The sequence below is a fragment of the Streptomyces sp. CNT360 genome, assembly GCF_000424785.1.
Map to the genome: position 1 here is coordinate 310,132 of NZ_KE384244.1, position 56,594 is coordinate 366,725.

Here is a 56,594-nt window from a genome sequence, read left to right on the forward strand (position 1 = left end):
CGCCCGCTCGCCTGCGGCGGAGCGGGCCGCGTGGTAGGCGGCGGAGCGGGCCGCGCCGACCTGCGCGTACACCTCCGTCAGCCGGTGCCGCACCGACGGCGGGGGGCCGCCGGTCCGCCCGTGGAGCCACGGTGCGGTGACGCGGTCCGCCGTCCACCTCAGTGCGCTGTCGGCCGCGCCCACGGCCTCGGCCGCCAGCACGGCCGCCACCTGCGGCCCGACGGCGGCCAGCGCGGGCCTCGCGTCCTGTTCGTCGGACGACCCCAGGAGTTCGGCCGCCACGTCACGCAGTTCGACGCGGGCTGCCGCGCGCGTCTCGTCCGGTCCGGGCTGCCGTACCCGGACGAGTCCGGCGGCGTCCTGGGCCACGAGGAAGAGCAGGGTGCGGCTGCGGGTGAACCCGCCCGTGTGCGCCGCGACGAGCAGCAGTCCTGCGCTGTCCCCTCTCAGCACCTGCCCCGCCTCCCCGTAGAGCTGCCACCCGTCCACGGTACGGCGCGCCTGGATGCCGCCCGCCCGGCCGCCCCCGCCGCACCAGTGCTCACCGACGCGGTGCGGGCAGGCGGCGTCCGGCGGATCGAGCGGTCCGGTGAGCCCCAACGCTTCGGGCAGCCCGACACCGGCCGGGAGGGCGAGGGCAGCGGTCAGGTCGCCGGTGGCCAGCCGCGGCAGCAGCCGGGCGCGCTGCGCCTCGGTGCCGAGGGCGAGCAGCAGCGGCGCCGCCAGCGCGGCCGTCGGGACCAGCGGGGAGTCCACGAGTGCGCGGCCGGTCTCCTCGGCGGCGACGGCGAGCCCGAGGGGGCCGCGGCCGGCGCCGCCGCAGGTCTCGGGCAGGGCGAGGCCGGGCAGCGCGAGGGCGCGGGCGAGGCCGCGCCACAGGGCGGTGTCGCAGCCCGCCGGGGCCCGCGCCGTCGCCCGGCCGGGCCCGCCGTGCCGGGCGAGCAGCGTCCGCACGGCGTGACGTATCGCTTCCTGCTCCTCGGTGCACACGGTGTCCATCGGCGGCGCCCCCTCACGGCACAACAGCCAGCAGTCGACATGAAGCTGACGACGCGTCATGTTAGAGAGCCGTCGCGCAGAATCCCAGACGGCGGGGGACTCTCCGCCGCCCCCGCGACGCGGGCGGACCGGCTCCGCACGCCGGTCGGCCCACTCCCCCGGCACCGTCACCTGATGTACCGTCAGGTCCATGCCGTCCGCCGACAGCACCCACCGCCCCGCCCGCCGCGTCGCGGTCGCCGGAGTCGCGCTCTCGGACGTGGGGAGGATCGACGAGGCCACCCCGTACGCGCTGCACGCCCAGGCCGCCCGGCGGGCCCTGTCCGACGCCGGGATCGACCACTCGCTCGTCGACGGGCTCGCCTCCACCGGGCTGGGCACTCTCGCCCCCGTCGAGGTCGCCGAGTACCTGGGGCTGCGGCCCACCTGGGTCGACTCCACCGGCGTCGGCGGCTCCACCTGGGAGGTCATGGCCTCCCACGCCGCCGACGCCATCGCACAGGGGCGGGCCCGCGCCGTCCTGCTGGTCTACGGTTCCACCGCACGGGCCGATCTCAAGGCCCGCCGCCGCACCGCCGATCTGTCCTTCGGCACGCGTGGCCCGCTCCAGTTCGAGGTGCCCTACGGGCACACCCTGATCGCCAAGTACGCGATGGCCGCCCGCCGCCACATGCACCGGTACGGCACGACCCTGGAGCAGCTCGCCCAGGTCGCCGTCCAGGCCCGCGCCAACGCCGCCGGCAACCCGGACGCCATGTACCGGGACCCGATCACCGTCGAGGACGTCCTGTCCGGGCCGCTGATCGCCGACCCGTTCACCAAGCTGCACTGCTGCATCCGCTCGGACGGGGGCTGCGCCGTCCTCCTCGCCGCGGAGGACCTGCTGCCGGACCTGCCCGTACGGCCGGTGTGGATCCTCGGCTCGGGAACCGCCGTCTCGCATACGACGATGTCCGAGTGGGAGGACTTCACCGTCTCCCCCGCGGCCGTCTCGGGCCGCGCGGCGTTCGACCGGGCCGGTGTCACCCCCGGCGACATCGACCTCGCGCAGCTCTACGACGCCTTCACCTACATGACCCTCGTGACGCTGGAGGACCTCGGCTTCTGCGCCAAGGGCGAGGGCGGCGCCTTCGTCGAGGAGGGGCGGCTGCTGCGGGAGGGCGCGCTGCCGGTCAACACCGACGGCGGCGGACTGTCCGCCTGCCACCCCGGCATGCGGGGACTCTTCCTGCTCGTGGAGGCGGTACGGCAACTGCGCGGCGAAGCCGGCGAGGGGCGGCAGGTGCGCAGGAGCGACGGCTCGCTGCCCGAGCTCGCCGTCGCCTCGGGCACCGGCGGCTGGTTCTGCTCGTCGGGGACCCTGGTCCTCGGCCGCGGCTGAGCCCCCGGAACCGGAACCCCTCGGAAGGGCGCGCCTCAGAAGCGCCGGTACATGATGTGCAGCCCCACATAGCCGTGGACCGGGTGGTGGAAGCCTTCCTCCAGGGTGCCGACGATCTCGAACCCCAGCGACTCCCACAGCGCCACGGCGCCCGTGTTGGTCGCCACCACCGCGTTGAACTGCATCGCCCGGTAGCCCTCCGCCTCGGCCCACTCCAACGCGTGCTCCCCCAGCGCCCGTCCGACGCCCCTGCGGCCGCTCGCGGGGTCCACCATGAAGCTGGCACCCGCGATGTGGGAGGCGCCGCCCATGTGGTTGGGGTTCATCTTGGCGGAGCCGAGCACGGTGCCGTCCTCGTCGACGGCGACCACGGTGCGGCCCGGCGGCTCCAGCATCCAGGTCGCGCGGCCGGCGGCCTCGTCCATGTCGCGCGGGTAGGTGTAGGTCTCTCCCGCCGCGACGATGGCGTGGAAGAAGGGCCAGATGGCGGGCCAGTCGGCTGCGGTGGCTTCACGAATGTGCACCCGCCCAGAGTGCGCCACCAAGGGGGCGGTACGCCAACCGTCACCAGCGCCGCGAGCCCGCGTGGCTCACACGGCTCCGACAGGCGCGGGGCGGAACACCGGGACGGTCACCCCGGCCGCCCCCTCGCTCCCCCGTACGCCCTCCTGCTCCCGGAAGGCGACCCGCAGCTCCATCCCGATCCGGAGGGCATCGTGGGGACAGTCGGTCACCTGCGTCATCATCCGGGGCCCCTCCGCGAGTTCCACGACCGCGGCCACGTACGGCACCCGCTCTCCGAACGGCGGCAGGTCGTTGCGGTGGACGACGGACCAGGTGTACAGGGTCGCCCTGCCCTCCGCCTGCTCCCAGACGACGTCCTCGCTCCAGCACCGCGGACAGAACTCGCGCGGACAGTGGTGGGCCGCGCCGCACCCCTCGGCCCGGCAGCGACGGATCAGCAACCGCCCTTCCGCTGCCGCCCGCCAGTACGGTGCCGTGAACGCGTCCACGTCGGGTATGTCGAACCGCTGCTGTGCCGTTCCACCCATCGGAGCCTCCCGCTGCGCCGGCCGGTACGCCGCCCGCTCCCGTTTGCTGACGGTACGTCAGTGAACCGGCCACCGGCGCCCTCCTGCAAGAGGGCGACCACACGGTGCGGCCCGGGGGCCGGATGCACCACAGCGGGCACCGTCCGGCTACTTGCCGGTGCCGACGGGGTCCACCATGACCTTCTGGTCGGCACCTTCCTCGACGGGGAGGGAGATGCTGACCGGCAGGCTCTTGGAGTGGGTCTCGTTCGGCGGAGTGACGACCATGCTGCTGACGCGCACGCCGGTGCCGCCGGTGTTGTTCGGCGGGTAGTGCAGGGTGAAGCGGGTCGTCTCGCCCGACTTGAGGGCGACGGCCGGAGCGGCCTTGCTGCTGCGCTTGGCGCTGAGCGGCCGGCCGGCGTCCTTCGACTTGAGGTCGACGCCGGGGAAGCCCTTGAGCGAGCAGGCGTCGCCGCCGACGTTCTTGAGGCTGACGACCATGTCCCCCTCGCCCATACCGTGGTTGCTGCCGAATTCGAGGTCCGCCGTCTTGCAGGAACCCGCGGTGATCTTTCCGCCGCCGCTGCCCGGCGCGGACTCGGCGGCGGACGGGTCGCCGCTGTTCGTCTCGGACCCGCCGCTGCCACCGGAGGTCTTGCCCGAGGACGAGCCACCCGAGGAGGAGCCACCCGACGACGAGGACGAGGAGGAGGGCCCGGAGACGTTCGAGTTCGCGGCGGAGTCGTCGTTCCCCTGGCAGGCGGTGAGCGACAGACCCGCAGCGAGGGCCACAGCGGCGAGGGTCAGCTTCTGAGCGCGCATCGTTCTTCCTTCGCGGTCGGCGCGCCGTCTACGCGGCACGAGTGAGCGTTACTGATCACTTGGATCCGCCCGCCCCGAGGAATGTTCACACCCACCGGCTCCTCTTACGCGCCTGTTACATGCGAACGCCGGCCGGCGGCACTGCCCGCCGCCCACCCGCTGGAGCGCGAACGGGGTGGGCGCGGCCTCCGGCCGCGGAGGGCACCACTTAAGATCGGCGTCATGTCCATGCCCATGACGCCGAGCGGCACGCCCGTCCACATCCTCGGCGCCGGCCCCGGTGGCCTGGCGGCGGCCGCCGCACTGCGGGAACGCGGCATCGACTCCGTCGTCCTGGAGAAGGCCGACGCCGTCGGCGCCTCCTGGCGGTCCCACTACGAGCGGCTGCACCTGCACACCACCAGGGCCCTCTCCGCACTGCCCGGACTGCCGATCCCCCGCGCGTACGGGCGCTGGGTCGCCCGCGCCGACGTGGTCCGCTACCTCGAACAGTACGCGGCCCACCACCGGATCGAGGTCGCCACGGGCGTGCAGGTCCACCGGCTGGAGCGCGGCGAGGACGAGCGATGGGTCCTGCACGCCAACGGCGGGCGACGGCTGACCAGCCCCGCCGTGATCGTCGCCACCGGCATCAACCACACCCCCCACCTCCCCTCCTGGCCCGGACGTGACAGCTTCGAGGGCGACCTGCTGCACGCCTCCGCCTACCGCTCCGCCGCCCCCTACGCGGACAAGGACGTCCTGGTGGTGGGCGCCGGCAACACCGGCGCCGAGATCGCCACCGATCTCGCCGAGGGCGGTGCCGCCCGCGTACGCCTCGCCGTGCGGACACCGCCCCACATCCTGCGCCGCTCCACTCTCGGCTGGCCCTCCCAGCGCAGCGCCATCCTGTGCCGACGGCTCCCCGTCCGGCTGGTGGACCGCATGGCGGCGCGCGTCACCAGGATGTCCGTACCCGACCTGTCCGGTCACGGACTGCCCCGCCCCGAAGCCGGGCTCTACACACGCGTGCGCCAGGGCGCCATCCCGGTGCTCGACGTCGGACTCGTCGACGCGGTACGACAGCGGAAGGTCGAACCGGTCGCCGCGCTCACCTCGTTCGACGGCACGAAGGCCGTACTGGCCGACGGCGAGACCGTGGCCCCCGAAGTCGTCATCGCCGCCACCGGCTACCGCGCCGGGCTGGAGGACCTGGTCGGCCACCTCGGCGTGCTGGATGCCGAGGGCCGTCCCACCGTCCACGGCCGCCGCACCCACCCCGCGGCCCCCGGCCTGCACTTCACGGGGTTCTCCTACCCCATCAGCGGCACCCTGCGGGAGTTGCGGATGGACGCCGAGCGCATCGCGAAAGCCATCGCCAAGGCGGCAGGCTGAGACCGGCCCCGTGCGGCGCACCCACGGCAACCCTCGGGTGAGGCGCCCCCCCCCGGGACAGCGGCGAGAGCAGCCCTCACAAGGTCACCGGCGGGAGCGCCCCGCACACCGCCTCGCACAGTGGCGGGCTCACCCGACGAAGCGCCCCGCGCGGGCGGGGCGCAGACCGTCGGCCAGGCCGTGCCCGACACCTTCGCCGTAAGCGCCCCGCGCGGGCGGGGCGCAGACCGGCGGAGCACTCCGCCCGGCGGCGCGCGCGGACCCGATGCGGCACCCCGCACAAGGGCGCGCGGCAGCGCGAGGCTCCGGAGCGGCACGAGGTCTTCCTGACGCTGCGTCAGTTCCAGTAACCTGACGGTGCGTCAGGTCATCACCGGCCTCCACACGGGAGTGGGCGAGTACAGATGCTCGGATCGACTCACGGGACCCTCACCATGACCCCCCGCTCGGCCCGGGTGCTGGCCTGCGGCGATCGTGCCGAGGGCGGCGCCGTCCACAGCAGGACCGAGGAGGAGGCGCTCGGCGCCCTCGACGTCAGCGGACGGCTGCTGCACGCACCGGTGCCCGACCTCGACCGGTTCTTCCGTCCGGACGCCGTGGCCGTGGTGGGGGCCTCGGACGCCGAGGGACGGCCCAACACCGGCATCACCCGCCACATGGTGGCGTGGGCCGAGCATGTGGGTGCCCGGCTGTATCCGGTCCACCCGAAGCGGCGCGAGGTGTTCGGCCTGGCCTGTGCCCCCGGCGTCGCCGACCTGCCCGAGCCGGTGGATGTCGCCGTCCTCCTGGTGGCCGACCCGCTGCCCGTGCTGGAGCAACTGGCCGACACCGGGACCAGGTTCGCCGTGGCGTTCGCCTCCGGCTTCGCCGAGACCGGCCGCCAGGGGGCCGCCGCCCAACAGCGGCTCGCCGAGGCCGCCGCACGCGCCGGCGTCCGGCTCCTCGGCCCGAACACCAACCTCAACGCCTTCGAGCGGTTCCGCACCGACCTGGACGGCCCTGCGATCGCCCTCATCACGCAGTCGGGCCACCAGGGACGCCCCCTCTTCGCCCTCCAGGAGCTGGGCATCCGGCTCTCGCACTGGGCGCCGACCGGGAACGAGGCCGACCTGGAGACGGCCGACTTCCTCTCCTACTTCGCGGGACGGCCCGAGGTGGGCGCCGTCGCCGCGTATGTGGAAGGGCTCAAAAACGGCCGGCGCTTCCTGCTGGCCGCCGACCGTGCCGCCCGCAACGGCGTGCCCGTCGTCGCGGTGAAGGTGGGCCGCACCGAGACGGGAGCGCGCACGGCCGCCTCGCACACGGGGAAGCTCACCGGCTCGGACGCCACCGTGGACGCGGCGATGCGGCAGTACGGCGTGCTGCGGGTGGACGGTCTCGACGAGCTCCAGGACACCGCCGCACTGCTGGCGCGCGCCCGCCCGCCGCGCGCGGAGGGGGTGGCGGTCCACGCGATATCCGGGGGCACCGGCGCGCACCTGGCCGACCTGGCGACGGCGGCGGGGCTGTCGCTGCCCACCCTGTCCGAGGCCAAGCAGGCGGAGCTGCACGAGTGGATCCCGGGCTACCTGTCGGTGGCCAACCCGATCGACAACGGCGGCCACCCGGTGGGCGACCGGCGCGGGCGGAAGATCATCGACGCGATCCTGGCCGATCCGGACGTGGGCGTGCTCATCTGCCCGATCACCGGGCCGTTCCCGCCGATGAGCGACAAGCTCGCCCAGGACCTGGTGGACGCCGCCGAGGAGACCGACAAGCTGGTCTGCGTCGTCTGGGGTTCTCCGGTCGGCACCGAGGAGGCCTACCGGACCACCTTGCTGGGCTCCTCCCGGGTGGCGACCTTCCGCACGTTCGGCAACTGCGTGCGCGCGGTGCGCGGCTACCTCGATCACCACCGCTTCGCCCGCGCCTACCGCTCCCCCTTCGACGACGCCCCCCGCAGTCCGTCCCCCTCGCACCGCAAGGCCCAGGCGCTGCTGCGGCCCGGACAGCAGTTGAGCGAGCACGCCGGCAAGCAACTCCTGCGGGCCTACGGCATCCGCGTCCCGCGCGAGAAGCTGTGCACCAGCGCCGCGGCAGCGGTGCGCGCGGCAGCGCAGGTCGGCTACCCGGTCGTCATGAAGGCGTCGGCCCCGGAGCTGGCGCACAAGAGCGACTACGGGCTGGTGCGCATCGGCCTCACCTCCGCCAGCCAGGTCCGCGACACCTACCGGGAGCTGACGGAGATCGCGCGGGCGGAGGAGATCGAGCTGGACGGCGTGCTGGTGTGCCAGATGGTCGACCAGGGGGTCGAGATGGTGGTCGGTATCACCCAGGACGAGCTGTTCGGGCCGACCGTGACCGTCGGTCTGGGTGGGGTGCTGGTCGAGGTCATGCGCGACGTCACCGTGCGGGTGCCGCCGTTCGGTGAGCAGCAGGCCCGCGCGATGCTCGGTGAACTGCGCGGCGCCGCGCTGCTGGAGGGGGTGCGCGGCAGGCCGCCCGCCGACGTCGACGCACTCGTCGAGGTCGTGCTGCGGGTGCAGCGCATGGCCTTGGAACTGGGCAGCGGCGGCGGCCCCGGGGGCGCCGGAGGGCTCGCGGAGCTGGACATCAACCCGTTGGTCGTCCTGGAGCGCGGGCAGGGCGCCGTGGCACTCGACGCGCTGGCGGTCTGCGGATGAGCGCCGCGCACCGCGCGAGGCCCCCGGCACGGCAGGCGGCCGCACCGACGCCGCGAGACGCCGCGCCACTCGTGACAGCCGCGAAAGGAAACGCACGCTGATGTCCTCCCCCCGTGCACCCGGTGACTCCTGCGACAACAGTCCTGACGGCTTCCCCAGCACCTCCCGCGGTCCTTCCCCGGACCCGTCGTCCGGGGAACGGGCCGGGCCTGCCGCCGAGTTCCCGGCCGGTTCCGGAGCCGACGCCCCGGCCACGGCCCCGGACGGGCCCCCGCGCAACGGCGAGGCCGCGCGGAAACCGGACGAGTCCTTGGAAGAAGTTGTAGCGCAGACCACCGACAACGGCGTCTCGTGGCTGACCCTCGACCGCCCGCACGTGCTCAATGCCCTCACCCGCGACCAGCGAGAACGCCTCATCGGGCTGCTTGCCGACGCCTCGGCCGACCCGGACGTGCGCGCCGTGGTGCTGACCGGCCGTGGCCGCGGCTTCTGCGCGGGCGCCGACCTGCGAGCGGACCGGAGCGGCGGCCGGGAACGGGTGGCGGGCGACGTCGCCCGCACCCTGGAACAGGGCGCCCAACGGCTGATCTCGGCGGTGCTCGACTGCGAGAAGCCGGTACTCGCCGCGGTCAACGGCACCGCGGCCGGCCTCGGCTGCCACCTCGCTCTCGCCTGCGACCTGGTCCTGGCGTCCGAAGCGGCGCGCTTCGTGGAGGTGTTCGTGCGGCGCGGACTGGTGCCGGACGGGGGCGGCGCCTATCTGCTGCCGCGGCTGGTCGGGCCGCAGCGGGCCAAGGAGCTGATGTTCTTCGGCGAGGCGCTGTCCGCCGCCGAGGCCGGGCGGCTCGGACTCGTCAACCGGGTGGTGCCCGGCGAGGAGTTGACGAAGACGGCGCGTGCCTGGGCCGAGCGCCTGGCGGCCGGCCCCACCCGTGCGCTGGCGCTCACCAAGCAGTTGGTGAACGCCTCCCTGGACGCGGACCGTGCCACCGCCTTCCGCGCCGAGGCCTGGGCGCAGGAGCTCAACATGTCCACGCGGGACGCGCAGGAAGGCGTCACCGCCTTCGCCGAGCGGCGCTCCGCCGTCTTCGAGGGCCGGTAGCGGGCGGTGGTTACGCTGGAGCCGAGGAAACCGCCACCGACCGTCCGACCCGACGACACCACAGGTGCGATGACGTCATGATGGGACACGCTGGAATGGCAGCCGCCGCGGTGCGCTACCTGCGGACCGTCGGCGCACCGCCCGCGCGCGGCACGCAACAGCCGGCGCGCGAGGGTGGAGAGCGCGGCGAGAACCCGCTTCCCCCGGCCGATCTGCGCGCCGTGGGGGAGGACGAGCGTGCGCCGGTCGATCCGGCCGATTTCCGCCGGGTGCTGGGCGGTTTCGCCTCCGGCGTCACCGTGGTCACGGCGCCCGCCGCGAAGGGCGAGGCAGGACCGGCGGGTTTCGCCTGCCAGTCCTTCGCGTCCCTGTCCCTGGAACCGCCGCTGGTCTCGTTCATGGTGGCCCGTACGTCCACGAGTTGGCCGCGCATCGCGCGGGCCGGGGTGTTCTGTGTGAACGTTCTCTCCGCCGGGCAGGGCGAGCTGTGCCGGGCGTTCGCGGTCAGCGGTGCGGACAAGTTCGCGGGGGTCGCCTACTCCGCGGCGCCGGTGACGGGCTCGCCGCTCCTGGACGGGGTGGCGGCGTGGATCGACTGCGAGATCCACGCCGTGCACACCGGTGGTGACCACCTGATCGTCGTCGGCAGGGTGCGCGCGCTGGACGCGGTGGAAGGTGGCGGCGAGCCGCTGGTCTTCCACCGGGGCAGGCTGGGGACGTTCACCCCGGCCGAGTGACCTCACCCGCCCGGCAGCCGCACGGACCGGTCCCGTCCGACGGCCTCGCCCGGCGGCCTCGTCCGTCAGCCGCACGCGGGGGCGCCGTGTGCATGTCCAGCCCGGTGCGGCCGGGCGCCAGGCCGGGGCGGAGCGCCAGGTCGGCGCCGTAGTCGCCACCGGCCTCGGAGCGGTACGGCAGCGGGCGGAGCGTTTCGATGCCGTGCAGCCGCTCTCGCAGCTCCTCCTGCCACTTCTTGCCGTCCGTCTCGTCGGCACGGTCGGCTCCGTACAGGACGAACGGCGGCAGCGGGTCCATGCCGGTGTACCAGAACGTGCCGTGGTGCAGCGGGAAGAGGATGTCCTCGACGTACCCGTGGATGCCCCGCGGGCCGAAGCTGGAGGCCCGTGCGCCGACCGAGGTGACGACCATGGCCCGCTTGCCGGCCAGTCCCCCGTCGCCGTACCGCCGGGTGCGGCCGTGTGCGTCCCGGACGCCGAAGGCGAACCCCTGCACCAGTACGCGGTCGAACCAGCCCTTGAGGATGGCGGGCGGCCCCAGCCACCACAGGGGGAAGTGGAAGACCAGGGTGTCGGCCCAGGCGATCTTCTGCTGCTCCGCACGGATGTCCGCAGCGAGCGTTCCGTCCAGGTACGCACGCTCCTGTGCGTCCCCGACCAGCAGCCGCTCTGGCCCGTCCGGGTCCCGGGCGCCGCCCCGGCCGGGAAAGTCGTGCCGGTCGACGACCGGGTTCCAGCCCATCGCGTACAGGTCGGTCCCGCGCACCTGGTGGCCGCGTTCGCGCAGCGCGGCGATTCCGGCGTCCCGTAGGGAGGCGTTCAGGGACCGTGCCTAAGCTTGTTCTTTAACCTTCCAACCCTTGTAGGGCGATAAGTGTCTTCTCGTGACGGACGGTCTTGCCTGGCCTTCGTCTAGGGTGTCGAGGATGCCGCTTGTTGAAGTGACCTATGCGCCTACGGTGCCCGAGCCCCGGCTACGCGAACTCGGCTCGGTGCTGCCGCATCTGGCATCCCTGGCTGTGGAGTGCCCCGAGGAGCCGTACGACGGCAAGCTGCAACCGGGGGATGTCGAGATCCGCTTCCGGCCGCTGAGCCCGCTGGACCGTAGCGGCCTGACGGTGGTGATCGAGATCAAGTCCAAGTGGTCCGCTAGCAGGGAAGCCAACCGCCAAGAGCGCGTGGATGCGCTCCACGCGGACATCCGCGCCGCAACCGGGCTCGTCGACTTCGGTGTCTACCTGTCACTGCCGAGCGCTGCTTGGTCTCAGGGAGACTGATCACTCACACCCGACAGCGCGTCTCCCAGACCCCACGCCAAGGCGAAACGGCGGGTCTACCTACGATGTGAGCTTATTCGTCGAATGTGTCTCGAACTGGGTCGCTGACCTGGGTATTCGCCGGACGCTGAGGCGACCTTCGTCTGATCATGTGCTCCGACCAAGGTGCACCGATCAACACGAAGGCCGAGGGTGAGTCTGCTGCCTGATGCTGCTAAGGGGGAAGCGTTCGCGGAAGCGTCACGCTTCCGGGACGAGTTGTACGCGTGTCTGACTGCGCGGGGTGATGAGCTGTTCAAGCTGGCGGACGGGGTGCGGTGTGCGCCGGGTGCGGTGCACTCGGCAGTCGAACTCACGCTCCTGCCCGAGCATCGACGCGGGCACGGGGCAATGTACGACGGCTTGAACCAGGGGCGGATCGACACCGACGGGCTGCGGTCGCTGCTGGCCGGGCTGCCATTACCGCGGTTCGCGGACGGGCGTCTGGTCCTGGCCGTGGACGTCTCGCCGTGGTTGCGGTCGGACGCGCCGTGCTCGCCGGACCGGCTGTTTTGCCACGTCTATGGGCGGGCGAAGACTGCCTCGCAGTTCATCCCCGGCTGGCCGTACTCGTTCATCGCGGTACTGGAGATGGGTGCCACGTCCTGGACGCAGATTCTGGACGCGGTGCGGCTGGGCCGGCCGACGATGCCACCGCGGTGACCGCGGCCCAGCTCCGGGACGTCGTTGAACGGCTCATCACAGCAGGTCAGTGGGGGCAGGGTGAGCCGGATATCGTGATCGTGACCGACGCCGGTTACGACGTGACCCGCCTGGCCAGGGTGCTGCGGGACCTACCCGTCGAGCTGGTCGGCCGTGTCCGCGGCGACCGTGTGATGCGGCTGCCGAAGCCGCCACGCGTCTACGACCCGAAGGGCGGCCGGCCACCGAAGCACGGGCCGGAGTTCCGCTTCGCCAAGCCCGAGACCTGGCCCGAACCGGCCGTCACGACCCACACCGCTACCGCAAACTACGGCAAGGCTGTCACGCGGGCGTGGGGCCGGGTCCATCCTCGGCTGACCCACCGGGCCGCCTGGCTGGACCACGAAGGCGAACTCCCACTCATCGAGGGCACGTTGATCCGCCTTGAGGTGGAGCACCTGTCGAAGGACCGGGCGGCGCCGGCGGTGTGGTTGTGGTCCTCCAGGACCGGTGCCAGCGACGACGACGTCGACCGGGCCTGGCAAGCATTCCTCCGGCGCTTCGACCTGGAGCACACATCCGGCTGTTCAAGCAGACCCTCGGCTGGACACAGCCCCGGCTGCGGGAGCCAGAGGCGGCCGACCGGTGGACCTGGCTGATCATCGCCGCCTACACGCAGCTCCGGCTCGCCCGCCCCCTCGCACGGGATCTGCGACACCCCTGGGAGAAGCCGACCGCATTCGGTCGGCTCACACCGGCGCGGGTCCGCCGGACGTTTCGGAACCTCCGCCAGCACATGCCCTGTCCCGCCAGAGCACCCGAACCCCACCGGCCCGGCCTCGGACGGCCACCCGGCACCCGGAACAAGCTCCAGGCACCCCGCTACGACGTGGGCAAAACCGTCCGACCTGAGAAGACACTTATCGACCTACAACGGCTGAAAGGTTAAAGAACAAGCTCAGGGTGGGCGAAAATCCACAGCGTCTTCATGCCACCGATCCTGCGGGGCCTCCCGGCTCGGAACGAGTGGCCGCCTGGACGACAAGTGCAAGATTTGGGCCACCGTCGTCGCGGCCGGTGACGGAGGTACCCGCTCAGCCGTGGGCGACCTCCCGATCCGTCCGGGCGCCCGTGCCACGCCGCACCACAAGAGCCATCAGTGCCGCCACCGCGCACAGGACGCCCGTCCCGGTCCACGCCAGGTCGTAGGTTCCGGTGGCGTCCCGCACGAGCCCCGCCACGAAGGCGACCACCGAGGCACCGGTCTGGTGCGCGGCGAGCACCCACCCGAAGACGATCGCACCGTCCGCACCGAAGTGCTCTCTGCACAGCGCCATGGTGGGCGGCACGGTGGCGATCCAGTCGAGCCCGTAGAAGATGATGAAGAACAGCATCGGCGGCTGCACACTGCCGGCGAAGAGCATCGGCAGCAGCAGCAACGACAGGCCGCGCAGCCCGTAGTAGACGGCCAGCAGCCGACGGGTGTCGAAACGGTCGGTCAGCCAGCCGGAGCAGACGGTGCCGACCAGGTCGAGCACCCCGATCGCGGCCAGCAGGGAGGCGGCGGCCGGGACGGCCATCCCGTGGTCGTGCGCGGCAGGCACGAAATGGGTGCTCATCAGTCCGTTGGAGGAGGCACCGCAGATGGCGAAGGACCCGGCCAGCAGCCAGAACACCTTGGTGCGCACCGCGGTCCCCAGCACGCCCAGCGTGCGCCGCAGCGCACCGTCGACCTCGGCCTCGGGGGTGACGTAGTCCTCATCGGCGCCGTAGGGGCGCAGTCCGACGTCCTCGGGACGGTCTCGCAGCAGCCACGCCACCAGCGGCACGACCGCCAGCGCCGACCCGCACACCACCAGTGCCGCGGAACGCCATCCCGAGCCCTCCACCAGGAGGGCCACCAGAGGCAGGAAGACGAGCTGTCCCGTGCTGCCGCCTGCCGTCAGGATGCCGCTGACCAGTCCGCGCCGTGCGACGAACCACCGGTTGGCCACCGTGGCGGCGAAGGCGAGCGCCATGGAGCCCGAGCCGATGCCCACCAGCAGGCCCCAGCAGAGCACCAGTTGCCACTCGGCGTTCATGAAGACGGTCAGTCCGCTGCCCCCGGAGACCAGCAGCAGTGCGCCGGTGACGACTCTGCGGATGCCGTACCGCTCCATCAGCGCGGAGGCGAACGGCGCGGTCAGCCCGTAGAGCAGCACGTTGAGTCCGACAGCGAAGGAGATGATCCCGCGGGACCAGCCGAACTCCTCGTGCAGCGGGTCGATGAACACGCTGGGGGTGGCCCGGAAACCGGCGGCGCCCACGAGCGCGACGAAGGACACCGCCGCGACCCACCAGGCGCGGTGCACACGTGGTGCGCGCCCGGCAGGGCTGCACCGGGCGTCCGACGAGGTGCTGAGGGGGCCGTCCTTCTTCGGCGGCCCGGCGGAGGGAGGGAGGATCTCGGTCACGCGGCAAGCCTGCTGGTCTCCGCCGACGCGAACGAGTGGCCGGACGGACACCATGTGCGAGGATCGGGCCATGGCCGTCTTCGCCCGTCCCGAGCTCCACAAGGTCGCCGTTCTCGTGCGGCACGGCCTGCTGCCGGTCGAGCTGGGAATCCCGCACTGTCTGATGGGCCGGGCGCGCTCGGCCTCCGGTGACGCGCTGTACGAGGTCGTCACCTGCACCGCCCGCCCCGGTGCGGTCCGCACGGAGGCCGATTTCTCGATCAACGTCGAGCACGGTCCGCAGGCGCTGACCGAGGCCGACACCGTCATCGTTCCGGCCGCGCACGAGCGGGACGAGCCCTACGATCTGGGAAGGATGAGCCGCCCGCTCGCCGAGGCGTTCTCCCGCATCCGTCCGGACACCCGCATCGCGTCCATCTGCACCGGTGCCTTCGTCCTGGCGTCCGCGGGCCTGCTGGACGGCAAGCGGGCGACGACACACTGGCGCGCCAGTGAGCGGTTCCAGCGCCTCTTCCCCGCCGTGCAGCTCGACTCGGACGTGCTCTACGTGGACGAGGGCTCCGTGCTGACCTCCGCGGGCATCGCCTCGGGTGTCGACCTGTGCCTCCACATGATCCGCAGGGACCACGGTGCGGCGGTCGCCAACGAGGTCGCCCGCCGCACCGTCGTACCGCCCCACCGCGACGGCGGACAGGCCCAGTTCATCCGCCGCCCCGTACCCGAACCCCGCCTCTCCTCCACCGGCACCGCCCGCACCTGGGCCCTCGACCACCTCGACCAGCCCCTCACCCTCCGCGCCATGGCCGCACAGGAGTCCATGAGCGTCCGCACCTTCACCCGCCGCTTCCGCGAAGAAGTCGGCGTCACTCCGCTGCGCTGGCTCACCCAGCAGCGCCTCCAGCACGCACGTCACCTGCTGGAGGAGACCGACCTGCCCGTCGAGCGGATCGCCGCGGACGCGGGTTTCGGCACAGCCGCCTCCCTGCGCCAGCACTTCCACGCCTCTCTCGGTGTCTCCCCCCGCGCCTACCGCCGCACCTTCCGCACAGGGGCGGCCCCGGAACCGGAGCCCGAAGGGGCCTCTGCGGGGTGAGTGCGCAGGCGGCACGGGACACCGGGTGATGCCGTCGGTGGACGGCTCAGAACGTCAGCACTCCCCGTGCCACCCTCCCGTGGTGCGTGTCGTCCGCAGCGCGTGCGAAGTCCTCGACCGGACGGACCGCGGTGACCAGTTCGTCCAGCAGCAGCCGCCCTTGGCGGTAGAGGTCCGCATAGAGGGTGATGTCGCGGGGCGGCCGGGAGGAGCCGTACCGGCAGCCGAGGATGGACTTGTCCAGGAACATCCCCGCGGGCAGGAACGTGGCCTCGGCGTCCGCGGCCGGCATGCCCAACAGGACCGCCTGTCCCCGCCGGTCCAGCAGGTCGACGGCTTGCCGCACCAGCGCCGTACTGCCGACGCACTCGAAGGCGTGCGCCGTACCGTCCGGCAGGATCTTCCTCACGGCCGCCACAGTGTCTCCGGCGTTCCCGGCGTTCCCGGCGTCCCCGGCGTCACCGCCACTGCTGCCGCCGTCGTCGCCTCCCTCGCCGGATCCGCCCCGTAGCGCGGCCACGAAGTCGGTGGCGCCGAACTGCCGGGCCGCCGCCTCCTTGGCCGGGTCGGCGTCCACCGCGACGATCGGGGCGGCGCCCGCGATCCTGGCGCCCTGGAGCACGTTGAGCCCGACACCGCCGACGCCGAGCACCACCACCGACTCGCCCTGACGCACCTTCGCCCGGTTGAGAACGGCACCGACACCGGTGAGGACCGCGCAGCCGATCAGAGCGGCCGAGGTCAGCGGCATGTCGCGGGGAACGGGCGTGACCTGCACCGCTTTGACGACGGTGCGCTCGGCGAAGGCGGACGTCGCGGCGAAGGCGTACAGGGGCTCGCCGCCCCGGCTGAACGGCTGCTCCGGGCTGCCGATGGCACTGCGGCACATCGTGGGCCGGCCCCGCGCACACTCGGGACACGCACCGCAGTTGGCGATGGTGGACAGTGCCACATGGTCCCCCGGCACCACGTGCCGCACCCCCTCCCCGACGGCCTCCACCACACCGGCGCCCTCGTGGCCGAGCACCACGGGCCGGGGGAACGGGATCGTCCCGTCGATGACGGACAGATCGCTGTGGCACAGCCCTGCGGCGCGGATGCCGACGAGCACCTCACCGGGGCCGGGCGCGCGGACGTCGAGGTCGTCCACAACCTGTGCGTGGGCGGCCCCGGAACCAGTGTCCGTGGCCGCGCCGTCGAGAATCACGCCTCTCATGTCTCTGCCCTCACGTGGTCCGGTCCCTTCCGGGCGTCCGGGCCGGCCGAGCGCCCGGCTGCCCCATGTGTCGGTGTCCGCGAACTTCACGTCCGGCGGCCCGGCAGCGGTGCGTCCGGGCGTCCGGTGTCTTCCGCGCCCTCGGTGCGGCGCGCGTGTGTGGTGCGCTCCTTTCGCGAGGAGCGCCGCGTGTGCCGGGCACTCCGGATGTGGTCGACGCGTCCTGTGTGGCCGCGTCATGTGTGGCCGCGTCCTGCGTGGTCGGCGGGTGCCGCCGGTGGCCAGCGGGGTCACGACGGCCAGACGACCGACTGGAGCTCGCTGTAGGCGTGCAAGCCGAACGAGCCGCCGTCGCGGCCGACACCGGACTCCTTGAAGCCGCCGAACGGTGTTTCCGGATGCCGCTGGGCGGTGTTGATGCCGACACTGCCGCTGCGCAGCCGACCCGCGAGCCGCCACGCGCGCCCGGTGTCACCGCTGAAGACGTAGTCGTAGAGCCCGTACGGGGTGCTGTCGGCGATCCGGACGGCCTCGTCCTCGTCCTCGAACGGGAGGACGACGACGACCGGGCCGAACAACTCCTCGCGGGCGACGGCCATCTCCGGCGTGACGTCGGTGATCAGTGTCGGTGCGACGTAGAAGCCGGTGGCCGGCTCCTCGGGCCGCTCCCCGCCCGTCAGGACGGTGGCGCCCTGCTCGCGGGCTGCCGCGACGTGGGCTTCGACCCGGTCGCGCTGGGCCGCGGAGATCAGCGGTCCGACCACGGTTCGCTCGTTCGTGGGATCGCCGAGCGTCAGTGCGGAGGCGTACCGTGAAAGCGCAGTCACGAACTCGTCGTAGAGCGGGCGGTGTACGAGCGCACGCGTCGGTGCCGTACAGATCTGGCCGCTGTGGAAGGTCCAGGTCGAGGCGACCGCGCCCACTGCTGCCTGCCGGACCCGTCCGTCCGCGTCGTCCAGCACCAGAGCAGCACCCTTCCCGCCCAGTTCCATCAGGGTGCGCTTCATGCCTCGTCCCGCCTGCTCCGCGATCTTCTTTCCTACGGAGGTGGAGCCTGTGAAGCTGATCATGTCGACGTCGGGGTGGGCGACCAGAGCCTCACCCGGCGTCGCACCCGAGCCGGTGACGACGTTGTAGAGCCCGTCGGGCAGCCCCGCCTCCTGGAGCAACGGGCCCAACTCCAGGCAGGTGAGCGGGTCCTGCGGCGCCGGTTTGCAGACGACGGCATTACCCATGGCGAGCGCGGGCGCGACCTTTCCCGCGAGATTGACGACAGGGAAGTTGTAGGAGGTGATGCAACCGACCACACCCATGGGACGGCGCACGGCAGCCGCACCGATCAGTCCCCCCGGGGCCAGGGTGCTGGCCGCCACCGGCTGCGGGGCGAGAGGCACGGTGTCGGGCTCCAGCGCTCCGCGGGCGTAGCGGCGGAAGCGGTCGGCGGCGGTGGGCAGTTGCATTCCGCGGGTCACCTTGAGGGTGGCGCCGGTCTCGGCCTGGAGGAGGGGTACGAGCTCGGGCCCGCGCTCGGTGAGGAGAGCGGCGATCCTCTCCAGGATGCGGGCGCGTGCAGCGGGAGTGGTGGCGGCCCACTCCTGCTGGGCGGCGCAGGCCGCGCGGACCGCGGCATCCACCTCGTCGGCGCCCCCCTCCGGGGCCCGGCCGACCGGCAGTTCGGTGGCCGGGTCGGTGATCTGGTAGTGGCCGCGCGCGGGTTGCTGCCAAGCGCCGGCGATCCAGTGGCGGTAGGCCCGCGGCTCGCCCGACCGGCCGGGGGCGGACTTCCCGGTGCTCCTCCCGGTGGCCGGTGTCGCCCCGGTCACGGTCCCACTGTTCGGGGTGCTCTGCGTCGTCACGTCCGTGCCTCTCTGCGCGGGCCCAGCGCCGGCTGGGCGAGGATGTCGTGTCGGCTCGCTCCCGGCTGGCCCACACGTCCGGAGCGGACGCCCCACGCCGGAGCGGGCACCCGACACGCCGGAGCCCGAACACCGAGGCCGGGCCCCAACAGCGCGGCGCCCGGCGCGACATCGGGACGAGCACCCGGCACCCACCCGGAGCGTCGGTGAGAAACGCGCCCGAGATCGGAACCAGCACCTGCGCTCGGGACCAGCACCCGAGATCGGGACCGCCACCAAGGTCGGGACGAGCACCCGGTATCGCGGACAAGCACCCGGCACAGGACGGGCAACCGGCACTGGGACAGGCACCCGGCACCGGGCACAACCGGCACCGGGACACGCACTCGGCACCGGGTGCGAGCCCGGCTCTGGGACACGCACCCGCCACCGGGGGCGAACCCGGCACTGGGACGGGCAACCCGCACCGGGGACAAGCGCCCGGCACCGGGACAAGCACCCCGCACCGGGGCGCACACCGGACACCGGGACGAGCACCCGGCACCGGGACACCCACCCGGCACGGGGGGCGAGCCCAGCTCTGGGACACGCACCCGGCACCGGGGGCGAGCCCGGCACAGGGAGACACCCGGAACGGGGACAAGCACCCGGAAAGGGGGCAAGCACCCGACGCAGGGAGGCACCCGGCACCGGGGCAGGTGCCGTGGCGGCGGGCAGGCGGGCCTCCGCCGGGGGAGGCCCGCCCCGTTCAGGCGTTGGGGCGGTCCTGACGTGCGGCGGCCTCGGCCCTCTCCGTGAGCCGCTCCAGCAAGGGCATCGGATCCTGCCCGACGGAGCCCGGGAGGGCTTCGGCGAGCTGCTCGGGCGTCCAGGCACCGTCGGCGTAGGCGGCCCGGAGTTCGCGGGGCTGCGCCCAGACGGCGACCTTGGGCCCGGCGACGGTGTAGACCTGCCCGGTGATCTCCTGGGCCCTGGCCCGGTCGCTGAGGAGGTAGACGACGAGCGGCGCGACGTCTTCGGGCTCGCCCATCTCCGTCAGCTCCGTGGGCACGCCCGCGGACATGCGGGTGCGGGCCACGGGGGCGACGGCGTTGGCCGTGACGCCGTACTTGTGCAGCCCGAGGGCCGCGCTGCGGACGAGGGAGATGATGCCTCCCTTGGCCGCGGAGTAGTTGGCCTGGGAGACGGAGCCCTGGTGGTTGCCGCTGGTGAAGCCGATGAGGGTGCCGCTCCGCTGACGGCGCATGACGGCGCTCGCGGCGCGGAAGACGGTGAAGGTGCCCTTGAGGTGGGTGGCCAGGACCGGATCCCACTCCTCCTCGCTCATGTTGAAGAGCATCCGCTCGCGCAGGATGCCGGCCACGCAGACGGCACCGTCGAGGCGGCCGTACCGGGCCAGGGCGGTGTCGACGACGCGCCGGCCGCCGTCCATGGTGGAGATGTCGTCGGCGACGGCAACGGCCTGACCGCCTGCCGAGGCGATCTCCTTCACGACGGCTTCGGCTATCTCGCTGCGCGGCTCACCGCCGTCGACGGCGACCCCGTAGTCGTTGACGACCACTCTCGCGCCCTCGTCCGCACAGGCCAGTGCCACGGCGCGGCCGATACCGCGTCCGGCGCCGGTGACGGCCACGACCTTTCCGGTCAGGAAACTTCCCACGTCCGTCCTCCTCCCGCATTACCTGACGACCCGTTAGATTCTTGGCCGAGCGCCTTCCGAACACAAGAGCCCCGCACGGACGGGCTCGTGCGGAGCCGCTGCGAGCCTGCCGCCCGACCTCTTTGGAGGAGAGATGACCGTGCCCGCGGAGTGCCCCGAGTTCGCCGAGATCGCCAGGCGGGTCAACAACTGGGGCCGGTGGGGTGCCGACGACGAGGCGGGAACGCTGAATCTGGTGACCGACGCGGTGGTGCGCCGGGCGGCGGCGGGCGTGCGCGCCGGACGCCGCGTCCCGCTCGCGCTGCCGCTCCAGCAGGACGGGGTACAGACCGGGATGATCCCCGGCCGTGTGAACCCGCTGCACACGATGGTCGCCCTCAACCTGGAGATGTTCGGGCCCCGTACCGTCGCGACCAGCGACGATGCCGTCACCATGGGCTTGCAGGCCGCGACCCACTGGGACGGTCTCGGCCATGTCTCACACGGCGGGCGGATCTACAACGGGCGCCCCGCCGACTCGATCACCGCCCACGCAGGCGCCGCCTTCGGCGGCATCGAGAAGACGCGCCCCCTGGTCTCCCGCGGGGTGCTCCTCGACATCGCACGCGCCCGCGGTGGGGACCGCCTGCCCGCCGGTCACGCGGTGGGCCCCGAGGACCTGGCGGCGGCCGAGGAGTTCGCGGGCGTCCGCGTAGGGGCCGGGGACGTCGTGCTCGTCCGCACCGGGCAGATGCGCCACTATCTCGCCGGCGACAAGCACGCCTACGCGCATCCCACTTCGGGGCTTTCCCTCCACGCCCCGGAGTGGTTCCACGCCCGCGACGTGGCCGCCGTCGCCAACGACACCCTCACCTTCGAGGTCGTCCCCCCACAGATCGAGAACCTGTGGCTGCCCGTCCACGCCCTCCACCTCGTCGAGATGGGCATGCTCCAGGGGCAGAACTGGAATCTGGAGGAGCTGTCCGAGGTCTGCGCCGACGAAGCCCGCTACAGCTTCCTGCTCTCCGCACCGCCCGAGCCCTTCACCGGCGCCACGGGCGCGCCGGTGGCACCGGTGGCGGTGCTGTGAGAGGAACGGTGCGTCACACGGACGGGTGGCGGTGCGCTGATGCGCGCCCCGAGCACGGCACGGCGTACCGCCACCCGACTCCGGCGCTCGGGGGTCCCGCCTCGTACGGAACCCACGGGCTCGCACGGAGGTTGGCGCCGGGCGCGATCCGTACTCGCCGAGGAATGTCGGACTCCTCGGCGTCCCCTCACGACGAATCGCTCCACCCAAGGGTGATCAAACCGATACGAGTCGTCAACACCTGGCCTGGACTTTGCGGTGTTTGCCCGAATCCTCCCGGCGCGCGTTCAGCCGAACGCGCCAGCGCCCACTTCCACGACGTTGACGCGGGCACGGGTGTTCGTCTCGGTACATGTCTCGGCGCGGGGGCGGGGCCCGTTCGCGGGGTGCGGAGGGTCCGGGTTCTCCCGCACCTCGTCCTCCCCCCGCGCCGCCGCACGGACCCGCGCCTGCGCGCGCGGCCTCCCCGGCCTCTCCGGCGCCGCATTCCGGGCGTCACCGCCCGCTCCCCCGCTGCCGTCGGCGCACACGTCACCGGCCATCCGCGCTGCGCCGTCGACGCGCGCGTCCGCACCCGACGGGGCGTCGTCGGCCGGCCGCGCGACCGTCGCCGCCCTGGCGGTCCCGGCCGACGCGGAGGGGGCGAGGCCGCAACAGGACTGGCCGGGGGCCGCGTCGAGTTCGCACCACACGCGCTTGCCGCCCGGCTCGTGTTCCCAGCCCCAGCGGTCGGCGAGGCCGGAGACGAGCTCCAGGCCGCGGCCACCGGTGTCCTCCCCCTCGGCCTGACGGTGGCGCGGCGCACGGGTACTCGCGTCGGCCACCTCGACACGCACGGAGCCCGCGCTGTCGTGCACCCCCTCGCCGCCGCACCGCCTGGGCAGCAGCATGCACAGCACCGCCGGGTATCCGGTGTGCACCACCGCGTTGGTGACGAGTTCCGAGATCAGCAGAATCAACGTCTCGGCCAGGGGTTCGTCGGCGGGCACTCCGGCCCCCGCCAACCGGGCCCTGGCCCACCTACGGGCGCGCCCCACCTCCGTCGGATCGGATCCGATCTCCAACTGCTCCAGAAGCACCTGCACCGCTCACACCATCCGAACTGGCGGACACATCGCCTGGCGTCTCCATGTAGTCACGGATTGTGACTCCAGCCCGACCAGCATGGGCGACCGGCCCGGACGGCAACAAGCGCTTCAGGCATATTCCGGCGCAAAGGAGTATCGGCACGGCATACTGTGCGACGCCCTGTACGAGGGCGACCACCTCGGGCTCGTCCCGTCCGCCACTCCCTGAACCACCCCTGCATGCCCCCAGGGCCGCCCGTCCGGGCGGGAGACGGGCCCCCGGTACGCACGCGCACGAGGCGGTGGACGCGGCCACAAGTTCCGTCACGATGCGTAGTTGGGGCGCGTGTTCCGCACGTCAGTCCGCACGTGTCCGCAGGAGCTCGGCGGCCAGGCGTTCCTCCGCCGTCGCCGACGTTTCCCACTGCTCGGCCCGCAACCAGGCGCGCTTCAGGTGGAGATGCACGTCGGCCTCCCAGGTGAAGCCCATGCCGCCGTGCACCTGGAGGCAGTCGCGGGCGTTGGCCGCGGCGGCGTCGTCGGCGAGGAGCTTGGCCGCCGAGACCGCTGCGGTGCCCTGGGTGACGGCAGCCGCGTACACCGCGCTCCGCGCCGTCTCAAGGCGTACGAGCATCCCCGCGCACAGGTGCTGCACGGCCTGGAAGGTGCCGATCGGCCGGCCGAACTGCTCACGTTGCCGGGCGTGTCCGACGGCGAGCTCCAGCGTGCGGCCCGCGCTGCCCAGTTGCTGCGCCGCCGTGAGCAGGCAGCCCTCACGGCGCAGCACCCCGGCGTCCACCGCGCGCCGCCCCGAGGCGTCCACCGCGAGCCGTGCCTCCAACTGACGGCCGTCGGCCCGCACCTGGGGCAGCCGGTGCAGGGGGGAGAGCGGGTCGAGGGAGCGTACGGGTTCGGCGTCGGCCACCGTCCCCTCCCACAGCCGCACCTCCTCTCCCAGCAGCAACACCGCGTCCGCGCAGCCGAGATGCTCCACGAGCGCCCCGTCCCCGTCCGCTGCCGCGCCCTCCGCCACCGTCACCACCGCCGCTCCTTCGCCCGCGCCCGGCATCAGACCCAGGCTTCCCGCCAGGTGCGTGGCGACCAGGGGGCCCGGCAGCAGTGCGCGGCCCGCCTCTTCGAACACGAGCACGGCTTCGGGGAGTCCCAGTCCGACGCCGCCCGCGCTGTCGGGAGCCCGCAGGAGGAAGAACCCCGCCTCGCCGAGGGCCCGCCACAGCGCCGGGTCGACGCCGGGGTGGCGCACCGCCGCGCGGAGTTCCTCCCTTCCGAAGCGGCCGTCCAGCAGCGCGCGCGTGCCGCGCCGCAGCGCTTCCTGGTCGTCGGTCAGCCGGAAGTCCATCGGGGCCTCACCGTCCTTACCGTCCCCTCGGCAGGCCGAGGATGCGCTCGGCGACGATGGTGTGCTGGATCTGGGAGGTGCCGGCGGCGATGGTGTACGAGAGGGAGGAGAGCCGCTCGCGGGTCCACTCCTCGGCGAGGTCGAGTGCCGCGGGCCCCAGGACGGCGGCTGCCGCGTCGTAGAGCTCCTGCCGGGCGTGGGAGTAGCGCAGCTTGAAGACGGAGGCTCCCGTTCCGGGTACGCCCGTACCGCCGTGCCGCAGCCCGTGTCCGGCCTCGCTGACGTTCCACTGGATGAGCCGCCACAGGGCGGTGAACTCGGCGGCGAGGCGGCCGAGGCGGCGGCGGAGCACCGGATCGTCCCAGCGGCCGTTCTCCCGGGCCCGCCGGGCGAGCAGCCGCAGCGTACGGCGGCAGGCGACGACCTCGCCGACGAAGGCGGTGCCGCGTTCGAAGGAGAGGGTGACCATGGTGACGCGCCAGCCGTCGTTCTCGGCACCCACCCGGTTGCCGACGGGCACCCGCACCTCGTCCAGGAAGACCTCGGCGAACTCCTGGGACCCGGCCAGGGTGCGCAGCGGTCCGACGGTGACGCCGGGCGCGTCCATGGGCAGCGCGAGCCAGCTGATGCCCCGGTGGCGCGGCGCGTCGGGGTCGGTACGCACGAGGAGTTCGCACCAGTCGGCGACCTCGGCGTGCGAGGTCCACAGCTTCGATCCGGTCACCACGTAGTGGTCGCCGTCGCGCACGGCGCGGGTCCGCAGCGCGGCCAGGTCGGAGCCGGCGCCCGGTTCCGAGAACCCCTGGCACCACACCTCTTCGCCGCGGAGGATGGGCGGCAGCCAGCGGGCGCGCTGCTCGGGGGTGCCCTCGGCGGCGAGGGTCGGCCCCGCGTGCAGCAGACCGACGAATCCGGCGCCGACATACGGGGCGCCGGCCGCCTCGGTCTCCTCCAGGAAGATCAGGTGCTGGGTGGGGGTGGCGCCCTGCCCGCCCGCGTCCGCGGGCCAGTGCAGACCCGCGTATCCGGCGTCGTACAGGCGGCGCTGCCAGTCCATGTCGTAGGCGCGGCGCCCGGGCCAGTCGAGCGGGTCGGGGCGGGGCGGCAGGGTCGGCAGCACGTCGGCCAGCCAGGCCCGCAGCCGGGAGCGGAACTCCTCCTCCTCGGCGGTGTACGCCAGTTCCATCCTGCGCCTTCCCCTCCCGTGGCGAGCGGCACACCCGCTGCGGTCGTCGCCGGGCCTAGACCAGGTCGAGGTCGAGCATGCGGATGGCGTTGCCGCGCAGGAGTTTGTGGACGGTCGTCTCGTCGAGGCCCTCCATGTGTTCCTCGGCGACCTGTTTGGTGTGCGGGAAGGTGGAGTCGACGTGGGGGTAGTCGGTCTCGAAGGTGGCGTTGTCGCGGCCGATGGTGTCCAGGGCCGTGACGCCGTGCTTGTCGCGGAAGAAGCAGCAGAAGATCTGCCGGTAGTAGTAGGTGGAGGGCGGCTCGGGGATCAGGTCGCGGACGCCGCCCCAGGCGCGGTGCTCCTCCCACACGTCGTCGGCGCGTTCCAACGCGTAGGGGATCCAGCCCATCTGGCCCTCGCTGTAGGCGAGCTTGAGGCGGGGGTACTTGACCAGGACGCCGCTGAAGAGGAAGTCCATCATCGAGGCCATGGCGTTGTTGAAGGACAGGGAGGCCTGCACGGCCGGGGGCGCGTCGGGGGAGGCGGCGGGCATCTGGGAGGAGGAGCCGATGTGCATGTTGACGACCGTGCCGGTCTCCTCGCAGACGGCGAAGAAGGGGTCCCAGTAGCCGGTGTGGATGCTGGGCAGTCCCAGGTGGGTGGGGATCTCGCTGAAGGTGACCGCCCGCACCCCGCGCGCGGCGTTGCGGCGTATCTCGGCGACGGCCAGCTCGATGTCCCACAGCGGGATGAGGCACAGCGGGACGAGGCGCCCGCCGCTGTCGCCGCACCACTCCTCGACCATCCAGTCGTTGTAGGCGCGCACGCAGGCCAGGGCGACCTCCTTGTCGTGGGCCTCGGCGAAGGTCTGCCCGCAGAAGCGGGGGAAGGTCGGGAAGCACAGCGATGCCTCGACGTGGTTGAGGTCCATGTCGGCCAGCCGCGCCGCCGGGTCCCAGCAGCCCCGCCGCATCTGCTCGCGGGTGATGCCCTCCAGCGTCATCTCGTCCCGGTCGAAGCCGACGGCGGCGATGTTGCGCTTGTACGGGAACTTCAGGTCCTCGTAGATCCACCAGTCGGTCGGTGGGCCGTCCGGGTCCATGGTGATCCGGTACTTGCCGCCGACGTACTCCAGTGCGCCGATACCGGCGGTCAGCGGCCGGGGCCCGCGGTCCCGGTACTTGGCCGGGAGCCAGGTCTCGAACAGGTGCGCCGGCTCGATCACATGGTCGTCGACGCTGATGATGCGCGGTAGCTCGGTCACGGGTGAGTTCCCCCTCGCCATACCGGCCTATCTGATGGGCCGTCAGAAAGAGGCTAGCCCCGCGGCCTCTGGACCCACAAGGCGTCGCCGCCTACGCTTCCGGCACAACCTGACGGGGAGTCAGCTTTGTGGAGGGGGCGGCATGACCGCTGTCGCACACGCACCCGACGCCGCGCACGGCCTGGACGCCTCGGCCACCCTGTGGGAGCTGGTCGTCCGCCGGGCCCGGCGCACCCCGGGGGCACCGGCCCTCGTCCAGGCGGCCGACGACCCCGCGGACGACCGCGCCCTCACCTTCGGCGCGCTGCGCGACCGCGCCGCACGCACCGCGGCCGGCCTCCACGCGCGAGGCGTGCGCCCTCACCACACGGTGGCCTGGCAGCTTCCGACCCGCATCGAGACCGTCGTCCTCTCCCTGGCACTGGCCCGGCTCGGCGTCCGGCAGACGCCCCTCGTCCCCGTGTACGGGGAACGCGAAGTGGCCCTCGCCCTGCGGGCCACCGGCGCCGCCTGGTACGTGCACCCGGGGACGTGGCGGGGTACCGACTACGCGGCGCGCGCCCGCCGCATCCGGGAGCGGCACGGGATCGCGCCGCGCACCCTGACCGTGTACGGCACCCTCCCCGAGGCCGGTCCGGAGTGCCTCCGGGAGGCCGACGCCCGAGGCGGCCCCGCCGAAGCCCGCCCGGGTACCGCTCACGGTCCCGGCGCCGACGGGTTGCCGCCACCGCCCGCCGAGGGGCGCAGCGTGCGGTGGATCTACTGGACCTCCGGCACCACCTCCGACCCGCGTGGCGTGCTGCACACCGACCGCAGCCTGATCGCGGGCGGTTCCTGCCTGGCCCACGCGCTGCGGCTCGGCCCCGACGACGTCGGCTCGATCGCCTTCCCCTACGCCCACATCGGCGGCCCGGACTACCTGGTGATGCTCCTGCTGTACGGGTTCCCTGCCGTCCTGTTCGAGCGGTTCGCGCTGCCGGAGGCGCTGCCCGGCTACCGGCGGCACGGCGTGACCACGGCAGGCGGCTCGACCGCGTTCTACGCCATGTTCCTGGCCGAGCAGCGCAAGCGCCCGCGGGAGAAGCTGATCCCGAGCCTGCGGCTGCTCGCGGGCGGCGGCGCGGCCAAACCCGCCGAGCTGTACCACGAGGTGGTGACGGAGCTGGGGTGCCGGCTCGCTCACGGGTACGGCATGACGGAGGCACCCATGATCACCATGGGGAGCCCCGACGACTCCGCCGAGCACCTGGCCACCACCGAGGGGCGCCCGCCCGCGGCCATGGAGATCCGCGTCACCGGACCGGACGGCACCCCGCTGCCCCCCGGCAGCGAGGGCGAGATACGGCTGCGCGGCGAGGCCGTCTGCCAGGGCTACCTCGACGCGGCGCAGACCGCCGCCGCCTTCGACGACGACGGGTTCCTGATCACCGGCGACCTGGGGCGGTTGCAGGAGAGCGGGCACCTGGTGCTGACCGGCCGCACCAAGGACATCATCATCCGCAAGGGAGAGAACATCTCGGCCAAGGAGATCGAGCAGCTCCTCTACGCGCACCCGGCGATAGCCGACGCGGCCGTGATCGGACTGCCCGACGCGGAACGGGGCGAGCGGGTGTGCGCCGTCGTCGAGCAGCCCCGAGGAGCACCGCGGGTGACCCTGGAGGAACTGACCGGCCATCTGCGCGCAGCGGGGCTGGCGGCCTACAAACTGCCCGAACAACTGGAGGTGCTGGCCGCGCTGCCCCGCAACGAGGCGCTGCGCAAGGTGCTCAAGTTCAAGCTGCGGGAGCGGTTCGCCGGTCCCGAGACGGGCGGGTGACGGGGCCCGGGGACGGGCGGGTGCCGGGCCCGGGGGGCCGGAGGCGGGCGGAGGGCGGGACCGGAGTCCGGGCGGAGCCGGGTGACGGGCCCGGGGCCGGGGAACGCGCGGAGGGCGGGGAACGGGCCGCGCGGAGGGGCGGGGAACGGGCCGCGCGGAGGGGCGGGATCAGGCCGTGAGAGGGCCGGTGGCGGCGTGGGCCTCGGTGGCGGCGGCCAGGTCCGGGTAGCAGTCGAAGAGGCGGCGCACCCCCAGGGCGGCGAGCACCCGGTTGACGTGCGAGCCCTCCTCGGCGCCGCGCGCGGGCAGGATCAGCCGCAACTCTCCGGCGCACGACCGCATCAGCCGACGGGAGGCGATCAGCACGCCCACCCCGCTGGAGTCGCAGAACAGGACGTCGGACAGGTCCAGCACCAGGCTGCGGCGCCCGTCGGCCACGGCATCGTGCACGTGCTGCCGCACCGCGGGCGAGGTGACCAGGTCCAGCTCACCGGAGACCCGGAGCACGGCCCACGGCCCACGCTCCTCCTCCAGCACCTTCAACGACACTCCCCGCAACCCCTTCGTCGATCGCCTTACAGCAGTCGGCTGCCCTGCGCGCCCCCTCCGAAACTGGTCCCTGGGAACGACCCTATGCCGTCCCGAGGTATTACCCGGGTAAACCAGCAGCAACTTCCGGTCACGCCCGCATAACTTCCGACGGTACGCGTATCTTCCGCCTCCCGGGCCTCGTTCCGTCCCCTCCGGAACACTCCCTACGTGACGGAAACACCACTGTGCGCACACCTTCCGCCGGAGCACGTTGTCGCAAAGGGGCGTGCGCTGTCGGTGGTGCGCACTACATTCGAGGGATTGACGGGTAGCGGAACGGAAGAGAAACGGAAGCGGGCTGACCGAGCCGAGGGCTGGGGGGCACCATGGCGAACGACACACCACCGCGCTGGGACCGGAAGATGCAGCAGCGCCTCGCGCACGGCGAGGCGGCGGCGCTCGGGGAGCTCTACGACCGCTTCGCCTCCCTCGTCCACGGCCTCGCCCACCGGGTGCTGGAGGACGACGAGGCCGCCGACGGAGCCACCCGGGAGGTCTTCGCCTACATCTGGGAGAACCCGCACGCCTTCGACCCGCGCGAAGGGCCCCTGCGCTCGTGGATAGCGGCCCTCACCCAGCGGACGGCCACCGGCAGGCTGCGCCGCAGCCGCACCGTCCAGGGGCCCTGCTCGCCGGAGCGGGCCGAGCGGATCGAGGAACAGGTCAGAGCGGCGGCCGTCGCCGCCCGTGCCGACTACATCGTCACCTCCATGCCCTCCTCGCTGCGCGCCGCGCTGGAGCTCGCCTACTTCCAGCGCCGCGACTACCGGCAGGCGGCCCGCACGCTGGGCGTCACCGAGGACGAGGCCCGGCGCCGGCTGCGGCTCGGACTGCAACTCCTCTCCTCCGCCATGACCCGCCCCGTCATGGCGCCGCCCGGTCCGGAGCCACGGCCATGAGCGGCCCCGCCGACCCCGAGGGGCCCCGCCGCGACGCACCGACCGCGCCACGGCCGCTGCCCGACGACGACCCGCCCGATCCGCCGCGGGTGCCCCGGCAGGCCGACCCGCCCGAGCCGCCCGGTGGCAGGACACCGGGCGTGCCGGTGCCGGCTTCTGCGGCGGGGCCGCCTCGCGGTCCGCAGCCGCTCGACCACACCGTGCTCAAGTCGCTGCTCGGCGCCTGGGCCCTGGCGGCGTGCTCCACCGAGGAGACGACGGCCGTCGAGGCGCATCTGACCGACTGCGCGCCCTGCGCCGACGAGGCGCTGCGGCTGCGCGACGCCGTGGGGCTGCTGCACGCCGAGGACAGCCTCGACCTCGATCCCGGGCTGCGCGCCCGGGTGCTCGAAGCCTGCCTCGACCGCCGTCCCGCCCGCGTCCCGCTGCCCTCCTGGGCGGCGCCCTTCGACGCGGAGACGGCCCGCCTGGACGCGCTGCTGCGGGACATGGCCGAGGAGGAGTGGCGCGCGCCGGTGCGGCTGCGCTGGTTCGACGGCCGGCAGCAGACCGGGCGCGCCACCACGGTCGCGGGTGTTCTCGGCCACCTGCTCGCGGTGGACGGTCTCGTCGCCGCGGGCCTCGGCCTGCCCGACCCGCTCCCGGCGGACGCCCCGGATCCGGCGTCCCCGGCGGCTTCGGCGTACGAGGCGGATCCGCAGGCCCGTACGGAGCTGTTCTGGGCGCTGGAGGGCAGGTCGCACCACGCGTCGGCCGTCCGGGCACGCTGGCGGGAGCAGAGCCACGCCATGATCCGGGACGTGTCCTTCCTGGCCGCCGACCGCGACGGCGCCCCGGGCGAGGAGGCCGCGCACAGCCGTCCCGTCTCCTACGGCGCCTTCTCGCTGCCGCTGCGCGACGCCTTCCTCGACCGCGCCTTCGAGTGCTGGATGCACGCCGAGGACATCGCCGAAGCCGTCGACTACCCCTACGCCCCGCCCGTCACCGCCCACCTCGCGCCGCTGGTGGATCTGGCGGCCCGGCAACTGCCCGGTGCCCTCGCGGCCCGGCGCCGCGCGGGGCTCGCCCCGCCACCGCACGGGCTGGCCGCCGCCGGTGCGCCCGGCCGCACGCTCCACCTGGAGGTGGAGGGCCTCAGCGGCGGTGACTGGTACATCCCCCTCGACTCGCCCGGCGCCCGCGCCTCACCGAAGGACACGGTCGCCCACCTCGCGCTGGACGTCCTGGAGTTCTGCCACCTCGCGGCGGGGCGTGTCCCACCGCAGGAGGCGGCCGTCGGGCACGACGGTGACGCGGACGCCATCGCGGATGTCCTGTGCGCCGTCGCCTCCCTCTCCCGTATGTGAGGCGGCGGCTGCCCGTCCCCGGCCGGGTGGCGGGCCGCTCGTGCCCGGCCGGGGCTCAGGCGAAGACGACGGTGCGGTGACCGTTGAGCAGGACGCGGTGCTCGCTGTGCCACTTGACGGCGCGGGCGAGGGCCTGGCACTCGACGTCCCGGCCGACGGCGACGAGCTGTTCGGGCGTGACGTCGTGGCCGACCCGTTCGACCTCCTGCTCGATGATGGGGCCCTCGTCGAGGTCGGCCGTCACGTAGTGCGCGGTGGCACCGATCAGCTTGACGCCGCGCGCGTGTGCCTGGTGGTACGGCTTGGCGCCCTTGAAGCTCGGCAGGAAGGAGTGGTGGATGTTGATGATGCGCCCCGACAGCCGCCTGCACAGGGCGTCGGAGAGCACCTGCATGTAGCGGGCGAGGACGACGAGTTCCACGCGCTCCCGCTCGACGAGGTCCAGCAGCTTCTCCTCGGCGTCCTGCTTGGTGTCCTTCGTCACCGGGAGGTGGTGGAAGGGGATGCCGTAGGAGTCGACGAGCTCGGCGAAGTCGGTGTGGTTGGAGACCACTGCGGCGATCTCGACGGGGAGGGCGCCGATGCGGGAGCGGAAGAGCAGGTCGTTCAGGCAGTGTCCGAACCTGCTGACCATCAGCAGGACGCGCATCTTCTCCTCGGCCCGGTGGATCTGCCAGTCCATCCGGAAGGTCTCGCCGACGGCGGAGAAGCTGGCCCGCAGCTTGCCGAGGGTGGTGTTGCCGGTGAAGTGGACGCGCATGAAGAAGAGCCCGGTGTCGCGGTCCCCGAACTGCTGGCTGTCCTCGATGTTGCAGCCGGTCATGAACAGGTAGCTGGAGACGGCGTGCACGATGCCCGTGTCGTCCGGGCAGGAGAGGGTGAGAACGAACTGTCCCGCCTGCCCGGCTCCGCGGGCCTCTTCCGGCCTACCGGTCTCGTCGGGAACGGGGTGCGACTGGCTCATGGACCCAAGACTGGCACATCGCGGCGGCTGCCCCGTCACACCGTCCGCAGCATGATCGCCAGGACCTCCAGGGAGCGCGGCGGCTCGTCCGGGTCGTCCCCGTCGTCGGTGGCGAGCTTCACATGGGCCTCGCGCGCCGCCCGTACCGCCTCCGGCCAGCCCGGGTGCTCCAGGTACGAGGCGACCGGCGCATCGGCACCCACCTCGTGCATGATCCGCAGCACCCGCAGCACGGCCGCGTCCACGAGCTCGGCCTCCTGGCCGTCCCGGAAGACCGACCCGACGTACTTCTCCGCCGACCAGTTGTCCAGCCAGGTGTCCTCGACGAGGCGGTAGACGGCATCCGTCACGTCGCCGTAACCGGGCCGGCCCGCCATCCAGCACTCCTGCTGGAACGTGAGGTCGGAGAGCATGTGCAGCGCCGAACGCACGTTGCTGCGCCAGCGCCACCAGGGCACGTCGTTGACAGGCATGCTGCCTATGGTGGTGGAACGACGGGCACGTCGGGAAGACTTCGCGGAAGCTGCTTGCTGCATGGTCACCGACCCTACGTTCCGCCTGCACCTGCCGGAGCGCGGGTCCCGCGCCCTGCGCCGGGGCCGCCAGGACCGGTCCTGACCTGGGATCGAGGCGGCCTCACAGCTCGCCGAACTTCCGCTCCGTGAGGCCGTACTTGTGGGCCGTCGGCTGCCACAGCGCGGCGGCCTTCTTCTTCGCGGTGGTCGCGGTGCCGCTCGCGGTGTTGCCCAGCGCGGTCTGCTTGGTCAGCTTGGCCTTGCCCTTGTGGCAGCCCTTCTTGTGTCCCGCCTGGCCCGCCCAGGCCGCGTAGTGGTTGTCGGCGGACGCGGAGGACTTCCAGGCGGTTCTGAGGGAGGCGGTCAGCTCGGCGCTGTGGGGGATCTCCCCCGTCTTCAGCTCGCCGAGGCGACGGACCAGTCCGGTGCGCTGCTTGGCCGCCGCCCGCAGATCGGTGGCGGACTTGCCCAGGTCCTTGCACTGCCGGATGTTCTCCACGGAGCGGATCACCGCGGCCCGGCTGTTGTTGCTGTCGGCCAGCAGCGCGTCCAGCTTCTTGGCCTGCGCCTCGGCCGGGTCCGGTGCCTTGGAGGACTGCTCCCCCGCCGGCTCGCTGGAGGGCTGCGGCTTGTCGTCACCGTCCTCGCCCCCGCCCGCGAGGAGCAGGCCGACCACCAGCCCGATCGCGGCGACCCCGGCGAGCCCGCCGCCGATCAGCACGCCGGACGGTACCCGGCGCCGCCCCCGGTCGGCCTCCCGCCGGGACGCGGCCCGCCCGCCCTGCGGCTCGTGCTGTGCCGAGCCCGGCTGCGGATAGCCGTACCCGGCCGGCTGCGACCCCGGCTGCGGGTAGCCGTAGCCGCCTTGTGGCGCGGCACCCTGCTGCGGGTAGCCGTAACCACCGCGCGGCGCGGAGCCGGATTGCGGGTAGCCGTAGCCGCCGCGGGGCGGCGCCTGGTGGGCGGTGGCCTCGTCGAAGAGGGGCAGGCTCTGGGTGGAGCCCGGCTCGTCGCTGCCCGCCCCGGGCCGCCCGCGCCCGGGCGGCGGCCCGGACTGCCCGCCCTCGGAACGGAAGAGGCTCTCGAACTCCGGAAGCGGCCGCCGCTCGCCCTCCCCGGGCGGTTCGCCACCCGGCTGAGGACCCGGCGCGGCCATCACCTGGGTCGCCTCGGACCCGCCCCCCGGCACGGGCGCGATGAACTGCGTCGCCTCACCGTCCGGCCCGGTCACCGGCCCGGAGGGCTGCGGCGGGAGGAGCTGCGTGCCGTCCTCCGCGCCGGGCGGCGCCGGCATGCCCGGGGGCTCGGCGGCGGGGAACGGCGGGAAGAGCTGCGTGGCCTCGCTGTCGGGCCCCGGCTGCGGTGCCTGCTGGGGCGGTGCGGAGGGATGGTCGGGGTACCTGCCCGCCTGCGCGGGAAGCTGCGGCGTCTCCTCCGGCTGCGGCAGCGCGTGCCGCCCGCGAGCGGCGCCGGCCTGCGGCTGCGGGGGCGCCCCGGGGCTCCCGGCCCCGCCACCCGGCAGAGCCTGTCCGCCTGTGGGTCCCTGCCCGCCCGCGGCGCCCTGTCCGTACACCGGACCGGCCGCGTGCGCGGGCCCGGACGGGTGCGCCGGGCCCGCCCCGTGAGCCGGTCCGGGCGCGTACCCCGCGTCGGCCCCGTATGACGGGTATCCCGAGTGTCCTGTGTGTCCTGCGTGACCCAAGTCTCCCGAGTGCCCCGGGTATCCCGCGTGACCCGCGTATCCCGCGTCGGTCCCGGACGCCGGGCCGGTTCCGTACGGCTGACCGGGCGCGTGCGCGGGTGGCGAGGGCGGCGGCTCGGGGGCGTACCGCGGCTGGGAGTCGAACGCCGGGGCGGACGGTGCGTGCGGGCCGCCTGGTGCCGCCGGGTACCCGCCCGGACCGCCCGGCGGCGGCATGGGGCCCGGCTCCGCGCCCCCGGTCTGCGGCATCGAGGGAGGGTGCGGCGGGCGGGCCGGAGCGCCCTCGGGCGGCAGGGGTTGCGCGAAGGAGGAGCCTCCGTACGCGTCACCGCCCGGCGAGGCGCCGCCGTAGGCGCCCCCGGCGGGACCCGCGGAGCCCGGGTGAGCGGCGCCCGGCGAAGCGGCGTCGGGGAGCGCTCCGGGGAGGGCACCGGGGCCGTGGCCGCCGTACGCGCCCTCGTCCGCGTCCGCAGCGGTTCCGTCGGCGGGCCGGCCCCAGTAGTCGGGACCGGGCTGCGCGGCGGCGGTGCCGGGGCCCCAGGGCTGGCCCCACGGCTGACCGGACGGAGGGCTCACACGGTCCCGCTCGGCCTGGGCCTCGCGCTGCTGCTGGGGAGTCCACGGTTCACCGTTGGCGGGCAGCACGACACCCTCGTACGGGGTCGTGGAAGCGGGCAGGGCGTCACCGGCGGTGCCGGAAGTCCCGTCCTGTCCGCGTCCGTTGTGCGTTGTCACCGAGGCTCCTCGTTCGCATGCGGGCGGAATCGTCGGCTCACGCTACCGGTTACCCCGAACGGGGGACCACGCACCCAGACGTGCGGACATTGTTCGTTCACCCCATGTCGGGACGGACCGGACGAAGAACGTCCATACCCCGCGTAACGCCCCAGCTGGCCGCACCCGCCACACCGGCCCCGAAGTGCCTGCGCACACCGCACACGGCGCTCGCCCCGAAGGCCCCCACGCCCCGCGGGGGCAGGCGCCGCACTCTCCCTCGTACGCCCCCGCACGCGCCCCGCCCCCGTGTGCTCTCTCACACCGTCGCCGTCGCCTTCACCCGCTCCGTGAACTCGCGCACCGCGGCCTCCCCGGCGTACGGACCCAGCCGTTGCCGGAAGTCGTCGAGGTACTCCGCGCCCCGGTCCGAGCGCAGCCCGGCGAGCAACTCAGCGGCCTGGGCGCCGGTGTGGCAGGCGCGCTCCACCTCGCGCTGCTGGGCCTGCGCACCGGCCAGCAGGAACAGCCCGATCGCGCGGCGCCGTGCCCGGCCCTCCGGGTGACCGGCGACCGCCTCCTCGGCACGCGCCGCCGCGCTCTCGTGCTGCCCCAGATCGCGGTGGCAGTGGGCGAGTTCGTCGGCGAGGTAGGCGCGGTCGAAGTGACCGATCCAGGGCGGGTCGTCGCCGCTGTCCGGCCTCCCCTCGGCAGCGTCCATGGCGGCCAGGGCACTGCTCGTCGCCCCCGCACAGGCGCTCGCGTCCCCCATCAGAGCGTGCCCCCGCGCCTCCGCCGCCTGGAACATCGCCTCCACGCGCGGCGTCACACACCCCCGCGCCCCCTCCTGCGCCGCGCGTGCCAACTGTGCGATCTCCCTGGGGTTGCCGAGCGAGGCGGCGAGGTGGCTCATGCTCGCGGCCAGCACGTAGCCGCCGTACGCACGGTCGCCCGCGGCCTGCGCCAGCCGCAGCGACTGGATGTAGTAGCGCTGCGCCAGCCCGTGCTGCCCGGTGTCCACGGCCATGTAGCCCGCCAGTTCGGTCAGTCGGGCGACGGCGGCGAACAGCGACCTGCCCACCGCCTCCCGGTACGAACCGGCCAGCAGCCCCGACACCACGCTGTTGAGGTAGTGCACCACGACGGGGCGGATGTGCCCGCTGCCGTACCGGTGGTCGAGCTCCGAGAGCGCCTGGGTCATGGACCGTACGGCCGCCACGTCCGCCGGCCCCACCCGGGCCCCGGAGGCGCGGGCGACCTGGTGGTCGGGCTGGGTGATCAGCCAGTCCCGGCTGGGCTCGACGAGCGCGGACGCCGCCACCGTCGAGCCGGTCAGGAAGTCCCGGCGCCCCACGTCGCTGCGCCACAGTTCGCAGACCTGCTCGACGGCGCCGAGCACGGTGGGCGCGAACTGGAGGCCCACCCCCGAGGCCAGGTTCTTGCCGTTGGCCATCCCGATCTCGTCGATCGTCACGGTACGGCCCAGCTTGCGGCCGAGCGCCTCCGCGATGATCCCCGGGGCGCGCCCGCGCGGCTGTTGGCCCCGCAGCCAGCGTGCGACGGACGTCTTGTCGTAGCGCAGGTCCAGCCCGTGCTCGGCCCCGCACATGTTGACCCGGCGGGCCAGCCCCGCGTTCGAGCACGCGGCCTCCTGAATGAGCGCCTGCAGCCGTTCGTTGGGCTGCCTCGCGACGAGCGGCCTTGCGGCCATGAGATCCCCCTCCGTCCCCGGCACCGTCCGCGCGCAACGCCCCGTGCCGACCGCTGCGCCCTGCCCTGCACGACCCCGGCGCACGGATCCGTGCACCGGGCCGATCACTCCGGCCCATCCGTCTGTGCGGTACGCCGGTTCCGCCACGCGACCCGCTGCACCGCCCCGATGCACCGCCCGCGGCGTCCGGCCGACGCACCGGTTCCGGCACGCCCGCGCGGTGCACCGGCTCTCGGTACGCCCGCACGGCCCACCGGTTCCGCTGTGCCCGCACGGCCCACCGGTTCCGCTGTGCCCGCGCGGCGCACCGGTCGGTACGCCGCACCGATGCACCACCGATGCGCCGAACCCGGTGCACCGAACCCGGTGCGCCGCACCGACGCACCGGCCTCAGCGCGCAGCCCGTACGCCCCCCGGCGCGTCGCACGGGTACGCCGCGCCGGTGCGCGGCCCGTACGGCCCCCCGATGCACCGCCCCGGTAAGCCGACGGGCCCGCGGCGTCGACTCGTTCGACCTGGTCGACCAGGTCGAACGAGTCGACCAGTTGGCACCGTTCCTCTCCGTCGCGCAGCCCGGGACGTCCGGCCCGGCCCCACGCGCACCGTCCGCCTGCCGTCCGCCCCCGGGAGGCAGGCCGCGGGCGACCCGTGCACAACCCGCGGGCCGCGCCCGGGCCGCGCCGGTGCGGTGAGCCGACCGACCGGCGTGGCGGCTCCACGGCCCACGGCCCGTCGGATGTCGTGGAGCCACCACCGCACCCCGGCCCGTACGACTCGCGCGGACAAAGTCCCATGAAGCCGGGCTCTCTCCGCACACCGCGTCATGGAGGTACTACCCAGCCAAGACCGCTCTTTCGGCACGCGCCCCCACAGATGCCCCCATGCGCCGCCGGGAGCGCGGGCCGCCCCGGACCGGCGCCGGACGGCGGCGGCGGAGCCCTCCGCCGTCGCGCCCGTGCCTCGGCGCGCCCCGTTCTGCCCCCGTAACCCTCGACCGGACCAAAAGTTGTGATGGTCGTGGAAGAGACCCGCGTACACATCCCCGGAGCGACCACGCGCGTGCGGATCCCCGGCCGACGGAGCGCGCCCCCCGCCGACTCCCCGCTCGAACACGCCGTGCGCTACACCCGGGAACGGGCCTGGGACGTCTTCCCCGGCACCTGGCTGGAGACGGTGGGCGGCGCACCGCGCTGCACGTGCGCCGACCCCGGCTGCCCCACGCCGGGCGCACACCCGGCGCGCGCCCGGTGGGCGGAGGAGACGACCGGCAGCGCCACGACCGCCCGGCAGTGGTGGACCGCCGAGCCGCGCGCCGCCGTCCTGCTGCCCACCGGACGCGCCTTCGACGCGCTGGAGGTCTCCGAAGCCGTGGGCTGCCTCGCCCTCGCGCGGCTCGAACGCATGGGGCAGCCGCTGGGACCGGTCACCAGCACGCCGGACGGCCGGATGGCCTTCTTCGTACTGCCCGGCGCCGCCGCCACGGTGCCGCACACCGTGCGCCGCCTGGGCTGGTCCCCCGCCGCGCCGGACCTGCGGACCAGGGGCGAGGGCGACTGGGTGGCGGCGCCGCCCACCCGGCTGGGGGTGCGCGGCCCCGTGCAGTGGGCACGCGAGCCCGATGCGGCCAACCGCTGGCTGCCCGACGCGGGCGAGCTGCTGCCGACCCTCACCTATGCGTACAGCCGCGAGTTCTCAGCCGCCGCACGCGCCGCCGCGGTACCCGCACCCCGGTGACCTGCTCCGCACCCGGCGAGAGGGCACCTCTCCGGGGCCGCCGCGGGAGGGGCGGTGCGCCCCCGGACGAGGTCAGCTCGTGGTGGGCAGTGCGGCCTGGAGGAAGGGCTCGACCACTCGGCGCCACTCCTCCGGCTGGTCGTAGTGGATCAGGTGCCCCGCCTCGGTGACCTCGGCGTAGATTCCGCGGGGCAGCACCCGCACCATCTCCTGGGCCTCCGCCCTTCCCAGCTCGCCGTCGAGACCGCGTACGACGAGGGTGGGGCAGCGGACGTGGGCCAGGTCGTCCCAGTGGGCGTCGTGCACCCAGGCCTCGCGGACGCGCATCATCACCTCGGGCGAGAAGACGGGACGCCAGCCGTCCTCGCCCTCGGTCATCACCTCGGCGAAGTACGCGCCGCGGGACGGGCGGGAGCGTTCGAGGGCGGGATCGTCCTCGCCGAACCACTTGCGGACGTCGGCGAGCGTGGCGAACGGCGCGGGCCAGGAGGCGAACCACTCCTCCCACTCGCGCTGCGACTGCTCGCCCAGCGCGGAGGCCCGCATGTCGCTGATGACGAGCGCCTGGACGAGGTCGGGCCGCCGGGCGGCGAGCTGCCAGGCGGTCAGCGCACCCATGGCGTGGCCGACGAGCGCGACCGGCCCCAGGTCGAGCTGTTCGAGGGCCGCTTCGGCGTCGGCGACGTAGGCCTCCCGGTCGTAACGGCCCTCCTCGGGCTTGCCGCTGCGGCCGTGTCCCCGCTGGTCCAGGGCGACCGGGCGGTACCGGTCCGCGAGCCAGCGGGCCGTGCCGGCCCAGTGCGAGGCGCGGCCCATCAGTCCGTGCAGCAACAGCACACCGGGCGGCTTGTGCGCGTGCGCCTTGCCCGGCGCGGGGCCCCGCGTGGCGCCGGGCTGCCGCCCCGGGGCCGCGGCGGGCGGCTCGGCGGGGACGCCGAGGCCCTCGGTGCCCGCCTTGGGCGGGTCCGCGAACTCCCAGGCGGCCAACTGGATTCCGTCGACCCCCGCCACGTCGATCCGTCGCACCATGCGTGATGACACCCCCACTCCTGTGACCGCCACCTCAGCCTATCGAACCTGTATTCGAACAGGAGGGGATCACACCGAACACCCCACCTTCGAGTGACACCGCCGCGGGGTTGTCCGCGGCTCCCCGGGGGAGACAGGAACCGGGAGGGCGGCGGACCCTGAGAGCTCGGGGCTCCGGGTCGCCGTGGGGGGACATGGGGAGGCGGGGCTCCGGCCGTTGCAGGCTGCGGAGCCCCGCCTGCCCTTCGGCACCGCGCATCGTCGCCCCGCGGGGCCCATGGAAGTCCGCATCGATGGCTCCCTTCCCCCCGGACGCCCGGTCGCACTGCCACAGCGTGCACAACCGCCCACCGGGCGTACTCGTCCACCAGCGACAGCTACCCGTCGCCGTTCGGGCAACTCTGGTACGGGCGACCCTTTTTGTGAAGACGGCCAACGGCCCCCGACGGCACCTTCGTGCGACCTGCCTCTCGCGGTAGCACGCTCATACGTGCAAGCATGCCTCTCCGCAATCCAGTCGACGCCCGGCCGGCACCCGGCAGTCGCCGCCGTCGGACACCACCCGCAACCCACCGACCGGCACCGGCACCGGCCACGCAGGGGCCGACCGACCGGCATGCGAGAGGTTCTTGACGGAACTGCACGTCCACGAACGTGGCGCGGGCAAGTGGATCGCGCTCCTCATCCACGGCGGCATGGCCGACCACCGCACCCGGCACGCCGTCGAAGACCACCTCGTCGGGCCGGGTCACCGCGCCCCGGCCCCCGGTCCGCGCGGACACGGGCGCAGTCCGCGCGCCGAGTACCGGCCCGAACTGCCGGCCGAGGACCGGGGGGAGAACCTCCCGGCAGGTGCGGACGTGGCCGTCGGGCACTCCCTCGGCGGACCGGCCCTCGCCCTGACGGCCGACCGCCTCCGCCCGGCACGGACCGTCTACTCCGATCCCGGCTTCCTCCTGCGGAACGTCCCGGTCGCCGCGTACGCCGCCATGCGGGAGAGGGCCACCTCCGCGACGGCCGGGAGCGTACGGGCCAGGAATCCGCGCTCGTCCGAGGAAGCCGAGGGATCCGAGGGAGCCGAGGAAGACGTGGCGGCGGAGCTGGCCGGCCTCGCGCTGTTCGACCTCGCGTTCGTGGCCGCCATCGAGACGTGCGACCCGGACTGTGTGCCGAGCCAGGCCGTCGTGCCGTCCCTGGTGCAGCTCGCGGAGCCGAGCCTGTGCGTCGACGACGCCGGAGCGGCACTTTCGAGGAAGCGCGGTTTCGGCATACGCGTCGTACCGCGCACCGGACACTGCATCCACCGGGACGGCCTTCCCGGCTTCCCGACATCGCTGGACGGATGGTGGGGAACCGCCCGGCCGTTACCGCGGCGCGCGGCCGAACCTTCCGCGTACGACCGCCACTTCAGTACATCTTTTCGTTTCCGGTAGGCCCTCCCGGGAATGATCACCGGAAGGTGTGCAGGCGAGCTGGGGGGCTGCATGAGCGCTGCATCACGGTCAGGTCCGAGCGACGCGAGGCCAGGTGCTGCCGCGCCGCCTCCGGCAGCCCCGTTGCCGGGGCGGGACCCCGACCGTTTCGACGACTCGCCCCCCGACCCCCTCACCTCGCTGCTGGCCAAGGTCGAGAGCGGGGAGCCCGTCCGCGCTTCGGGAGGCGGAGCAGACGGCGAGGACCGTGATCCGGAGGAGGAGCAGTGGCGTCCCCATGACCGCAGCGGCCCCTACGGCCAAGGACGCCGTCGCAGGAACTGACCCGCCTTTGCCGCGGTCCGCCGGATGACCTGGGTGGAGAGGCAGGGGCTCGCCTCGATGGCGGACGGGGCCAGGGTGGGGTGGACGGCGCTGGGGGACGCCTCCGGGCAGCAGCCCGTGGTCCTGCTCCACGGCGGTCCGGGACTTCCGGACTACCTGGGCGATGTCGCACCAATGGTGGCGGACCTCGCACCCGTGTACCGGTACGACCAGCGTGGGACGGGCCGGTCCCGGTGGCAGGGCCGCCACTCCCTCGCCCGGCACGTCGAGGATCTCGCCGAACTGCTCGATTCCTGGGCCGTTTCCGCGGCCGTGCTGGTCGGGCACTCCTACGGCACCGACCTGGCGAGCCGGTTCTGTCTGACGTATCCGGACCGGGTCGCCGCCCTGCTGCTGATGTGCGGGCCGTTCGTCGGCGACTGGCACGCCGCGTACCGTGCGGAGCGCCGACGCCGCATGACCTCGGCCCAGCAGGAGCGGCTCCGCGCGGCGGAGGAGCTGCCGCACCGCACGGAGGAGCAGGAGGTCGAGCTGCTCACGCTGTCCTGGTTCACCGACCACGCCGACCCCGCGCGCGGGTGGCGGCGTGCCGCGCGGGACGCCCGTCGGCGGCGCCCCGTCAACTGGGCCATGAACGCGCAACTCGGGGCGGAGGGGCGCGCGGACCCGCTCGACGGGCGTCTCGCCGAGCTGCGCGCGTGCCTGCCCGCGCGGGCGGAGATCCTCGCGGGGACCGAGGACCCCCGCCCGGTGGCGGCTCTTGCCGCACTCGCCCGTCGGCTCGATCTGCCGCTGACGCGGATCGAGGGCGCCGGTCACGAGCCCTGGTGGGAGCAGCCCGCCGCCGTACGGGCACACCTCCGCCGCTTCGTGCGCGGCGCGGCGGGCGCCTAGGCATGTTGTTCGGGCGCGTGGGTGACAGGCGGCATGCCTTGAGTGGTCCTTGAACGGGGCGAGATGCTCCTGATTGCGGTGTGGAGGGCGACATCTACAGCCGATGCCGGGAAGGATCTACAGCCGATGCCGGGAAGGCGGGCGCTGTCTGCCGTAACGCCCCGCTGATCCCGACAGGACGGCTGCGGTCGGCCCACTGTGTCGCGGCGAACGGACGGCTGCCTCCCCTCCCGCAACCGTCCGTTCGCCGCCCCCGGCGGACCGCCCTCGGCGGACCGCGCTCAGCGGGCGCGCTCAGCGGACCGCGCTCAGCGGTCCGCCCGTCACCCTCCGATGTACTTCGTGGCCACCCACCCGCGCTTGTTCGTGCCGGCGATCCGCACGTACTGCCAGTGGTTGCCGTGGGTGTCCCAGAGGTAGACCTTCTTGCCCTTGGGGATCTGCCCCAGGGCCGCGCACCCGGTAGAGGGCCCCGTGCGGTACTTGACGAGGGCGACCGTGTGCCTCGTCATGGACCACAGGTGCCGTCCCTGTTTGCAGGCGGCGGAGGACGCCGCGGACGCGGACGGCGCGGTCACAAGTCCCGCTCCCAGTACGGCCGCTCCCGCGGCCAGTGCGACGCGCTTGACGAGCATGCTCTTCTCCTCTTCCGCGGCCCGGCGGGTCACCGGGCGCGCCGGTGTACTCCTTCGGCCTCAGGCGGCCCAGGAACCGGTGAACTTCGCCTGGTTGCGGAAGACGAAGGCGAATTTGGTGCCCTTCTTGACGTTGGTGGCGATGACGTTCCACCGGCCCTTCTTGGCATGCCGGTAGCCGCTCTGACATTTGACGCCGCCGGAACTCTTCGCGAAGCACACCGCGATGTAGCGGTTGGTGTTCGGCTTGATGTTGATGTCCGCGCAGTTGCCCGTGGCCTTGAGATAGCCGGACACCGACGGATAGAAGTTGCTCTCGGACGGCTTCGCGTAGTGCTTCGCACTGCCGTGGCACGACTGCACGGCCGCACCGACCGAGGAGCCCGCGCCGCCGGAGCCGGCGGCGGTGGCGCTTGTGGCCAGTCCGCCGGTCGCCAGGAGCAGCCCGCTCGCGGTCGCGACGAGCCGCAGGATGTTCTTCCGCATGTTTCCCCCAGTCCCCCTTGCACACGGTCCCTTGCACAGCCGGCGCAGGTCTCCGCCGGCGAGCCCTGCCCGCTCCGGCGGGGTCGGCCACCGGTGCTGACGTGCTCGGTGCCTCAACCTAGACCGGCGCTCCCGCGGTGTCCTCAGCGCTGCGTGCCAGTCCCTTGGCATGGCGCGCCAGTTCCGTCGCCCCGGGCCGGGTGGCCGCCCGCGGCCACCCGGCGGTACTCGCGCGGCGGCAGACCGTAGGCGGTGCGGAAGGCGCGGCTGAAGTCGGCGGGACGGGCGAACCCGCACCGGGCGGCGACGGCCTGGACCGGCAGGCCGGCCAGCGCGGGATCGGCCAGCTCGTGCCGGGCCCGCTCCAGCCGGTGGTGCCGGATGAAGGCGGCGGCGGTGGTCTCCTGGCCCGCGAACAGGCGGTGCAGGGTACGGAGCGAGATGTGGTGGGCCGCGGCGACCGACTCCGGGCCGAGTGCCGGGTCGCGCAGGTTTTGGAGGATGAAGGCGCGGACCTGGAGGAGCCGGGTCCCGCTGCCGGTCTCCGGCGGGAGGGCGCGGTCCGTGCCGAGCCGGTGGGCGAGCAGGGCGGCGGCCAGATCGAGCGCCACTCCGCCCAGCCGCGCGGCGTCCGCGGGGGCGTAGCGGGTGTCGTCGTCGGCCAGCCGGGCGAGGAACTGGCTGAACAGCGCGCCGGGCCCGTCGGCGGCGGGCAGCGGTACGGCCAGCAGCCGGTCGACGGCGTCGGTGGGCAGCGGCAGCAGCGCCCGGGGAACCAGGGCCTGCACCAGCGCCACCTCGCCCGCAGCGCCCGCGCAGGTCGCGCCGCCCGTGCCGTCCCTCTCGGCCCGGCTGTCCCCGGCGCCGGCGCGGGTGCCGCCCCGTGCGCGGGCGGCGGCGGGGTCCAGCCGCCCCACGTAGGGCAGTGAGGAGGTGGACAGCGTCATCTCCCCTGCCTGGAGGACCACTTGCCGGTCGGCCTGGTCGATGACGACGGCCCCGCGCCGTGCGACGGCCAGGTAGTACAGCTCCGCATCGGATCGCCGGATCAGCTCCGAGGTGCGGTACGAGCACAGCGGCGGGCAGGAGAGTGCGGACACCTGGACGGGACCCATGTCCAGTACCCGCAGGGTGGCCTCGAATGCGTCCGGACACGCGGTGCGCACCTCCGCCGGTGCGTGGCTGGACCAGGCCAACTCGCGCCATCCGTCGAACCGCTCTTGCGGCGGCAGGTCCTCCGCCCGGAAAACCGTCTCGAACATGCCGCACGCTCCCTTGCCTCCGCCCGCTCCGGCCCGCGAGGACCGGTACGGCATACGGGAGCATCACCCACGCCCTCAGCTCCTGCAAGGCGGTCTCCGGCCGAGTTGTGGACCGCTTCCGGGACGCGCGGGGAGGACTGGCCGTCCCAGTCGTGCAGGGCGAAGCTGAGCACGTAGATGCCGGCCGCCGGTACCGACGCGAAGAAGTCACCGGCCGCGAACGAGATTCCATCGCCCAGCCCCTGCTCCGCGAGGTGGGCGCAGACCGTACTCGGTGCGGGCTCCTGCCGGAGGAGCGCCGCACCCCTCGGACCGGACGGGCCACACACGCGGCCCGACCGCGTCGGGCCCGTCGCTTCCGCCCAGCCATGCCACCCACCCCGCGGGCCGGCGAGCCCTGTGTCGCCGTACACCCCGTGGAACAGCCCCACCGGTCCGCGGGGCCGTACCGGAAGGAGCGGGGGGAGGTCAGCGGCACGTCCGCCCAGGCCACGTCCGTGCGCAGCACGTAGACGATCCCGCGCAGAGCTGCACGGTCATCCGCCGGCAGCCGGCCCGGATTTCGCTGACGCAGCGGCGGGCGAGGCGGGAGCAGCGGGGCGACACGATCCCACAGATCATCAGGCACAAGATCACCCGACACTCGCAGAACTCTGCCGCCCAACAGACCAACTGCCAAGTCTGTCATCCGACATCACTCCGAGACGATCAGTAAGTGCTGTCCCGCAAAGATCTCGGCTCTGCGTGGGTAGCTGCCTGACGAGCTGGCAAGGTGCTCAGCCGATGGTTCGAGAGGTGTCCAGCGACTGGGCGAACTCGGCGAGCGTGTGGAAGTCAGTCTCCCGCAGGCCGATCCGCGGGTTGACGTGGTGGAGCATCCCGGGTCCTTGGTGGTGCGCGGTCACGAAGGTCTGATCCGGCTCGCTCTGTTCATCGTCCACCCAGGCGAACGGACGGCCGTCTGCATAGTCCACCAACGGCCCGGTCTTCCAGTGGACTCCATCAGGGCGTTTCTGGTGCAGGGCGTCGCCGAAGTCGACGAAGGGAAGTTCCGGGAGGCCGAGGACCGGTGCGATCCACCGGTTGGCGTCGTCCATCCATGTGGTGGCCCAGCACAGCTCGAAGCCGAGCTGGAGCAGGATTCGTCCGTGCTCCGGGTTGAGCCAGACTCGCAGGGGACGTCGTCGGGACGATAGGCCCGTGCCGTCGTGATGGACGTCATTCCGGGGAACTCTGAGTGTGGTGTAGCCGACGGGACGCCTCTCCGGCTGAGCTGCACAGGGGTTGAGTGGCCCGTCCACGTCGAGAAACAACAGTGGTCGGTTCACGGTTTCCCCCAAGTCTTGCGCACTGCGGACTGCCCTGATCAGCGTAGCTGGGATGGCTCCAGAGCCTTGTCAGCTGCACGGGGAGAGGCACTCGTCAGGTGAGTGAGCGTATCGGTGGTACCCGAGTGTCCCTGCCGAGGCTGAGCGCAGCGAAGCGGGCTTCCTGATCGGGCGGGAGTCGTTCTTCCCGGCGGTCTGAGGTGGGTGTCGAACCAGTCGATCGCGACCGTGCAGGAGAGTTCGAACTGCTGCATGTAGGACAAGAAGTGGTCGCCGTCCGTGAGGACGGGCTTCTTCGGTTCGCGGGCGCGGTCGAAACCGTCGAGGGCAACTCGGCGGGGGCGACGTCGTCGCCCTTGGCCACAGGCATCAGCAGGGGGGTGGGGGCGATGCGGGAGATCCACTGACCGGGTTCGCAGGCACGGGCGCGGCGGTTGGACTGAAGGGGCACCTCGTTCGTCCACGCGTCGTACGGTGCCCGGTGCAGGTAGAAATCGGCCGCGCTCTTCCGTGGGTAGGCCGCTGGGGAGCCAGGGCTCGTGCCAGTGCCGACGAAGGGTACGTAGACGGGCGGCTTGCCGGCCAGTTGGTCGCGTTCGTCTTGGTGGAAGCGCTCTTCCGGAGCGCGTACCTCGGGGGGCGGGACGCGGCGCAGTCCGGTCTCGTAGCCGCTGACGGTGGGGGCGTGGGCGTAAACGGCTTTGATGCGGCGGTCGGTGGCGCCGAGGACCAGGGCGTGACCACCGGCGTAGCTGAATCCCCGGATGTCGACACGCTGTTCGTCGATTTCCCGGCGTGTGCCGAGGTAGGTGATCGCCCCTCGCCAGTCCGCAATCTGCTGGTAGGGGTCAATGTCCTGGCGAGGCGTGCCGCCGCTGTCGCCGAAGTTGCGATGGCCGTGGAGGAGGACCGCGTAGCCGACCTCGCTGAAGCGGCGGGCTGTGTGCCCGATGCTGTGAGGGCGGGTGCCGCCGGAACCATGGGCCATGGTGAGGGCGGGCAACGGTTTCCCGGTGTTGTCGGGAAGGAACAGCCAGGCGGCCAGTTCGATGCCGCCGGGTAGGGGAATGCGCACGTCGATGCGCTCAACCATGGCGGACACTCCTTCAGGGGGCCCTTGTTCATGCGTCGTGATGTCACGGCCGCTCAGGTCTGAATGAACGTCGAGGTCGGCAATACCCGCAGCTTCGCGTCGGCATTGAGGGCATCCGTCCCTCGCGCCACGAACGTCTTCGGTCCTGCGACCGGCAAGACTCCGTCGATGTCTCGCTGCAGCGTGCCAGGAGCATTCTTCAGCGGGCTGGATGGTTCCCTGCCCATACCGTGGGGATGCGGCCTGACCACGGACTTGCCTGTTCGAGTTGTCCGGCGAGGCGGAAGAGGCGGCCTTCGAGGCCGTATCCGGCGGCGAACTGCATGCCGACCGGGAGCCCCGTCCCGGCGTCGGCCGTCACGGGTACGGACATGGCGGGCGTGCCTGCCACGTTGAACGGCATGGTGAACGGCGACAGGTCGTTGATGCGCTCGATCCAGCCGAGGCCGTCCAGTGTCTCCGCACCCTTCGTATGAGTGCCCAGCAACACGGGAGGCTCCGGCAGGGTTGGCGTGAGGAGGATGTCGTACTCGTCGAAGTACCGCGCCAGGCTTCGGGCCACCCGGTTCCGCATCGCGAGAGCGGTGTGGAATTGCGCGCCGCCGACCCGCTGCCCGTAGTGGTAGCCGGCGAGGGTCACCGGCTCAAGGGTCGAGGAGTCGACGGGACGGCCGAAGGCGGCGGCCAGCCCGTCGACCAGGGTGGTGAGGTTCACCGTCATGAGTCGGGCGTTGGCCAGGACGAATTCCTCCCAGTCGGCACCGAGGCCGACCTCGACCTCCGTCACCTGATGACCAAGGAATTCCAGCAACCGCACGGTGCGGGAGAGGGCGTCGGTCACCGGTGCGGTAGTACGGCGTCCGCCCCACGCCTGGGCGAGGACGCCGATGCGCAACGAACCCGGATGACGGGTGACTTCCTCCGCGTACGGCCGTGAGGGCTGCTGGGCGAAGTAGGGGTCGCCCGGCTCCGGGCCGCGTATCTGGTCGAGCAGTACCGCACTGTCGCGTACGGTGCGGCTGACGCTGCCGTGCACGGCCAGGCCGCTGAAGACCTCGTCGGCGTCGGGCCCCATGGACACCCGGCCACGGGTGGGCTTGATCCCGAAGAGGCCGTTGTAGGCGGCGGGGACACGGAGCGATCCGGCGGCATCGGTGCCATGGGCGACCGGAACCACCCCGGCGGCGACAGCGGCGGCTGCGCCTCCACTGGATCCGCCTGCGCTGCGCTCCACATCCCACGGGTTACGGGTCACGCCGTACAACGCAGATTCCGTCGAGATGCCATAGGCCATCTCCGGTGTCGCGGTGCGCCCGAACGTCACGAGGCCCGCGCGCCGGAAGCGCTGCATCAGCGAGGAGTCGGCGCCGACGACGTTACCGGCCGCCAGGCGACTTCCCAGCTCCATCCGTCTCCCGGACATGGCCACCGCGATGTCTTTGATCAGAAAAGGGACGCCAGCCAGTGGTGTGCTGCCAGGGGCAGGTTCGTCGTCGGTCAGCCAGGTCTCCACGACGGCGTTGATCTGCGGATCAACTGCCTGCACAGCCTTGAGTGCGGCTGCCTCCAGCTCGGCGGGGAGCACCTCGCCCTTGGCCACCAGCTCCGCCAGCCCGACCGCGTCGAAGCTCACGTACTCGGAAACTTTCACTGTCACTCCCCGCCAAGAACGATACCGTTGAGTTCCGAATGATACCTCGCGGTATCGCATGGGCCCGATTGGTACCGTAAGGGGGTGTGAACCGCACGATCGACCGGAGTGACGGAGTAGTCATGGCATCGACCCTCAGCAGGCCGAGCAGAGTGGCGAAGCTGCCGCCACGTGAGCGCATCCTCGACGCCGCCGAAGAGCTCTTCCGGAGAGAAGGGATCCGGCAGGTGGGGGTCCAGGCGATCGCCGACAAGGCCGAGACCACCAAAATGGCGATCTACCGGCACTTCGAGACCAAGGATGCGCTGGTCGCGGAGTGGCTGCGGATCGTCGCGGCGGACTATCAGGCGGCCTTCGACCGGGTGGAAACCGCATATCCCGACCGGCCCGAGGAGCAGATTCTGGGCCTGGCCCGCTTCATCGCCGAGGGGCTGCCGGCGATCTCGTACAGGGGCTGCCCGTTCATCAACTCCCTCGCCGAGCTTCCCGACCGCCTTCATCCGGCACGGCAAGTGATCGAGGACCACAAGGCCCACCAGACCCGCCGACTGATCGGCATGTGCACCGAAGCCCGGATGCCCGACCCCGGACAGGCCGCGGCCGAGATCACCTTCGTACTCGAAGGGGCCCAGGTCAGCACACAGAACGGAAGCATCGATCAGACGGGAGACCGCCTGATGAAAATCGTCGAGGGAATCCTGGACCGGCACCGCTCCCACCTCGGCGCACACAGGGCGGCTGACTGACCGCCCGCGCCCCCGGACTTCGCCGAGAGGAACTGGCGCTGCCGGCCGGGATCAGCGCCACCTGATACACGTACCTGGAGCGGGGGCGAAGGATCCGCGTCTCCTGACAGGTGCTCGACGCCCTCGCCGTGGCGCTGCGGCTGGGCCGGCACGAGCGCCATCATCTTCTCCAGCTTGCCGGTCACGTACCTGCGGCCGCAGCCGAGGAACGCGAGCCGCTCCCGGCCGAGGCGGGTGCCGTTCCCCCTTGTTGCTCCAGCCCTGGAAACCCGAAGCACGCGGCCTGCTCGGCCGACTTCGGACGCCGGCGGCACGCCACTCCGGCGACCCGCGGTACACCCGGCTGACCGAGGACCTGGACGAGGGCAGCCGGAGGTGCGGGACCGGTGGCCGCAGTACGAGGTGCAGGCCCGGCACAGCGGTCGCAAACGGCTGCGACACCCGCAGCGGGGCGCGGTCGACGATGCGTACACCGCCTTTCACCTGGCCGGACAGCAGGAACAGGCACTGGTCGGGTAGGCCGACAGCAGCGAACTTCCCGACGGGGCGCAGCACTGACCAGCGGATGAAGGAAGAGGCCGGCGGCAGTATCAGCGCTTACGAGACGGCGCCGGAGGACCAGCGCTCATCGGGTCGTCCGCGCCGACGACGGCGATCCCTCGGGCCCCCGCGCCCCGGCGTCCGGCAGGGCGCGCGCCACGGCGTGCGGTACGTGGCCGAGTTGCCGTGCCGCCTCCCGCGCCCGTGCGCGGGGCGCCTCGCTGACGCGTCCGTCCTCGGTGCCGTCGAGCACGCAGGAGACCGTGGCCGGGACGCCCGCGTCCCGCGCCACGTCGCCGCCGGCGGGCGAGGCGGTGCCGGAGCGGCGCACGGGGCGGGGGCCATGGACCGGACCTCGTGGCGGAGTCCGCCCGGCGCGTGGCCGCCCCGCGTGCTCAGCGCTTGGCGACGAAGACGTGCGCGGCGACCTCGGTGCCCAGTTCGGCGGCCTCACCGCTGCTGCCGACCTGGACGCCGCCCGCCGAGCCGACGTTGACGCTCACGACCGCGCCCGGCTGCACGCCGGCCCGCCGCAGCGTGTACATGAGCTGGGCGTCCATCTGGATCGGCTCGCCGATCCTGCGGACCACGACCGTCTTGCCGTCGCCCTCGGGGTCCAGATCGCTGAGGCTGACCAGTCCGGCGTCGAGGAAGGGGTCGACGGCGCCTGTCTCGCCGAGCTCCTCCAGGCCGGGGATCGGGTTGCCGTACGGCGACTCCGTGGGGTGCCGGAGCAGGTCGAGGACGCGGCGCTCGACGGCCTCGCTCATCACGTGCTCCCAGCGACACGCCTCCGCGTGCACCTGTTCCCACTCCAGTCCGATGACGTCGACCAGCAGGCACTCGGCAAGCCGGTGTTTGCGCATGACGCGGGTGGCCAACCGCCTGCCCTCGTCCGTGAGCTCCAGATGGCGGTCCCCGGCGATCGTGACGAGCCCGTCCCGTTCCATGCGGGCGACGGTCTGGCTGACCGTGGGCCCGCTCTGGTCGAGGCGCTCGGCGATGCGGGCACGCATCGGAACCACACCCTCCTCCTCCAGCTCCAGGATGGTGCGGAGATACATCTCCGTGGTGTCGATGAGTCCTGACATGCGTAGCCCCTAGTCGGCTCGTGCGGTGGCCCTGCTGGCAATTCTGACGCATCCCACCGACAACCGTGCCGCCGAAGGCGGGAGGCGGTGTCCATACGGTACGGACCGGCGGCCACCGGCCGGTTGACAGGAGAAGGTCCAGACCTCAACGTGATCGCCGTACTACGCAACGGAACGGTACGGAGCGTGCCGGTGCCAACCGGCAGGGGCGGCGAGGGGCGGCGAGGGCAGGCCATGGGCGAGGCGGCGGACGAGGCGACGGTCGACGGGGTGAGGGGACGGGCGGCGGGCGGGGCGCTCGCGGAGGACTTCCTGGACGCGGCCATCGCGCTGCTGAAAGAGGTCAAGGACGGTGAGGCGGCGCACATCAGGGCCGCGGGCGAGCTGCTGGCCCGCACCGTCGCCGACGGTGGCCGGATCTTCGCGTTCGGTGCGGGCCACTCCTCCCTGCCCGCCCAGGACACGGTCTACCGCGCGGGCGGCCTCGCCGTGATGAACCTGCTCAACGTGCCCGGGGCCGTCGGCGTCGATGTGCGGCCCGCCACGCTCGGCAGCGCCCTGGAGCGGGTCTCCGGGCTGGCCGCGGCGGCGCTGGACTCCAGCCCCGCGCGCCCCGGCGACGTACTGATCGTCATCTCCCTCTCGGGCCGCAACGCGCTCCCCGTCGAGCTGGCGATGAACGCGCGGGCGCTCGGGCTGGCGGTGATCGGGGTGACGTCGGTGGAGTACGCGGAGCGGACCCGTTCGCGGCACACCACGGGCACGTTCCTCAAGGACCACTGCGACATCGTGGTGGACAGCCGTATCGGCCTGGGGGACGCGGAGCTGACCGCGGAGGGCGTCGGGGCACCGTTCGCCCCCGCCTCCACGGTGGTGACCAGCGCGCTGATGCAGGCGATCGTCGCGGAGGCGGTCGGCGAGCTGGTCCGCCGGGGTGTCGAGCCGCCCATGCTGCGCTCGGGGAACGTGGACGGCGGGCACGACTGGAACGCCCAGGTGATGGACGCGTACGCGGACCGGATCCACTACCGCTGAGACCGGCCGTCCGCCTCCTGCTCCAGGACGCCCGCCAGGTCCACCGAGGCGGCGACGAAGGCGGCGATCTGCTCGGCGTAGTCCGCGTCCTCCCGGTCGAAGGGGCGGCGGCCGGCCTCCCGCAGGAAGGTGACGACGCCGAGCGAGCGGCCGCGGCAGCGCAGCACCGTGCACAGGCCGTGCACGGTGCCCGGCGGCCAGGTGCGGGCGCGCGCCCAGGCGCCGGTGTCCTGCGCGGTCGTCGCCGCGGTGCCGCCGCTGGCCCGTACCGAGGTGCAGCGCTGGTACGCCTGGAGGGCCGGGTGGCCCTCCGCGTAGGCGACGGGGATGCCGCTGACCGCGTTCGGCTCGACGTACGGCGCCCGGCCGCGGTCCGCGACGGGTGTGGCGGCGGCCCGCACCAGGCGGGTGTCCCCGGGCGGCAGCGCGTCCAGGGAGGTGTCCAGTGTCGGGGAGGGCTCGGGCCCCGGGTCGAGGGCCAGGTCGAGCAGGGCCCGGTCGGCGAATCCGGCCAGGGCGAACTCCAGGTGGAGGCGGGCGGCCTCCATGGGGTCGGCGCACTCGGCGGCGGCGCGTGCCGCGCGGTGCACCTGGCTGTCGCGGAAGCGCAGCCGGGCCGCCTCGCGCTCGGCCCGCTTCTGCGCGGTGACGTCCTGGAAGAGCCAGGCCACACCCAGCGGGACCGGCTCCTCGGCCAGGGGCGAGGCCAGCCGCAGGAAGCCGCTGCGCCAGCAGCGGCGGCGTGCGGGGTCGGTGGCGGCGTACGGCCCGGCGCCGTCCGTGCTTCCGCTGCTTCCGCCGTTTCCGCCGTTTCCGCCGTTCCCGCGGCCGTCCGCCTCGGTGGGGGGTGCCGCCCGCAAGGTCACCCAGATCTCCGCGGGGGCGGGGGGCGAGCCCTCGCCGAGGACGTGCTGGAGCGCGCCTTCCAGCTCCTCCATGCCCTCGTCCAGCAGCTCGCCCAGCGGGCGGCCGAGCAGGGCGGCCCGGGCCGGGGCGCGGAAGGCGCGGGCGGCGTGGGTGTTGGCGACGGTGGGGCGCAGGTCGGCGTCGACGAGGACGACACCCCAGGAGGCGTCCTCCAGCAGGGCCTCGCTCAGCGCGATGGAGCGTTCGAGGTCGATCTGGGCGTGCACCTCGCTGAACGCGCAGTAGACGCCCTTGGCGTGGCCGTCGGCGCCGCTGACGCCCGAGGACTGGATGCGGACGAGGACCCGTCCGCCGTCCTTGGTCAGCAGCGCGAACTCGTGGACGTGCCGGCCGGGGGTGCGCATCGCCGCCAGTAGCTGGCTCTCGACCTCTTCGGCGTCGGCGGCGCGCACCGCCCAGCCCGCGAGGCCCTGGCGGCCGACCGCCTCCTCGTGGGACCAGCCGAGCATGCGTTCGGCCTCCCGGTTCCAGTGGGTGACGACGCCGTCCTCGTCGAAGGCGCACAGGGCCGCGTCCATGCCGTCGAGGAGCGCCGCGAGCAGGAGCTCGTCGACCGGCCCGTCGGGACCGTCGTCACCGCCCGAGGACGACGCGGAGTGAGTCTCGGATCGAGCCGCCACCTCGGCACCCCCTGGATGCAGCCATTTGCGAGCTATGCCGTCGCGGAGCGCGACAGCGCGTTCACAGATCATTCAACTCGAACGTGACGCAAAGCACAGCGAGTTCCCGTAAATCGTTGTCGCCCCGCAACGCGCATGCCGCTCGTGCGAGGCGGTGGGCAGCGGTGCGAAGTCGTCCCGAAATTCGTTTGCCGCTGCCGCGGCACGGTGCCTACGGTGTGGAGCACACAGGAAAGGAGGTGATCCGGCTGATGATCAATCACCGGACGTGTGAGGTGGCTGCGGCCTAGGGCCGACGCCACAGCGTGACGCCGGCTCGCCGGCCAATCCAGAGCAGTCACCCGACCCGTGGGCTCGTCGGACTCGTCCGACCGACGCCCTCCGCCCCGGAGGTACCTCCCAGCCGAAGGCCAAGGCTGGGGGCGGAGGGAGTCGCCCACGGGTCGTTCTGCTGTCCGCCCACGGTCCCGCACCGTGGGCGGACAGGCAGACGGGCGACCTGCCACGCAGGCGGCCCTACGGGCAGAGCCGCTCGATCTCCCAGCCTCCGTCGCCGTCGTCGCCGCGACGGCCACCGCCGCCGTCACGGCCGCCGTCTCGGAGGGCGTCGCCCGTGCGGCGGTACCGCAGCCGGTCGTGCAGCCGGTTCTGCCGTCCCTGCCAGAACTCCACCGTCTCCGGGCGCACCCGGAAGCCGCCCCAGCGGGCCGGGGCCGGTACGTCCTCGCCCTCCGGATACCGCTGGGCGAGCTGCGCGAACATGGCGTCCAGCTCCTCGCGCGAGGCCACCCGCGAGGACTGCTCGCTCGCCCACGCGCCCAACTGCGAACCGTGCGGACGGGTACGGAAGTAGGCGACCGTCTCGTCCCGGCCGGTGCGCTCCGCCGTGCCGGAGACGATCACCTGGCGGGCGATGCCGTGCCAGGGGAAGAGCAGCGAGACGTACGGGTTGGCCTCCAGCTCCCGGCCCTTGCGGGAGCCGTAGTTGGTGAAGAAGACGAAGCCCCGCTCGTCGTACTTCTTCAGCAGGACCGTGCGGGAGCTGGGGCGGCCGTGTGCGTCGGCGGTGGAGCAGATCATCGCGTTGGGCTCGTGCAGCCCGCTGGCCCGCGCCTGCGCGAACCAGAGGGCGAACTGGGCGAACGGGTCGGGCGCCAGATCGCTCTCCGCGAGCCCCGCGTCGCGGTAGTGGGCCCGCATCGCGGCCGGGTCGAGAGTGGTACCCGGGGCCGCAGCGAGGGTGGCGGTGTCGAAGGTGACCGGGTCGGCCGGGGCCGGGTGGGCCGGGGCGGCGTGGTCGTCGGCGTCAGCAGCGTCGTCAGCATGAGGCACGCCGCCATCTTGCAGCATCGCCCGCCGCAGTGGTCGGACAGTCTGCCCGGTGGCCACCTCACGCACACCTGACGGCGCGGAATCGGCCGCTGTGCCTCTTCTCACCCTCCCCCACCGGTGCCGGAACCGACAGAATCTGGCGAGGGGAGCTGTGGCATCCGTACACCAAGGGCTATGGTTGCCGCTCCGCCCGGCAGGGGCGCTCCGGCCAGAGGGCGGCGGAGCGTGACCATCCGCCGGGGCGGGCACGACCCGAGGGAGGCCCGGTCCGTGAGCCGCGGGAAGCGGCAGCGGAACCGTGCGCCGGGCCCGTCCGCACCGCAGACCACGCTGCCCCGCGCAGCAGCCATGCCAGTACGTCGTTCCGCCGCCGGCCGAGTTCCTGGCGGCGCTCTACGAGGGAGCCGCCGAATGTCCGACTTCGTACCCGGGCTCGAAGGAGTCGTCGCGTTCGAGACGGAGATCGCCGAACCCGACAAGGAAGGCGGCTCGCTGCGCTACCGCGGCGTGGACATCGAGGACCTGGTCGGCCACGTCTCGTTCGGCAACGTGTGGGGACTGCTGGTCGACGGCAGCTTCAACCCCGGGCTGCCGCCCGCCGAGCCGTTCCCCATCCCGGTCCACTCCGGTGACGTCCGGGTGGACGTCCAGTCGGCGCTGTCGATGCTGGCACCGGTGTGGGGTCTCGAACCGCTCCTGGACATCGACGCCGCCACCGCCCGCGACGACCTGGCCCGCGCCGCCGTCATGGCCCTGTCCTACGTGGCCCAGTCCGCCCGTGGCCAGGGCCTGCCGATGGTGCCGCAGAAGGAGATCGACAAGGCCGGGACCGTCGTCGAACGCTTCATGCGGCGCTGGCGCGGCGAGCCCGACCCCAAGCATGTGGCGGCCGTCGACGCGTACTGGACCTCGGCCGCCGAGCACGGCATGAACGCCTCCACCTTCACCGCCCGCGTCATCGCCTCCACCGGCGCCGATGTCGCGGCGGCGCTGTCGGGGGCTGTCGGCGCCATGTCGGGCCCTCTGCACGGCGGCGCCCCCTCCCGTGTCCTCGGCATGATCGAGGAGGTCGAGCGGACCGGCGACGCCGACGCCTACGTCAAGCGGCAACTCGACCGCGGTGAGCGCCTGATGGGCTTCGGGCACCGCGTCTACCGCGCCGAGGACCCGCGGGCGCGTGTGCTGCGGCGTACGGCCGAGGACCTGGGCGCCCCCCGCTACGAGGCGGCCCTCGCCCTGGAGCAGGCCGCCCTTGCCGAGCTGCGGGCCCGCCGCCCCGACCGGGTGCTGGAGACCAACGTCGAGTTCTGGGCCGCCATCGTCCTCGACTTCGCCGAGGTGCCCGCGCACATGTTCACCTCGATGTTCACCTGCGCCCGCACCGCCGGCTGGTCGGCACACATCCTGGAGCAGAAGCGGACGGGCCGACTGGTGCGGCCTTCGGCCCGCTACGTGGGGCCCGGCCCCCGTGACCCCCGGGGTGTGGACGGCTACGCGGGCTGATCCCGAGGGGCCCTGCGGGCGGGTGCGGTGGCTTCAGCCGATGCCGACCGGGTTGACGAAGGTGCCGGGGCGGGTGGCGCCGGACTGGTCCAGGACCGCACCGCCGTAGGGCCACTCCAGGGTGACGTGGCTGGTCTCGTCGGGCGGGGTGACGACCACCTTGCTCACCAGGAACGGCTTGGTGTCCTTGAGGTCCCGCGGCACCGGCAGAACGTTCATCGACACCGCCGCCGTGTCCTCACCCGGCTTCAGCGTCATCGTGCCCGGCGTGTCCGAGGAACGCCGCAGATCCCACTTCTCCCCCGACTCACTGATCAGTTGGACACCCGGGAACCCCCGCAGCGTGCAGGTGCTGTCACCGTCGTTCCGCAACTGGATGCTCGCGACCTGCTGGTAG

General features: G+C 73.1%; 47 protein-coding genes and 5 pseudogenes (1 of these 52 running past the window's edge). 20 read left to right on the top strand and 32 right to left on the bottom strand.

Annotated features, from left to right (window positions below):
• A protein-coding gene (locus tag H297_RS0129055) for an acyl-CoA dehydrogenase family protein (RefSeq protein WP_027739917.1) crosses the window boundary here: on the bottom strand, window positions 1–999 show its 5' portion. 327 nt of this gene lie to the left of the window's left edge; 999 of the gene's 1,326 nt are visible here — the first part of the coding sequence; its start codon is at window positions 997–999; its stop codon lies off the left edge, out of view.
• 190 nt (window positions 1,000–1,189) lie between these two features.
• On the opposite strand from H297_RS0129055, the gene H297_RS0129060 reads away from it, so the two are divergent.
• On the top strand, window positions 1,190–2,380 hold the full coding sequence (locus tag H297_RS0129060; RefSeq protein WP_027739918.1) for a thiolase C-terminal domain-containing protein: 1,191 nt from the start codon (window positions 1,190–1,192) through the stop codon (window positions 2,378–2,380).
• Window positions 2,381–2,415: 35 nt separating this feature from the next.
• Here H297_RS0129060 and H297_RS0129065 read toward each other — a convergent pair whose 3' ends face one another.
• The 3 genes from H297_RS0129065 to H297_RS0129075 all read right to left on the bottom strand — a co-directional run bounded on the left by H297_RS0129065 (window position 2,416) and on the right by H297_RS0129075 (window position 4,236).
• Entirely contained in the window at window positions 2,416–2,904 is a 489-nt protein-coding gene (locus H297_RS0129065) for a GNAT family N-acetyltransferase (protein ID WP_027739919.1), read from the bottom strand.
• Window positions 2,905–2,970: 66 nt separating this feature from the next.
• Entirely contained in the window at window positions 2,971–3,432 is a 462-nt protein-coding gene (locus H297_RS0129070) for a Zn-ribbon domain-containing OB-fold protein (RefSeq protein WP_027739920.1), read from the bottom strand.
• A gap of 147 nt (window positions 3,433–3,579) precedes the next feature.
• Window positions 3,580–4,236 (bottom strand): DUF4232 domain-containing protein, encoded by a 657-nt coding sequence (locus tag H297_RS0129075; RefSeq protein WP_027739921.1) that lies wholly within the window; start codon window positions 4,234–4,236, stop codon window positions 3,580–3,582.
• A gap of 222 nt (window positions 4,237–4,458) precedes the next feature.
• Here H297_RS0129075 and H297_RS0129080 point away from each other — a divergent pair, with 222 nt between their 5' ends.
• The 4 genes from H297_RS0129080 to H297_RS0129095 all read left to right on the top strand — a co-directional run bounded on the left by H297_RS0129080 (window position 4,459) and on the right by H297_RS0129095 (window position 10,112).
• Window positions 4,459–5,610 (top strand): flavin-containing monooxygenase, encoded by a 1,152-nt coding sequence (locus H297_RS0129080; RefSeq protein WP_027739922.1) that lies wholly within the window; start codon window positions 4,459–4,461, stop codon window positions 5,608–5,610.
• A gap of 404 nt (window positions 5,611–6,014) precedes the next feature.
• Window positions 6,015–8,273: an acetate--CoA ligase family protein gene (locus H297_RS0129085; protein WP_027739923.1), complete on the top strand. Its 2,259-nt coding sequence runs from the start codon at window positions 6,015–6,017 to the stop codon at window positions 8,271–8,273.
• A gap of 100 nt (window positions 8,274–8,373) precedes the next feature.
• Window positions 8,374–9,375 (top strand): enoyl-CoA hydratase/isomerase family protein, encoded by a 1,002-nt coding sequence (locus H297_RS0129090; protein ID WP_486589713.1) that lies wholly within the window; start codon window positions 8,374–8,376, stop codon window positions 9,373–9,375.
• Between the two features lie 77 nt (window positions 9,376–9,452).
• Complete coding sequence (locus H297_RS0129095; protein ID WP_486589714.1) at window positions 9,453–10,112, top strand: flavin reductase family protein; 660 nt, start codon at window positions 9,453–9,455, stop codon at window positions 10,110–10,112.
• Here the strand turns inward: H297_RS0129095 and H297_RS39025 are convergent.
• Entirely contained in the window at window positions 10,096–10,935 is an 840-nt protein-coding gene (locus tag H297_RS39025; RefSeq protein ID WP_078514763.1) for an NAD(P)H-dependent oxidoreductase, read from the bottom strand. The genes H297_RS0129095 and H297_RS39025 overlap by 17 nt on opposite strands.
• A 103-nt stretch (window positions 10,936–11,038) precedes the next feature.
• On the opposite strand from H297_RS39025, the gene H297_RS0129105 reads away from it, so the two are divergent.
• Window positions 11,039–11,389 (top strand): hypothetical protein, encoded by a 351-nt coding sequence (locus tag H297_RS0129105; RefSeq protein WP_027739926.1) that lies wholly within the window; start codon window positions 11,039–11,041, stop codon window positions 11,387–11,389.
• Window positions 11,390–11,581: 192 nt separating this feature from the next.
• Window positions 11,582–13,019, top strand: a pseudogene (locus H297_RS39030) (NF041680 family putative transposase).
• 145 nt (window positions 13,020–13,164) lie between these two features.
• Here H297_RS39030 and H297_RS39035 read toward each other — a convergent pair.
• On the bottom strand, window positions 13,165–14,577 hold the full coding sequence (locus H297_RS39035; protein ID WP_078514765.1) for an MFS transporter: 1,413 nt from the start codon (window positions 14,575–14,577) through the stop codon (window positions 13,165–13,167).
• 16 nt (window positions 14,578–14,593) lie between these two features.
• Between H297_RS39035 and H297_RS39040 the strand changes: the two genes are divergently transcribed.
• Window positions 14,594–15,616: a helix-turn-helix domain-containing protein gene (locus H297_RS39040; protein WP_051352265.1), complete on the top strand. Its 1,023-nt coding sequence runs from the start codon at window positions 14,594–14,596 to the stop codon at window positions 15,614–15,616.
• Window positions 15,617–15,662: 46 nt separating this feature from the next.
• Here the strand turns inward: H297_RS39040 and H297_RS0129125 are convergent, their stop codons facing one another.
• The 3 genes from H297_RS0129125 to H297_RS0129135 all read right to left on the bottom strand — a co-directional run bounded on the left by H297_RS0129125 (window position 15,663) and on the right by H297_RS0129135 (window position 20,348).
• The gene (locus H297_RS0129125; RefSeq protein WP_027739927.1) at window positions 15,663–16,832 is read right to left on the bottom strand and encodes an alcohol dehydrogenase catalytic domain-containing protein; all 1,170 of its coding nucleotides are present in this window, start codon (window positions 16,830–16,832) and stop codon (window positions 15,663–15,665) included.
• A 290-nt stretch (window positions 16,833–17,122) separates the two neighbouring features.
• On the bottom strand, window positions 17,123–18,655 hold the full coding sequence (locus H297_RS0129130) for an aldehyde dehydrogenase family protein (RefSeq protein ID WP_078514767.1): 1,533 nt from the start codon (window positions 18,653–18,655) through the stop codon (window positions 17,123–17,125).
• A gap of 781 nt (window positions 18,656–19,436) precedes the next feature.
• On the bottom strand, window positions 19,437–20,348 hold the full coding sequence (locus H297_RS0129135; protein ID WP_027739929.1) for an SDR family oxidoreductase: 912 nt from the start codon (window positions 20,346–20,348) through the stop codon (window positions 19,437–19,439).
• 133 nt (window positions 20,349–20,481) lie between these two features.
• Here H297_RS0129135 and H297_RS0129140 point away from each other — a divergent pair, with 133 nt between their 5' ends.
• Window positions 20,482–21,417: a cyclase family protein gene (locus H297_RS0129140; RefSeq protein WP_027739930.1), complete on the top strand. Its 936-nt coding sequence runs from the start codon at window positions 20,482–20,484 to the stop codon at window positions 21,415–21,417.
• 674 nt (window positions 21,418–22,091) lie between these two features.
• Here H297_RS0129140 and H297_RS43005 read toward each other — a convergent pair.
• From H297_RS43005 to H297_RS0129160, 4 genes and pseudogenes are all read right to left on the bottom strand, one after another.
• Window positions 22,092–22,502, bottom strand: a pseudogene (locus H297_RS43005) (ATP-binding protein); the annotation flags it as partial.
• A gap of 340 nt (window positions 22,503–22,842) precedes the next feature.
• Entirely contained in the window at window positions 22,843–23,844 is a 1,002-nt protein-coding gene (locus tag H297_RS0129150) for an acyl-CoA dehydrogenase family protein (RefSeq protein WP_027739931.1), read from the bottom strand.
• A gap of 16 nt (window positions 23,845–23,860) precedes the next feature.
• On the bottom strand, window positions 23,861–25,030 hold the full coding sequence (locus H297_RS0129155) for an acyl-CoA dehydrogenase family protein (protein WP_027739932.1): 1,170 nt from the start codon (window positions 25,028–25,030) through the stop codon (window positions 23,861–23,863).
• A 55-nt stretch (window positions 25,031–25,085) separates the two neighbouring features.
• The gene (locus H297_RS0129160) at window positions 25,086–26,276 is read right to left on the bottom strand and encodes an amidohydrolase family protein (RefSeq protein WP_027739933.1); all 1,191 of its coding nucleotides are present in this window, start codon (window positions 26,274–26,276) and stop codon (window positions 25,086–25,088) included.
• A gap of 142 nt (window positions 26,277–26,418) precedes the next feature.
• Between H297_RS0129160 and H297_RS0129165 the strand changes: the two genes are divergently transcribed.
• Window positions 26,419–28,092, top strand: a complete 1,674-nt coding sequence (locus H297_RS0129165) for an AMP-binding protein (protein ID WP_027739934.1) — start codon at window positions 26,419–26,421, stop codon at window positions 28,090–28,092.
• A gap of 168 nt (window positions 28,093–28,260) precedes the next feature.
• Here the strand turns inward: H297_RS0129165 and H297_RS0129170 are convergent, their stop codons facing one another.
• Window positions 28,261–28,641: an STAS domain-containing protein gene (locus H297_RS0129170; RefSeq protein WP_199787279.1), complete on the bottom strand. Its 381-nt coding sequence runs from the start codon at window positions 28,639–28,641 to the stop codon at window positions 28,261–28,263.
• A gap of 368 nt (window positions 28,642–29,009) precedes the next feature.
• On the opposite strand from H297_RS0129170, the gene H297_RS0129175 reads away from it, so the two are divergent.
• Together H297_RS0129175 and H297_RS0129180 are read left to right on the top strand one after the other, a co-directional pair.
• Entirely contained in the window at window positions 29,010–29,582 is a 573-nt protein-coding gene (locus H297_RS0129175; protein ID WP_027739936.1) for a sigma-70 family RNA polymerase sigma factor, read from the top strand.
• Window positions 29,579–30,928, top strand: a complete 1,350-nt coding sequence (locus H297_RS0129180; protein WP_106959715.1) for a zf-HC2 domain-containing protein — start codon at window positions 29,579–29,581, stop codon at window positions 30,926–30,928. The genes H297_RS0129175 and H297_RS0129180 overlap by 4 nt, the downstream gene beginning before the upstream one ends.
• A 55-nt stretch (window positions 30,929–30,983) precedes the next feature.
• On the opposite strand, the gene purU is transcribed toward H297_RS0129180, so the two are convergent.
• The 4 genes from purU to H297_RS0129200 all read right to left on the bottom strand — a co-directional run bounded on the left by purU (window position 30,984) and on the right by H297_RS0129200 (window position 36,534).
• A complete protein-coding gene (gene purU, locus H297_RS0129185; RefSeq protein WP_027739938.1) occupies window positions 30,984–31,892 on the bottom strand; it encodes a formyltetrahydrofolate deformylase in 909 nt (302 codons plus the stop codon).
• A 35-nt stretch (window positions 31,893–31,927) separates the two neighbouring features.
• The gene (locus H297_RS0129190) at window positions 31,928–32,428 is read right to left on the bottom strand and encodes an SCO4402 family protein (RefSeq protein WP_078514798.1); all 501 of its coding nucleotides are present in this window, start codon (window positions 32,426–32,428) and stop codon (window positions 31,928–31,930) included.
• Between the two features lie 100 nt (window positions 32,429–32,528).
• Window positions 32,529–34,844, bottom strand: coding sequence for a hypothetical protein (locus tag H297_RS0129195; RefSeq protein ID WP_027739940.1), 2,316 nt, complete (start codon window positions 34,842–34,844; stop codon window positions 32,529–32,531).
• Window positions 34,845–35,142: 298 nt separating this feature from the next.
• Complete coding sequence (locus H297_RS0129200) at window positions 35,143–36,534, bottom strand: NsdA family TPR-like regulatory protein (protein ID WP_027739941.1); 1,392 nt, start codon at window positions 36,532–36,534, stop codon at window positions 35,143–35,145.
• 1,011 nt (window positions 36,535–37,545) lie between these two features.
• On the opposite strand from H297_RS0129200, the gene H297_RS0129205 reads away from it, so the two are divergent.
• The gene (locus tag H297_RS0129205; RefSeq protein ID WP_027739942.1) at window positions 37,546–38,268 is read left to right on the top strand and encodes a bifunctional DNA primase/polymerase; all 723 of its coding nucleotides are present in this window, start codon (window positions 37,546–37,548) and stop codon (window positions 38,266–38,268) included.
• 72 nt (window positions 38,269–38,340) lie between these two features.
• Here the strand turns inward: H297_RS0129205 and H297_RS0129210 are convergent, their stop codons facing one another.
• Window positions 38,341–39,297 (bottom strand): alpha/beta fold hydrolase, encoded by a 957-nt coding sequence (locus H297_RS0129210; RefSeq protein ID WP_027739943.1) that lies wholly within the window; start codon window positions 39,295–39,297, stop codon window positions 38,341–38,343.
• Window positions 39,298–39,926: 629 nt separating this feature from the next.
• On the opposite strand from H297_RS0129210, the gene H297_RS39050 reads away from it, so the two are divergent.
• The 3 genes from H297_RS39050 (at window position 39,927) to H297_RS42230 (ending at window position 41,948) form a co-directional block, all read left to right on the top strand.
• Complete coding sequence (locus H297_RS39050; RefSeq protein ID WP_064744896.1) at window positions 39,927–40,730, top strand: alpha/beta fold hydrolase; 804 nt, start codon at window positions 39,927–39,929, stop codon at window positions 40,728–40,730.
• Between the two features lie 123 nt (window positions 40,731–40,853).
• Window positions 40,854–41,054, top strand: coding sequence for a hypothetical protein (locus H297_RS43445; RefSeq protein ID WP_158693767.1), 201 nt, complete (start codon window positions 40,854–40,856; stop codon window positions 41,052–41,054).
• 24 nt (window positions 41,055–41,078) lie between these two features.
• Window positions 41,079–41,948: an alpha/beta fold hydrolase gene (locus H297_RS42230; protein ID WP_486589715.1), complete on the top strand. Its 870-nt coding sequence runs from the start codon at window positions 41,079–41,081 to the stop codon at window positions 41,946–41,948.
• 323 nt (window positions 41,949–42,271) lie between these two features.
• Here H297_RS42230 and H297_RS0129225 read toward each other — a convergent pair whose 3' ends face one another.
• The 8 genes and pseudogenes from H297_RS0129225 to H297_RS0129255 all read right to left on the bottom strand — a co-directional run bounded on the left by H297_RS0129225 (window position 42,272) and on the right by H297_RS0129255 (window position 48,403).
• Entirely contained in the window at window positions 42,272–42,583 is a 312-nt protein-coding gene (locus H297_RS0129225) for an SH3 domain-containing protein (protein WP_158693768.1), read from the bottom strand.
• A gap of 60 nt (window positions 42,584–42,643) precedes the next feature.
• Window positions 42,644–43,069: a hypothetical protein gene (locus H297_RS43830; RefSeq protein WP_027739946.1), complete on the bottom strand. Its 426-nt coding sequence runs from the start codon at window positions 43,067–43,069 to the stop codon at window positions 42,644–42,646.
• A gap of 143 nt (window positions 43,070–43,212) precedes the next feature.
• Window positions 43,213–44,331, bottom strand: a complete 1,119-nt coding sequence (locus H297_RS39060) for a helix-turn-helix domain-containing protein (protein WP_051352266.1) — start codon at window positions 44,329–44,331, stop codon at window positions 43,213–43,215.
• 140 nt (window positions 44,332–44,471) lie between these two features.
• Window positions 44,472–44,762 (bottom strand): annotated as a pseudogene (locus H297_RS43835) (methyltransferase); the annotation flags it as partial.
• Between the two features lie 47 nt (window positions 44,763–44,809).
• A pseudogene (locus tag H297_RS42235) lies at window positions 44,810–45,019 on the bottom strand (transposase); the annotation flags it as partial.
• 88 nt (window positions 45,020–45,107) lie between these two features.
• On the bottom strand, window positions 45,108–45,659 hold the full coding sequence (locus H297_RS0129240; protein ID WP_027739947.1) for a hypothetical protein: 552 nt from the start codon (window positions 45,657–45,659) through the stop codon (window positions 45,108–45,110).
• 94 nt (window positions 45,660–45,753) lie between these two features.
• On the bottom strand, window positions 45,754–46,752 hold the full coding sequence (locus H297_RS42240) for an alpha/beta hydrolase (protein ID WP_486589716.1): 999 nt from the start codon (window positions 46,750–46,752) through the stop codon (window positions 45,754–45,756).
• A gap of 199 nt (window positions 46,753–46,951) precedes the next feature.
• Window positions 46,952–48,403, bottom strand: coding sequence for an amidase (locus tag H297_RS0129255; protein ID WP_027739949.1), 1,452 nt, complete (start codon window positions 48,401–48,403; stop codon window positions 46,952–46,954).
• A 122-nt stretch (window positions 48,404–48,525) separates the two neighbouring features.
• Here H297_RS0129255 and H297_RS0129260 point away from each other — a divergent pair, with 122 nt between their 5' ends.
• Window positions 48,526–49,149, top strand: coding sequence for a TetR/AcrR family transcriptional regulator (locus tag H297_RS0129260; RefSeq protein WP_027739950.1), 624 nt, complete (start codon window positions 48,526–48,528; stop codon window positions 49,147–49,149).
• A gap of 5 nt (window positions 49,150–49,154) precedes the next feature.
• Window positions 49,155–49,668: pseudogene (locus H297_RS42245) on the top strand (MmyB family transcriptional regulator); the annotation flags it as partial.
• Between the two features lie 106 nt (window positions 49,669–49,774).
• Here the strand turns inward: H297_RS42245 and H297_RS0129270 are convergent.
• Together H297_RS0129270 and H297_RS0129275 are read right to left on the bottom strand one after the other, a co-directional pair.
• Window positions 49,775–50,020, bottom strand: a complete 246-nt coding sequence (locus H297_RS0129270; RefSeq protein WP_027739951.1) for a LacI family DNA-binding transcriptional regulator — start codon at window positions 50,018–50,020, stop codon at window positions 49,775–49,777.
• Between the two features lie 64 nt (window positions 50,021–50,084).
• Window positions 50,085–50,780 (bottom strand): iron-dependent transcriptional repressor DtxR, encoded by a 696-nt coding sequence (locus tag H297_RS0129275; RefSeq protein ID WP_027739952.1) that lies wholly within the window; start codon window positions 50,778–50,780, stop codon window positions 50,085–50,087.
• Between the two features lie 234 nt (window positions 50,781–51,014).
• Here H297_RS0129275 and H297_RS0129280 point away from each other — a divergent pair, with 234 nt between their 5' ends.
• A complete protein-coding gene (locus H297_RS0129280) occupies window positions 51,015–51,815 on the top strand; it encodes an SIS domain-containing protein (RefSeq protein ID WP_078514772.1) in 801 nt (266 codons plus the stop codon).
• Here H297_RS0129280 and H297_RS39070 read toward each other — a convergent pair.
• Both H297_RS39070 and pdxH read right to left on the bottom strand, forming a co-directional pair.
• Complete coding sequence (locus tag H297_RS39070; protein WP_037795658.1) at window positions 51,806–53,362, bottom strand: PAS domain-containing protein; 1,557 nt, start codon at window positions 53,360–53,362, stop codon at window positions 51,806–51,808. The genes H297_RS0129280 and H297_RS39070 overlap by 10 nt on opposite strands.
• A gap of 516 nt (window positions 53,363–53,878) precedes the next feature.
• Window positions 53,879–54,562 (bottom strand): pyridoxamine 5'-phosphate oxidase, encoded by a 684-nt coding sequence (gene pdxH / locus H297_RS39080; protein ID WP_078514801.1) that lies wholly within the window; start codon window positions 54,560–54,562, stop codon window positions 53,879–53,881.
• Window positions 54,563–55,105: 543 nt separating this feature from the next.
• Here pdxH and H297_RS0129295 point away from each other — a divergent pair.
• A complete protein-coding gene (locus H297_RS0129295) occupies window positions 55,106–56,197 on the top strand; it encodes a citrate synthase 2 (RefSeq protein WP_027739954.1) in 1,092 nt (363 codons plus the stop codon).
• 33 nt (window positions 56,198–56,230) lie between these two features.
• Here H297_RS0129295 and H297_RS0129300 read toward each other — a convergent pair.
• The coding region (locus tag H297_RS0129300) for a DUF4232 domain-containing protein (protein ID WP_027739955.1) at window positions 56,231–56,594 on the bottom strand (364 nt) is incomplete at its 5' end.

Bases quoted from the DNA above. Each gene is read 5' to 3' on its own strand.
- H297_RS0129080 (WP_027739922.1), top strand. From the start codon at position 4,459: ATGTCCATGCCCATGACGCCGAGCGGCACGCCCGTCCACATCCTCGGC.
- H297_RS0129165 (WP_027739934.1), top strand. From the start codon at position 26,419: ATGACCGCTGTCGCACACGCACCCGACGCCGCGCACGGCCTGGACGCC.
- H297_RS42230 (WP_486589715.1), top strand. From the start codon at position 41,079: ATGACCTGGGTGGAGAGGCAGGGGCTCGCCTCGATGGCGGACGGGGCC.
- H297_RS39035 (WP_078514765.1), bottom strand. From the start codon at position 14,577: ATGGTGTCCGTCCGGCCACTCGTTCGCGTCGGCGGAGACCAGCAGGCT.
- H297_RS0129190 (WP_078514798.1), bottom strand. From the start codon at position 32,428: ATGCAGCAAGCAGCTTCCGCGAAGTCTTCCCGACGTGCCCGTCGTTCC.
- H297_RS0129275 (WP_027739952.1), bottom strand. From the start codon at position 50,780: ATGTCAGGACTCATCGACACCACGGAGATGTATCTCCGCACCATCCTG.
- H297_RS0129150 (WP_027739931.1), bottom strand. From the start codon at position 23,844: ATGGACTTCCGGCTGACCGACGACCAGGAAGCGCTGCGGCGCGGCACG.
- H297_RS0129095 (WP_486589714.1), top strand. From the start codon at position 9,453: ATGATGGGACACGCTGGAATGGCAGCCGCCGCGGTGCGCTACCTGCGG.
- H297_RS0129155 (WP_027739932.1), bottom strand. From the start codon at position 25,030: ATGGAACTGGCGTACACCGCCGAGGAGGAGGAGTTCCGCTCCCGGCTG.
- H297_RS0129125 (WP_027739927.1), bottom strand. From the start codon at position 16,832: ATGAGAGGCGTGATTCTCGACGGCGCGGCCACGGACACTGGTTCCGGG.
- H297_RS42240 (WP_486589716.1), bottom strand. From the start codon at position 46,752: ATGGTTGAGCGCATCGACGTGCGCATTCCCCTACCCGGCGGCATCGAA.
- H297_RS43830 (WP_027739946.1), bottom strand. From the start codon at position 43,069: ATGCGGAAGAACATCCTGCGGCTCGTCGCGACCGCGAGCGGGCTGCTC.
- H297_RS0129090 (WP_486589713.1), top strand. From the start codon at position 8,374: ATGTCCTCCCCCCGTGCACCCGGTGACTCCTGCGACAACAGTCCTGAC.
- H297_RS0129070 (WP_027739920.1), bottom strand. From the start codon at position 3,432: ATGGGTGGAACGGCACAGCAGCGGTTCGACATACCCGACGTGGACGCG.
- H297_RS39060 (WP_051352266.1), bottom strand. From the start codon at position 44,331: ATGTTCGAGACGGTTTTCCGGGCGGAGGACCTGCCGCCGCAAGAGCGG.
- H297_RS0129295 (WP_027739954.1), top strand. From the start codon at position 55,106: ATGTCCGACTTCGTACCCGGGCTCGAAGGAGTCGTCGCGTTCGAGACG.
- H297_RS0129060 (WP_027739918.1), top strand. From the start codon at position 1,190: ATGCCGTCCGCCGACAGCACCCACCGCCCCGCCCGCCGCGTCGCGGTC.
- H297_RS0129205 (WP_027739942.1), top strand. From the start codon at position 37,546: ATGGTCGTGGAAGAGACCCGCGTACACATCCCCGGAGCGACCACGCGC.
- purU (WP_027739938.1), bottom strand. From the start codon at position 31,892: ATGAGCCAGTCGCACCCCGTTCCCGACGAGACCGGTAGGCCGGAAGAG.
- H297_RS0129210 (WP_027739943.1), bottom strand. From the start codon at position 39,297: ATGGTGCGACGGATCGACGTGGCGGGGGTCGACGGAATCCAGTTGGCC.
- H297_RS0129175 (WP_027739936.1), top strand. From the start codon at position 29,010: ATGGCGAACGACACACCACCGCGCTGGGACCGGAAGATGCAGCAGCGC.
- H297_RS0129105 (WP_027739926.1), top strand. From the start codon at position 11,039: ATGCCGCTTGTTGAAGTGACCTATGCGCCTACGGTGCCCGAGCCCCGG.
- H297_RS0129085 (WP_027739923.1), top strand. From the start codon at position 6,015: ATGCTCGGATCGACTCACGGGACCCTCACCATGACCCCCCGCTCGGCC.
- H297_RS0129180 (WP_106959715.1), top strand. From the start codon at position 29,579: ATGAGCGGCCCCGCCGACCCCGAGGGGCCCCGCCGCGACGCACCGACC.
- H297_RS0129075 (WP_027739921.1), bottom strand. From the start codon at position 4,236: ATGCGCGCTCAGAAGCTGACCCTCGCCGCTGTGGCCCTCGCTGCGGGT.
- H297_RS0129200 (WP_027739941.1), bottom strand. From the start codon at position 36,534: ATGGCCGCAAGGCCGCTCGTCGCGAGGCAGCCCAACGAACGGCTGCAG.
- H297_RS0129260 (WP_027739950.1), top strand. From the start codon at position 48,526: ATGGCATCGACCCTCAGCAGGCCGAGCAGAGTGGCGAAGCTGCCGCCA.
- pdxH (WP_078514801.1), bottom strand. From the start codon at position 54,562: ATGCGGGCCCACTACCGCGACGCGGGGCTCGCGGAGAGCGATCTGGCG.
- H297_RS0129140 (WP_027739930.1), top strand. From the start codon at position 20,482: ATGACCGTGCCCGCGGAGTGCCCCGAGTTCGCCGAGATCGCCAGGCGG.
- H297_RS0129225 (WP_158693768.1), bottom strand. From the start codon at position 42,583: ATGCTCGTCAAGCGCGTCGCACTGGCCGCGGGAGCGGCCGTACTGGGA.
- H297_RS0129280 (WP_078514772.1), top strand. From the start codon at position 51,015: ATGGGCGAGGCGGCGGACGAGGCGACGGTCGACGGGGTGAGGGGACGG.
- H297_RS39040 (WP_051352265.1), top strand. From the start codon at position 14,594: ATGGCCGTCTTCGCCCGTCCCGAGCTCCACAAGGTCGCCGTTCTCGTG.